Below are 57,671 nucleotides of genomic sequence, written 5' to 3' on the forward strand. Positions count from 1 at the left end.
TGATCATCGCCGGGATCCGGGTCTCGGTGATCATCAACATCGGCACCTCCACCATCGGCTCCACCGTCGGCGCCAAGAGCCTGGGCACGCCGCTGATCGCCGGGCTGGTCGGCAACAACCTGGCCTACGTGATTCAAGGCGCGCTGCTGGTCGGCCTGCTGGCGATCGTCACCGACCTGCTGTTCGAGCGACTGGAGCGGCGATATTCGTTCGGGGGTTGATCTCAGCCAGCGCCCTTAACCGATCAGCCAGAGCCCTTAACCAAAGTACTGGCCGCCGTTGATATCGACGATGGTACCGGAGACGAAAGCGGCGCCGTCGCTGGCGAGCCACAGCGCTGCCGAGGCAACGTCTTCGGGCAGACCGGCGCGTCCGGCGGGGATCGTTTCGATGGTGGCGCGTTTCGATTCATCGGTCGTGAAGGTCGCATGGAACGGCGTCGCCTCGATGAAGCCCGGCGCCAGCGCATTGACGGTGATGCCGCGCCCGGCCACTTCCTTGGCCAGCCCCCGGGTGAAGCCGAACAGCGCCGCCTTGGCGGTGGCGTAGGCCGTGGCACCGGGATGGCCGCCATTGCGCCCGGCCAGCGAGGAGACCGTGACGATGCGCCCGCTGTTTTCGCGGAATAGCGGCAGCAGATGATGGGTGACAAGAAAGACCGAGTCGACGTTGAGCGCCTGAACCTGGCGCCACAGCGAGAACGGCATCTCCTCGATGGTCGAACGCTGAATCAGGCCACCGGCATTGTTGATCAGGATATCGATACCGCCGACCTCTTCTTTCAGCCAGCGCGCGAAGCTCTCGACCGCAGCTTCGTCGGTAACGTCCAGCGATCGGGCCAACGCCGTTTCACCGCCGCTGGCGGTCAACGCTGCCAGCGTGTGTGAATCGGGTTGATGAGAGCGATAGGTAATCACCACCCGTGCGCCGGCGGCCGCCAGCGCCCTGGCGATAGCGTAGCCGATGCCTACACCGCCGCCGGTGACCACGGCGACTCGTCCCTTCAATGGCTCGTCTGGCATGTCTTGCTTCCTCTCCCCGGTGATCGAAACATTCATCGATACCGGCATTGAGTCAGCAAGTGGGCGTCAAAATCAACCGCAAGGCAGGGCTGGCACCGCCGACCGGCTGCGCCGAAACCCAGCCGCCGGTTTCGAGTTCGGCAGCCGCACGACGAATCAGCGCGTGTTCGAGGCCCAGGCGGCGCGACATCAGTGCCGTGGAGACGCTGCCGTCACCCGGCGCGCCGGACTGGCGAAGCGCCAGCAATACCAGTGCAGCGACCGGATCGAGCTGGGGATGCTCGATCTGCAGCGCTTCCCACTGACGCTGCAGATCGGTCAAGGCGGGTCGATCAGGCAAGTCGCGTGCTCGCCTCGAGCTTGACGGCAATCGACTTGGAGGCCGGGGTATGGCTGAAATCGCCCTTGTGGGAGAGCGGAATCAACGGGTTGGTCTCCGGGTAGTAGGCAGCGGCACAGCCCTGCGGCGTGTCGTAGGCGACGATCTTGAAACCGTCGACGCGTCGCGTCACGCCGTCATCGGACTCGCCGATCAGATCGACCCACTGGCCGGCTTCGAAACCGAGCCGCGCGATGTCGTCACGGTTGAGGAAGATCACCTGGCGGCCGCCCTCGATGCCGCGATAGCGGTCGTCGTAGCCGTAGACGGTGGTGTTGTACTGATCGTGGGAGCGCATCGTCTGCAGCGTCAGCCAGCCCTCGCGCGTCGCCAGCTGCTGGTGCATCACCGCACTCGGCAACGCGTCATCGGAAAACTCGGCCTTGCCGGTTGCGGTGCCGAATTCGAGCCGGGCCACCGGGTTGGCGAGCCAGAATCCGCGCGGCACGCGCACGCGGGTATTGAAATCGTGGAAGCCCGGGATCACTGCGGCGATATGCTCGCGGATGACGTCGTAATCGTCGCGCATCGCGGCCCAATCGACGATCTCGCTGACGGACTCTTCATCGTCGATCCCGTCATTGGCGAACAGCCGCTCGGCGATGCCGGTCAAGATGGCGATCTCGGAGCGCAGCGCGTTGTCCGCCGGCTTATTGATGCCGGCGGAGCCGTGCACCATGCTCATCGAGTCTTCCACCGTGATCAGCTGCGACTTACCGGCCGTGTTGCGATCGATCTCGCTGCGACCGATACACGGCAGAATCAGGGCCTGGTCGCCGGTGATCAGGTGGCTGCGATTGAGCTTGGTGCTGATGAAGGCGGTCAGGCGGCAGTTGGCCATCGCCTTCTCGGTGACGACGCTATCGGAAATCGCGCGGGTGAAGTTCCCGGCCAGACCGATGAACACCTTGCCCGGCTGATCGCGCATCGCCTCGACGGCAGCGACGGAATCGACACCATTTTCACGCGGCATCGGCCGGCCATACTGCGCTTCCAACGCATCGAGCAGCGCCCTGGAGGGCTTCTCGAAAATGCCCATGGTGCGGTCGCCCTGAACATTGGAGTGGCCGCGCACCGGTGAGGTGCCTGCGCCGGGCTTGCCCAGGTTGCCGCGCAACATCAGCAGATTGACGATCTCCCGCACGGTCGCGACGGAATGCACGTGCTGGGTGATACCCATGGCCCAGCAGGCGATGGTGGCCTTGGAGCGCGCGTAAAGCTCGGCAGCCTCTTCCATCTCCAGCTGCGTCAGGCCGGACTGCGCTTCCAGGGTTGCCCATCCGGTCGCTTCGACCCGCGAGCGGTAGGCCTCGAAATGGACGGTATGGGCCGCCAGAAAGTCGTGATCGAGCACTGCTTCACCGGCGGCATCGCGGGCCAGCAGCGCCTTGGCCATCCCTCGGACCACGGCCATGTCGCCGCCCAGCTTGGGTCGGAAGTAGTGCGAGCTGATGCGGTGGCTGCCGTTGTGCAGCATCTCCAGCGGCTTCTGGGGATCGGCGAATTTCTCGAGTCCCCGCTCCTTCAGCGTGTTGAAAGTGACGATGGTCGCACCACGCTCGGCAGCTTCGCGCAGCACGCCCAGCATGCGGGGGTGATTGGTACCGGGATTCTGGCCGAAGACGAAGATCGCCTCGGCCTTCTCGAAATCTTCCAGACGCGCACTGCCCTTGCCGGTGCCGAGCGCAGCGTTGAGCGCCACGCCGCTGGCTTCGTGGCACATGTTGGAGCAGTCCGGCAGGTTGTTGGTGCCGTAAAGGCGCGCCAGCAGCTGAAACACGTAGGCGGACTCGTTGCACGCCTTGCCGGAGGTGTAGAAAAGCGCGTCGTCCGGCGTGGGCAGTGCCTTGAGTTCCGCGGCGATCAGATCCAGCGCCGCTTCCCACTCGATCGGCTCGTAGTGATCGGTCTCGGCGTTATAGCGCATCGGCTCGACCAGCCGCCCCTGATCCTCGAGACGGTAGTCGTCCCATGTCTTCAACTCGCTGACACTGTGCCTGGCGAAGAACTGTCGCGTAACGCGCTTGGCTGTCGCTTCCCAGGTCACCGCCTTGACGCCGTTCTCGCAGAACTCGAACGAGGAGGCGTGCTCCGGATCGCCCCAGGCACAGCCCGGGCAATCGAACCCGTCAGGCTGGTTGAGTTTGAACAACGAGCGCGCATTGAGCGCCGGCGAGCGACTGTGCAGCAGATGCTTGCCCACCGACTTCAGCGCGCCCCAGCCGCCGGCCGGGTTGTGATAGTCGAATATCTTGGGGGTTTTGGCCGCAACGGCGCTCGGAGCCTCCGGGCCGGACCCTCCTGCAGACTCTCGCTGGGACTCACGATAGGACTGGGACATGCTTCTCCTTACACGCTCGAGAGGGCGACCAGGACGAGCGAAAATGATGACCGGAAACGACTGGCACGCTTGCTCTGCCAACCGCGACGATCGGCACGGCTGCCTCGGCAACCGGTAGTCGCTATCGCGGCGAAAGACATTCGCCGATTGGCGGGCAACGAACTGGCTGTCAACGTTGGTCGTAATACCAAAGTATATTACGCCGCTAACGTTTTTGCTGTCGATATGCGGGGTGGCGTGTGCCTGCGCACCAAACGGAATAGCGTATCGGCCGATACGCGCGACGCTTGAGGACGATGGGACGGCTGGGACGATAGAAGACGTTCAGTCGTCGCCGCGGCTCAACAGTTCGAGCCGCCTGCCACGGTGGCAGTTGATCAGCGTCAGATGGCAGCTGCGTGCCACCTCGACCGCCAGCCGAGAAGGATAGGAGAGCGTCGCCAGCGCAGCAATTCGCGCACGGACGCTCTTCTGCACCAGCTCCAGACTGCAGCGGCTGGAGGTCATCACCAGCGCAGGCATGCTGCCGGCCATCAGGCTGGCGCCGATCACCTTGTCCAGCGCGTTGTGGCGACCGATATCGCGGCCGAGGGTGACGACCTCGCCGGCTCTGGAAATCCCCAACGCCAGATGCATGCCGGGGGCGGACCCGTTTCGCAGTGCCTCCAGCCCGGTGGCGAGCGTCGCCGTTTCCGGCAAGGCCGTGGCCGGCAGGCGGGTCAAACCGAACAGCAGCTGGGACTCTTCCTGCACGCCGCAGGCCCCGCAGCCGCTGGTCGATAGCGTCGCCCTCGCCTGACTCCCGGCACGCCTGGCAATCCGCTCGGCGACCCGCAGGCGGACCCGGAAGCCATGCCGACTGGTTTCGATATCGAGCGCTTCGACATCGGCATAGCGATCGATCACCCCTTCGCTGAACGCGAAACCCACGGCCAGCGCCGCGAGTTGATCCGGCGTCGCCAGCACCGTGGCGTAAGCCGTATCGTTGAAAACGATGGAAACGGGCGATTCCTGCGGACCGGGCAGCGTATCGAGCGCCAGGCCGCAGGCATCCTCGAAAGCCGCCAACGGCTCGAGTTCGCGCCGGGGATCCTGCGAGGGACTTTCGGTGCGAGAGGATAGCGGCGCTGTCATGGGTCACTCCATTCCGTCGACGGGCGTCGGGAAGCAGTGAAACGATATCACGTGTGAGGTTGACGACGCGGGGTTTCTGGCGAGAGGGTCGTGCTGACGAAACGATCAGTCTGACGAAACGGCCGAAACGCCCGATCCTGGGGATCGGGCGTCGCGAACTCAGCTAGCGGCGTCTTGTACGGCTTCGCCACCGCTCTCGATGTCCTTGCCAGCGCCATCGACGGTGTTGCAGCCCGCCAGGATACCGGCACTGAACAGTGCGAACAGAGAGAAAGCAATCAGGCGTTTCATGGTGTCGTCCTCCTTAACGGTTTGGGCGGATGAATGCGTGGCTCATCCGGGCCGTTTTGTTATCGGCCTGTCATCAAGGTAGCAGAGAGTCGCGAAAAGGCGTACGACAACTTGTCTAACTGCCGGATTTGGCGTCTAAACTGCTACCGTTCGCCGACTCGCCGTCAGCGATTCTGGACCTGACATTTTCCCGTCATTCATCGTTCTCACCCGGAGGCCGCATGCCCAACTTCACCCTCGACTCGCGCCTGCAGCAGGACAGCGTCCACATCATCGATCTGGCGCTGTGCCAGGTCCGCCTGAGTCGGGATGCCCGCTACCCCTGGGTGATTCTGATTCCGCAGCGCGAGCGGGTCGTCGAAGTCTATGAACTTGGCACCGACGAACAGGCGACGCTATGGCAGGAAGCGAGCCAATTGGGGCAGGCGATGATGCGCCACTACGGCGGCGACAAGCTGAACATCGCCACGCTCGGCAATCAGGTGCCGCAACTCCATGTTCACCTGATCGTGCGCTTCCAGGATGATGCCGCCTGGCCCGGGCCGGTCTGGGGCCAGGGCAGCGCGGAGACCTATGACGCTGAAGCGCTCGAGCAGCGCCGCGAGGAGATCGCTCGATTGGCGAGCGACGCCGGCGTCGTACGCTAGGCACCGTCTGAAAACTGCCTGCGCTCGCCCATACGGTATTAAAAATCGGCTGGTGCGCCAGCCCGGTCAAGATGCTCGTTGACACCGCGTAAACGGGCACGCCAGCCCGGTCCGCCTTCATCGATTTTTGCCTTGGCTACGGGCCCAGGTCTGGCCGTCGCTCGTCGATTTTTCAGACGGAACCTAGGGAATCTCTCGGCCTCGCGTCGGTCTGGACGTGGCCGATTGGATGGGGATGGGCACGGATCCGAACGGTCCACGCGGGGATTGCGCCTGCTGCGCGGCAGGTGCACCGAGCATGGGTGGCGCGGCGGCCGGGCCACGCTGCCACTGGGCCAGCGTCAACGATAGCCCCAACATCAGTATCAGCGCCCCACCCGCGAGCCCGACCCACGCCTGCCACTGTCCGCCGCCCGTGGCGGGCTTGAGATGGCGCTGGACCCAGTCCCGCGCCAGCACGCTGAGCAGTGCCAGCGAGGAGACGGTCAGCGCCGTTCCCAGCGACATCGCCAGCACCGCGACGACGCCTTTGCCGAACTGATCGAGCAGCGCCGCCGCCCCCAGCAGCAGCACCGCGCCACTACAGGGGCGAATACCGATCGACAGCACCGTCAACAGCGCGACCCGCCAGTCACCGACCTCACGCGGGTCGATATGATGATCATGGCCGCAGCCGCAGTGTGCACCGGGAGAGGCGCCGGGAGAGTGTCGCTGCGCGGGCGACGCTCCATCCAGCGCGCCCTGGCTCGGTGTCGGCGCTGCGGACCACGCCGACACCGACGAGAAGTTCGGCGTCACGCGGGGTTCGGTGGCTGTCGGCGCGTGAGCTGCGACAGCATGACGGGCGCGCCACAGTCGCCGTAGCGAGCGCACGCAGAGCCACAACCCCACCAGCGCGACGATCACGAAACTCGCCAACTCCGCCTGATCGATACTGCCCATCGCCTGTCGGGTCAGCCACCCCAGACCGAACACCAGCACGCCGATGATCGCGATCGCCATCACGCCCTGCAGCAAGGCCGCCAGCACGGAGAGGCCCAGCGCACGCCGCCAGGCTCCGCCCTGAGACGCCAGATAGGTACTCAACACCACCTTGCCATGCCCCGGCCCCGCCGCGTGAAAGACGCCGTAGCCGAAGCTCACCCCGAGCAGAACGCTCCAGGTCGTGGCGCTCGGTGCGCGATTCAGCGCGGTGACCGCTTCGATCAGGGCGTGGTAGAACTTGCCCTGCCAGTAGACGATCTGCACCGCAACGTGTTGCCACCAGCCCAGCGAATATCCCGCGGCGGCGATCGCGCCCAGCAGTGCCAGCGGGATCAGAAATCTCAGCGTCGCGTTCAGGCCGGGCACGTGATCTCTCCGGTTTCGGCGAAGAAGCGACCCAGGTTCGGTTCGCCCGACTCGCTCTTGTCCAGCATCGACGCTTCCATCACCTTCTGGGGATCCGGTTTCGGCTTGGCGATATGGGTGGTGCAGCCGGCGGGCGGATGATCGAGCGTCAACGCCTCCGGCCGCGGCTGGGAACCATCTTCAGTGGCCTCGTGAACCATCTCGATGTAATAGGTGGGATCGAAGATCCGGTAACTCAGGGTGTGGCCGGCCAACGCCTGCGGTGCCGCCAGCGGCAGCACGAACTCGAAGATCAGCCGGTCATCGCGATAGTCGGTATTGGTATCGGTGACATCACCCTGCGCCACGGGCTGTCCGTCGAGCGCAATGTGGGTCAGATTGTCCTGGGTGGCGAGATTGTTGCGAATCTCGACGCCCAGCGCATCGAGGCGTTGCGCCATGCTGGTACCGTCGTCGACGTTCGCCATCTCCTCCATCACTACCTGGCTATAGAACGGATCCATGCGCCAGCGCTGGCGTAACCCGGTCAGGCTTCCCTGATCGTCGAAGATCCCCTCGACGCTCATGTCGACCCAGCCATGCGGATGCGCCTGCGCCGCCGAAGACATTCCCAGACACAAGCCGATTCCCAATCCCAACAAGCCGTAGCAACGCAACATCAAACGTTTTTTCAAGGCAACAATCCCAACCGATTCTGGACATCGATGAACAATGGATCGAGCTCCACGGCCTCCAGCGGTTGGCCGCCGCGTCGACCGCTCAAGGTGAGATAGGTATCACCGTTCTGCATCACCAAGCCTGCAGGGCGTTCGCCGCCACTGGTGACCTGCGCATGAACTTCGTAGCCGGAGCGCGACGCCAGCACCGCATCGATCTGCCCCAGGTTCCCGTCACCGTGGCGAATCACGAACCCGCGTTCGGCCAGCATCGAAAGCGTCGCCTTGAGGGTCTCTTGCGCCGTGGCCTGCACCGAGATGCTCCTGGGTTGCGCCTGAGGCGATACCGCGCAGGCGCTCAACAGCAGACACCCGATCAGCACGCTCAGCCCGGCGACCTGCCGGAGTCCGGATCGCCGGGAGATGGCGTCGCGATGCGTTGCCGGTTCACGAGGCGTCATGGCGTGACTCCCTGGGCAGGCCGTTGCAGGCGAGACTGGATATCGTCGTGCAGCTGCTGGCAGAACGAAGGCTGGTTATAGCTGCGCGCGTCGATCAGATAACCATTGTAATCGACCACCACCGAATCACGATCGACCAAGGTGGTCGTATCCGGCGTCACCACCGATACGCGCTCGATCTGTACCGGATCGGTGTTGTAGCCACCGCCGAAATTCTGAAACACGCCCAGTGAATAGCCATTGCGGCCACCCAGACCGAAACCGCCCCAGAAGCCGGTGCGCCCGAACGGGCTGTTCACGGCCCCCAGACCCGGCTGCGCCGTCTTGCGCTCGGCGCTGACCAGGCCCAGCGTGGCGTCGGTATCGAGAATGGCGTAACCCTGGCTTTCGAGGGCGTCCCGTGTCGCCCGCAGGCGCTCGAGCGAGTCGCCGCTGGCAGGCCAGCGGCAGGCGGCCGGCAGGGCATTGCCACCGGCCATCGAAGTGGGAGCCGGTGCCCCCATCGACTGGCAACCGCTCAGAACACCGAGCCCGAGACACACCGTTATCCAGCGTCCAAACCGGCATCGTCGATCGTTCATGACTGCATCCTCGCGGGGGATTGCGAACAGTGTTCAGCATGGCATTTTCCCGCCCTTCGATCCACGCTCATCGCCACGACTTCCGGCGGGCGACGTTAGCGATACTCTGGCGGTCAGCGCGCGACCGCCGCGCCGTGACCAGCCGTCGCCGCCAACCGCGAACGACGTTATGCTGACCGCTGTCACCCCTGAGCTCCGATTCACTCCCAGCCGAGAATGCCATGAATATCGTCATCGCCCCCGATAGCTTCAAGGATGCGCTCTCCGCCCGCGACGCCGCCGCTGCCATCGCCGCCGGCCTGAAGCGGGAGCTGCCCGACTCGATTCTGCATCAATGTCCGATGGGCGATGGCGGCGAGGGCACGCTCGATGCACTGCTGGCAGCGACCGGGGCCGAACGCCGCACGGCAAGTGTCCAGGATGCGCTGGGGCGCGAAGCCACGGCGGCGTGGGGTTGGCACGAGGCATCGCACACCGCGTTCGTCGAGCTGGCCGAGGCGAGTGGCTTGCAACAGCTCAAGCGTGACGAGCGTACTGCGCTCTACAGCACCACCTTCGGTGTCGGTCAGTTGATCACGGCGGCGCTGGATGCCGGCGCTCGCTCGCTGGTACTGACGCTGGGCGGCAGTGCCACCAACGATGCCGGTGCCGGCATGCTGGCGGCGCTCGGGGCCCGACTGCTCGACAGTCGAGGCCAGCCGCTCCCGCCGGGTGGCGCCGCGCTTTGCGATCTGGCAACCCTCGATCTCGAGGGCCTGGATCCTCGCCTGGCCTCGCTGGAAGTGCGGACCGCCGTCGACGTCGACAATCCGCTGCTGGGATCACACGGCGCCAGCGCCGTCTTCGGCCCGCAGAAAGGCGCCACCGCGGCCGATGTCGAACGCCTCGACCGGGCGCTGTCGCATTTCGCCGATCACGCGGCCGACGCTCTGGGCGAGGATTTTCGCGAACTGCCCGGCGCCGGTGCCGCGGGCGGCATGGGTTTTGCGGCCCGGGCCTTTCTCGGCGCCACGCTGCGTCCCGGCATCGAGCTGGTAATGGACCAGGTCGGCTTCGACGATCTGCTCGCCGAGGCCGACTGGGTGATTACCGGTGAGGGACAGCTCGATGGTCAAAGCCTGTCGGGCAAGACGCCGATCGGCATCGCCCGCCGCGCCGAGCGTTTCGGCGTTCCCACCGTCGTGCTGGCGGGACGCCTGGGGGAGCAATGGCAGGCCGCGTTCGAGCACGGCGTCACCGCGGCCTTCGCGCTGGCGGACGGTCCGATCACGCTGGACGATGCTCTGGCGCGCTGCGCCGAATTGCTGAGCGATCGCGCGCGGACGCTGGCCAGGCTGTGGGAGGTGGGCACCCGCTAGCCGCGCGGCATCCCGTTTGCCCGCTTCTCTTGCTTTTCCCGCTCGCCGCCCTGATATCCCAGTGACAGGGCGGCATCTCGCGACATGATAGAACGATACTATCCACCCCATACCGACACTTGGATGGGTCTCGATGCGGCGCCCGGTTAGACTACCCATCAGCACATTCAGGGAGAGATTTCATGTCCAACGCCTCCGTTTCCAATACCGGTGCTGCCGACAGCGGTGACACCAACGCTATCGGCCTGCATCCATCCAGTGCGGAACAACTCGCGGAAAAACTCAACGGGTTGCTGGCCAACTACCAGGTGTTCTACATGAACACGCGCGGCTACCACTGGAACGTCAAGGGCGAGCAGTTCTTCGAGCTCCATGCCAAGTTCGAGGAGATCTACACCGACCTGCTGACCAAGGTCGACGAGGTCGCCGAGCGCATTCTGACGCTGGGCTATCAGCCGCTGCACGCCTACAGCGATTACGCCAAGATTTCCCAGATCCAGGAACACAAGAAAGTCTCCGACGGCAAGCAGTGCGTGCAGGGTCTGGTGAAAGGTTTTCAGGTCCTGATCGAGCTCCAGCGCGAACTGCTGTCCCAGGCCAGCGATGCCGACGACGAAGGCACCGCGTCACTGGCCAGCGACTACATCCGCGAGCAGGAAAAGACCGTGTGGATGCTCAACGCCTATCTGGGTTGATCGTCTTCCGCGCGAACCGATCGCTGTTGATGACCGCCGCCCAACCGGGCGGCGGTTTGCGTTCACGGGGCAGAATCGTCATCGCGGGCGGCGTCACTGCTCTTTTGCGATTCTTCGTCGCCTTGCGGTTCGCCCGGCTCGTTTTCGCCCTGTTCGTTTTCAACATCGGCATCCACATCCCGAGTCAGATGCGCCGGCAGATCGCGCTTCATCCGCACGCCCAGCTTGTTGAGCGCCAGCGCCTGGCCGACCAGGCTGCCCTGCCCGGTCGACAGTCGCCCCATGGCCTGCTCGTAGCTGACCTGGGCCCGCCCCAGATGCCGACCCACGTCCTCTAGACTGGAGACGAAACCCTGGAACTTGTCGAGCAGCTTGCCGGCGCGCTCGGCGATGTGCCTGGCGTTCTCGTTCTGACGCTCCAGATTCCACAGGCTCGCCACCGTGCGCAGGCTGGCCAGCAGCGTGGTTGGCGTCACCACGATGATGTCGCGGGAGAAGGCATCCTGAAACAGCGTCTCGTCGTGCTGGAAGGCAACGGCGAACGCCGGCTCCACCGGCATGAACAGGAACACGAAATCCGGCGAGCGTAGCCCGGGCAAGTGCGGATAGTCGCGCCCGGACAGCGCATCGATATGGCTTCTCACCGCCTGCACGTGGGCGCGCAACGCCTGTTCGCGCTCGCTATCCTCCTCCGCGTTGACGTAGCGCACGTAGGCGTTGAGCGAGACCTTGGCATCGACGATCAGGTGCTTGTCGTCGGGCAGATAGATGATCGCATCCGGACGCTGACGCCCGTGCTCGCCGTCGATCGAGACTTCGCGGCGATACTCGATATCCCGACGCAGACCGGAGCGCTCCAGCACCGACTCGAGCATCATCTCGCCCCAGTTGCCCTGCATCTTCTTGTCGCCCTTGAGCGCACGGGTGAGACTGGCGGCCTCCTCGGTGATCTGGCGATTGAGCAGGGCCAGTTGATCGATCTGCACCTTGAGCGTGGTGCGCTCGCGCACTTCCTGACCGTGGATCTCCTCGAGACGCTGACGAAAACCGCTGACCTGTTCGCGAAACGGTTTCAGCAGCGCTTCCAGACTGTCCCGGCTCTGTGCGCTGTAGGCGCGCTGGCGCTCGTCGAAAATGCGCCCGGCGAGGGACTCGAATTCGTGTCCCATCCGCGTCTTCGCCTGCTCCAGCAGCTGGAGCTGTTCCGCATGCTGATTCTGCTGCTGCTCGTGGCGGGTCTCCAACCGGCCATACTGCTCGCGCAGTGTCGCCAGGCGCTCGTTGAGCGCCTCAATCTGCTGTTCGCGGGTGCCGAGCTGCTGCTCCAGTTGTGCCTGACGCTCGCGCAGGTCGTCCTGCTGAGCGTCGCTCTGCGCCAGTTCCTGCTCCAGCCGCAGGCAGCGTGTCTCGCTGGCCTGCAGTCGTGACTCAAGGACTTCCCGCTGGCGCGAGTCGTGCCGGCGCTGTCGCAGCAGCGCCAGACACAGCACCACCGCCACCAATCCGATCGCCATGACTGCGGCAAGGCCGGTACCCGACTGCAGCCATCCCGCTGATACCCCATCCATCGTCTGCTTCCTTGTGACCTCGCTGCCATCGAGAGGCTACCACCCATGGGTTATTGACTCAGCGCAAAGCCGAGGCACCGAAAGTACCGGTTTCCCTTGAACTTTGCCCAGCCTATCCCAAACTCCTTGGGTAAGCCGAGACATGGACCGGGAAGGCCCATGGGCTTGTCATTCATCGAAACATCAAGCCGATTTATCAAGCCGATTTATCAAGACTGGGAGGTCAAGATGGCTCAGCAACTCAACGGCAAACGTGTCGCAATCCTCGCCGCCGATGGCTTCGAGGAGTCCGAACTGGCGTCTCCCCGCGCTGCGCTGCAAGGCCAGGGCGTCGAAACGCATGTCATCACGCCGGACGGCAAGGGCATTCGCGCCTGGGCCGAAACGGATTGGGGCGACACCTACGAAGCGGACAAGAGTCTCAGCGACGCCAGCGCCGCCGACTATCACGCGCTGCTCCTGCCCGGCGGTCTGTTCAACCCGGACACACTGCGCCTCAACGAGGACGCACTGACGTTCGTCAGACACTTCTTCGAAGCGGGCAAGCCGGTCGCTGCGATCTGCCACGCCCCCTGGATCCTGATCAACGCTGGTGTCGTCGAAGGGCGCAAGATGACATCCGTCCCGTCCGTCGCCCAGGATCTGAAGAACGCAGGTGCCAAGTGGTTCGACGAATCGGTCGTGGTCGATGCCGGCCTGGTCACCAGCCGCACGCCGAAGGATCTCGACGACTTCAACAGCAAGCTGCTGGAAGAAGTGGCGGAAGGCCGTCATAGCCATCAGCACGCCTGATCGTCGTTCTCGACGTCGAAACGAACGCCCACCGATCGGTGGGCGTTTTTGTGTCAGGCCGGTCTAAGCCCGTCCAGACTTTATCCGTCCAGACTTTGCACGATGGTCCGCGAGTTCCCATACTCACTGTTAACCAAACCTAGGATTGCCTGCCACCGTGCCCCACTTTCGCGATACCCATGCCGACACTTCCGCTTCGGGTTCTCTACCTCGGCTGTTCGTGACCAAGCTCATTCATTTTACCAAGAAACTGGTCCGGATCTTCACCCGCCCGATGCGCGGAGACCGGGGCGAAGGCGGGGTCATCGTTCATCCGTATCGCGGCTACGGCTCGCATTCGGAAGCCTTCATCATGGGGCGCGTGTTTCGCCAGCCCGGCCGATTGGCGAGCTGGAAGCAAGGTGGCGTCGCCAGTGACCTGGTCGATGTCGCCCGCCGCGTGGTGAGGCACGGGGTCAGAGATGCCCGGGTGGATATCCGGCTGGGCGCGACCCACGCGACCGTCACCACCGATCGCGACGGCTACTTCCACGCACATATCGACATTACCCACACCCTGCCCGCCGAGGCGATCTGGCATTCGGTCAAGCTACAGGTCGTCTCGGAAGACGACGCCATCAGCACTGAAACCGAAATCTACATTCCGCCGGCGAGTACCGACCTGATCGTGATCAGCGATATCGACGACACGGTGATGTACACCGGTGTCGCCAACAAGTTGAAGATGCTCTACCGGCTTTTCATGGAGAAAGCCGATCGACGCACCGCCTTTCCGGGCGTCGCCGCGCTGTATCGCGCTCTCTACGGCGGCGCGGAAGGCAATCGTCAGCGCCCCATGCTTTACGTCTCGCGAGGCCCTTGGAGCATCTACGAGGTGCTCGAGGCGTTCTTCAACCTCAACCATATTCCGGTTGGGCCGATCCTGTTCCTGCGCGAATGGGGCATGACCATAAAACGCCCCTGGCCACGCAAGGCCGAGGATCACAAGTCCGATGTCATCAACAACATGCTGTCGCTCTACGACTCGCTACCGTTCATTCTCATCGGCGACAGCGGCCAGCGCGACCCCGAGGTCTACACCGAGATCGTCAAGGCGCATCCGGATCGCGTTCGCGCCATCTACATCCGCAAGGTGGATAACGACCCGGAGCGAGACGCCGCGATCGAAGCCTTGGCCAACGAGGTTCGCCTTGCCGGCTGCGAACTGATTCTCGCCCACGACAGCGTCAGCATGGCGGAGCACGCGCTGTCGAAAGGGTATATTTCCGAGGAAAGTTGCCAAGCGGTACGCGAGGATACGCACGAGCAGCAGCGGCAGTAAGCCGTTGTTTACCGCCCTTTTGCTTCGTGCATTGTCGCCGCTTGCATGGGAGAGGCACCAACCTTGGGCGTTCAGATCAATGGAAATGGCTTGACGTGGGCCACGCCCCATTCACCGGAATTGTGCGAACGAAGCGCGTAGGATTTCAGTTTGTCGTGGTTTGCTTTGCATTGCGCTGTGCCTATCAAACAGAATTGAAAAAGCTTTCTTTCACCTGAAATGAGCGAAGGCGTGCTTGTTGCAAAAATACCGAACTGAACGGCATTTTCATCCCAGCATAGAAAAAGCGACTGACAGTATCTTCTTCACAATTTTCGGGTCCTCGCCACGAGCAAGCTGTGACGAAGCAGAGCTGATCTGTGCATCGATATAGGTTGCTGCAAACTCTGATGACATGTCTGCAGCAAACTCGCCTTTGGCCTTTGAACGCTCCACCCATTGCCTGAAAGCAGCCAACGCTTGCTCTTCAAGGAGATAAACTTGTGCTCGCGTTGCTTCACCCAACTGCGTACGTGATTCACGCATTTTAGTAAAAAGGCACCCCATTGGGGAATCATGTTGACAACCCGTTGAAGTGGCAAATGATACCAGGCTATCAAGGGTCTCTCGAAACGAATTTTCACTTTGCAACATCTGCTGCACAGGGTTTAGTACTTGTTCCTGATACCTGACAATGACGGCTTTCATCAAGCCATCTTCATTCGAAAATTCACGATAAAGCCCTGGTTTCGAGACACCGGATCTCCTGCAAATCTCATTCAGGGATAAGCTGCCGATGTTCCCTTTCCAATAGGCTTCCATTGCCACATCCAAAACGTGGTCTCGATCCAGGGTCTTGGGTCGCCCCCTTGAAAGCTTCGTTGGGTCTGAACTCATTTTTATACCGCTCGGTATTTTAATTTGACATGTGGTGGCTGCGGCATTATTGTACCACCTGGTATTTAATTGGCAACCTGGCAGGCATGAAAAATGAGCGACACAAAAGCAAACATAGTTATCACGGGAAGCAGTAGTGGGTTCGGCCAGAAGTCAGTAAAAGACTTTGCCGATAAAGGCTATCGGGTGTTCGCTACCATGCGTGGCCCAGAAGGCAAGAATGCTGCAGTGAAGGCCGAGCTGGAAGCGTATAGCGATTCCATCCATGTCGTTGATATGGATGTCACGAGTGACGAATCCGTCAAGACGGCCATTGCAGGTGTGCTGGCTAAAGTGGATAAGATCGATATTTTGCTTAACAATGCAGGCGTGATGTATCTCGGCATTACGGAAGCTTTTAGCATTGCCCAAGCCAGAGAACAGATGGAAACCAACTACTATGGTGCCATGCGCACTATACAGGCTGTTTTACCGGCTATGCGTGAGGCCGAGTCCGGACTGATCATCAATACCTCATCCATGGTTGGTCAGATTTCAGCACCGTATTTCTCTACCTACGCCGCCACCAAACATGCTTTGGAAGGCTACCTTCAAGGCTTACGCTACGAAGTGGCACCCTTCGGTATTGATATTGCCATCGTGCAGCCAGGCCCGTTCCCGACAGGCCTTACTGCAGCAGGGCAACAACCTAGACGCACAGACATACTGGCCAGCTACGGTGAACTGGCAAGGATTCCCGCCGCCATGTTCGAGGAATTCGGAAAATTCATGCAGAGTGATCAAGCGCCTGATCCACAGATGGTTGTAGATGCCTACTTGGCGTTAGCCGATATGCCTGCTGGCAAACGCCCTACACGTACAGCTGTCGGCATGGTTTGGGGGGTCGACGAAATCAACGCTGCCAAACAACCCATCCAGGACCGTGTATTGAAAGAAATGCAACTAGACAAGGTACTAGGCGGCGCTGACGCGTAATGCCAGGTAACAGGGGCAAACCATTCTTTGCCCCTGTTACCGTCAGTCATATCACCATCGCATCCTTCGCTGGAGGGGTCCAGTAGCCGCTCTCTAACTCCGATTAGCTCAGCGAAATTGAAGGCGCGCCAAGGGTCACTACACGACCTGCATGACAAGTATTAGATAGCGCGCTCGTTTTTCCACTTGAACGAGCACGCACGTTCAATAATCTTATCCAGCGCGCCATTTCTCACTTAACCCATTGATTTCAGGTCAGACTCAGAGTGATTCGGCGCGTCATGCAGGATTCGAGTGCTGACGGTTTTTGTCGGACCCGACAATTCTGTAGATAACAAGTATCGAAACCCAACTGGTCGTTACATGGCGAGCATTGATTCGAGAGAACCGCTCGCCATGTTCAGCTTCAGGTCAGTTTCAGGCGGCCCTGCCGGAGGCGATATCGGCGACCAGCGCCTTGAGCACGCGCCAGAACTCTTCGACGGACGAAAGCTCGGTGCGCTCGGTCGGTGAATGCGCACCGCGAATCACCGGGCCGAACGAGATCATTTCCAGCTGCGGATACTTGCCGCCGATGATGCCGCACTCGAGCCCGGCGTGGATCACCTTGACCGCTGGATCTTCGCCCAGCTGTTCTCGGTGAAGGCGGCGAAAACGGGTCAGCAGCGTGCTGTCCGCGCTCGGAGTCCAGCCCGGGTAGACGTTCTCGACCCGCGTCTGGGCGCCGATCAGGCCGAACAGCGCAGTGAAGCGGTCCGCCAGATTGCGTGTCGCGCTATCGCGCAGCGAACGCACCAGCGCGCAGAGATGAAAACGCCCGTTCTCCAGCGAGACCACGCCGAGGTTGTTGGAAGTCTCGACCACGCCCGGGACTTCGACGCTCATGCGCTCGACGCCGTAGGGGGCGGCGTGGAGCGCGGATACCAGCAGCTCGGTGGCGGTATCGGTCAGCGCTTCCACGTCCTCGCAGGAGACCGCCGCCGGTGACAGCGTCAACGTCACGTCGTCGTCGACACCCGCCAGCTCTTCGCGATAGAGCCTCTGCAAGCCGCCAAGCGCGTCTTCCACCGCAGGCAGATGATGTTCATCGACCACGATCGTCGCGAACGCTTCGCGCGGCAGCGCATTGCGCAGCGTACCGCCCTGATAGTCCACCAGCCGAATCTCGAACTCGCCCAGCCTCCGCAGCGCCCTGACCAACAGCTGGTTGGCGTTGCCGAGCTCCTTGTGAATATCGGCACCCGAGTGCCCACCGACCAGACCGGTCAGGGAGACTCGCCGCATCACCTCCTCTTCGTCACAACCGCGCATCGGCAGGTCGGCGTCGACGACGACGTCGGCACCGCCGGCGCAGCCGATATAGACCTCGCCCCGGTCCTCGGAGTCGAGATTGAGCAGATAACGGCCTTCCAGCCAGCCTTCGTCAAGCGACAGCGCGCCCTGCAGCGATGTCTCCTCCTCCAGCGTGAACAGCGCCTCGATCGGGCCGTGATCGATATCGTCCGCTTCCAGAATCGCCAGCGCCGCCGCTACGCCGAGGCCATTGTCGGCACCGAGGGTGGTGCCGCGGGCGTGGAGCCAGCCATTCTCGACGTAGGTATCGAGCGGATCGGTAAGGAAATCGTGGGGATGATCGCTGTTGGCCTGGGTGACCATGTCGAGATGCCCCTGCAGGATCACGCCGGGCACGGTCTCGCAGCCCGGGCTCGCCGCCCGGCGGATCCGCAGGTTGCCGTAGCTGTCACGATCGTGGGCCAGACCGTTGTCGTCGGCCCAGCGCTCGAGAATGTCGATCAGCTTCGCTTCGTGGCCAGAGGAGCGCGGCGTATTGCAGAGCGTACGAAAATGACGCCACACGGGCTCGGGGGAGAGTTGCAGCAGATGATCGTTCATGGTCGATTCCAGCCTCGTCGTGCGGCGAGCGTGCCACCGCCACGGGTGTCGAAAGAAAGAGTGATGAATGCAGTCTGGGCCGGCAGCGCGCCGCGGCCCGTTTCGGAAAACGCTGCATAAATCGGCGAGCAGGATGAAGGGCAAGGCGCCCGGAGCGCAGGAACCGGAACCCATGGGTCATAGGTGAGGATTCCGACCGGGCTGGCGCTCCAGCCCCGCGCCCCGAAGCGATTCGCCTGCGCAGACATGTATGCAGCGTTTCCCCTGAGGTGCCAATACCTTACTCGCCTGATCCCAGCTTGACCATATGCGATGAGGCGCGGCGGGAGCTCAAGGAGTGCGCGGGTCGCGATGGTTTTGGTGCCAGGCCAGCAACGCCGATGCCAGTCTTCGCGCCACTGCCAGCCCTTCTCGCCGCCCCAGTGTCGAGAGCGCCTCATCCCGATACTGGAACAGCGCCGCCACGACAGCGGCGACATGAGACGCCGTCGTCAGGTCGACGTTCTCCCTAGCCCCTTCCGACATCCCCGCCTCCGGCGCGTCTTCTGCCCAACCGGAATCGAGTGCCGGCACAACGGTGGCCGATGGTTGTCGTCGCCACCAGGCGAGCCAGGCCGTGCGCAGCCAGGGCCGAATCAGCGCCAGTTCCCCGCCGCCCGCGGCAAACCAGCCAAGCCGCTCGCATAGATCGGCGGGAATCTGCGGCGGCGCACCCTCTTGCAGCCAGCCCACCACGACGCACGGCTCGATGTCCTTGAGCTCGCTTGCCAGCAGGTCCGGCAGATAACAGACGAAATCGTCGTTCATGCGAGCCAGCGCCTGCCCGGCCTCCGGCGTCAACCCGCGCCCCATCATCTGCGCCGGCTCGCCGCTGGAGGCCTCCCGCGTCAGCCCGACACGCAGCGAGCAGAACCCCAGCCGCCGCCAGAATCGAATCAACGACGGTTCGGCACCGAAGCTCACCCCCAGGCGGTCCAGGCCGCGAGCCAGCGCCGCCGCCGCGACCCGTTCGATCATCGACGCGCCCACGCCCCGACACCGGGCCGCCGGATGAACGGCAATCCGCGTGACCCGCCACCAGCGAGCCAGCGCGGCCGCCTCAAAGCCGCCGTGGGTCGCCAGAGACTGTGCCAGCAGATGGCCACGCGGGCGCCGCTGCCCGCGGTAGATGGCGTTGGCCAGCGTGGCGTCGAAGCCGCCCTCCTGCTGCACCACGCAGATGCCGATCGCTTGCGGCTTGCCCACGGCGTCGCCGACGAAAGCCGCCAGCAGCTGAAGATCGGGGCCATCCAGCAGCTGGCGCAGATCGCTCGGCGAGGTGCGATAGTGGGCCTGTACCAGCAGACCGAAAATCGATCTCAGCAGGGCGTCGTCCCGGGCGAGTGCCTCCCGATCCAGCCAGACATACCTGACCGGCACTTCGCAGGCTGCTCCGAAGACCGATTCGGCAATCAACTCGGGAGCGGCGATATCGGCATCCAGACACAGGAGATCTCGTGTCAGCGACTCCAGCGGGTCTTCGGTGCCCCAGCGAATCGGTGTTTCGAGCTGCAGCCGCCGCCAGTCCGGCGTCAATCGGTCCAACGCGTCACGCAGGCGCACTTCGAACCCGCGCCCGGTGCCTTCGTAGCCGTGCACGGTGGTGGCGAAGGCAATGCGCGGAAAGTGCCGTAGCCAGCTCATCAACCGCGCCGCGGGAATCGATGCCGCCTCGTCAACGAACAGCGTCGGCGGCGATCGAGCGTCGATGCCGGTCGCCGCCAGCGCCGGCACCACCTGCTCCGGGGTCAACCACTCGCACCGGCAATCGCGGCCGTCCACGACGACCTCGAAGCGATTGGCCTCGCGCCGACCGCCGGGCAGCAGCTGCTCGAGGCGATCGAACACGGCGTCGACCGCGACCAGACTCGACGCCGTGATCCAGAGCCGCTGCTCACCCTGCCGCAGACGCCGCGCCGCGGCAATGCCCAGCGCGGCACTCTTGCCACGCCCGCGATCGGCCACCAGCACCACGGGGCGTCGGCGCCGCATCCGGGTCAGTCGCGATACCGCCACGGCCTGATCCGAAGTGAGACAATCACCGGCGGCTTCGGCTTCTGTCTCACCAGCGGCTTCGGACTCGGTGCGGTTTGCATCGGATGGCGTGGGCGCGCCGGCATCCGCCCAGGCGGGCGCGATCGGCAGCGCAGCGTCTGCCGGCCACGCGGCCAGTTCGTTGCCGCGGCGCAGTTGGGTGGCGAGGCGCTGCAGGTAGCGCGTCGACAGGGTTTCCACCGCGTGGGGCCAATGCGCGAGGCGCCGATAATCGGCATCCGCACGCCAGTCCGGGCTGGCCGGCTCTCGCCAGTGCTCCGGCGTCAGCAGCACGAGCCAGCCACCGGCCAGCACCGTACCGCTGATGGCACCGAAGGCATCAGGATCGAAGCCGGCCCCGGCGGAGACCGCGTCGAACACTACCAGATCGTGCTCGCTACCTAACCGACTGCGGACGCGGGATGCACTCAGGCGTTTCACCCCGGACGGCCAGGTCACAGCACCGTCGGGGGACGACAACTCGGGGCCGATCCACAGCGGCGACTGCCAGTGCCCCGCGGCGATCCAGGTTCGCGCTTTCCGGATCGCGTTCGAGGCGTCGTCGGCAATCCACAGCACACCACGCCAGCGCCGCCGCCGGAGGACATCGCCTTGCTCGGTCAGCCAGGCGGAAAGTGAAGGATCCGTGTCGGGCGTGGTCATGGGCAGGCCCTAGCCGAACGCACCGCCGAGATCGGGTTTCAGGGTCGGACAGTAGCGCGCGGCGAGAACCGCCAGCGCAATGCCGCCCAGCGTCAACGCCACCGGCAGCCAGCTGAAAACGACACCGGACGACGTATACAGATAGAGAAAGAATATCGCCATCACGCCGCCGCCCATCAGGCGCCCGGCCTTGATCCCGGCCAGATAGACGCTCAACAGCACGCCGACGAAAGGGATCAGCACGCTGAACAGATTGATCACGAATTCGCGCCCGCCGGCCGCCACATCCGGTAGAACCAGCTGCGCCACCAGTTCCCACCCGACCAGATAGACCACCACCGGCGCGGCAAAGCTGCCGATCAGACGCAGCACGGTGCGAGTCGGTTCGTCGGCGCCGGGTTTGGGTCGTTGCGGTGAAGTCATGGTGAGAATCCTGCCAGTCGTCGGTCGAGAGATTGGCGCTATTGAATCATTGGCGCCCGGGCCTTGCCAGCCGAGGGATCTCGAGGGGAAGCACAGAAGGGATCGGCGAGCGAGGCGATGCTCAAGGCGAACGACGCCGCGCCTTGCAGCGCGGACATTCATCACGTGTTTGCCTAGTGTTCGATCTTCTTGAGCAGGAACACCAGCGGCACGCTCAGCAGATAGATGCAGCCAAGCCACAGGAAGATATCGTTATAGGCCAGCACCTGGGCCTGAACGCCGAAGCGCTGCCCGAGCAGGGCCACCGCGCTGTGGTAGGGGTCGGCGACGTGCCCGATCAGCATCGACTGATAGTTGGCGATCTGCTGCTGCACCACGACACGCCCTTGATCGAGCGCCGGGATCAGCTGATTCCAGTGATAATCCACCCGCCAGTCGCGCACGGTGTCGAGCATCGCCAGGCCGACCGCGCCGCCCAGATTTCTCATCACGCTGAAAAGTCCGGCGGCGTTGCCCAGCTCCTGGGGCGGCAGCGTGCCCAGCGCAATTCGCGATGCCGGGATGATACACATGATCATGCCGATACCGCGCACGATCTGCGGCCAGAAGAACTGCCAGAAGCCGGATTCGCTGGTCAGATTGTTGTTCATCAGCGTGCCGATGCCGATCAGCATCAGGCCGAAGAACAGCAGCACGCGCAGATCGACCGAGTTGGTCAGCCGCCCCACGATCGGCGCGGTGAAGAACATCGCCACCCCGGTGACGAACATCACCTCGCCGATCTGCAGACTCGAGTAGCCTCTCACCCCGCCCAGAAACAGCGGCATCAGATAGACCAGACCGTACATCGCGATCCCGACCACGAACACCAGCCCGGTGCCGATCGAAAAGTTGAGATTGCGGAAAGCGTGCAGGTCGACGATCGGCGAGTGGTAGGTGAACACGCGCCAGAAGAATCCGATGCAGGAGACGGCACACAGCAGTGTCATCCCCACGATCAACCCGCTCGCGAACCAGTCGTCGCCGGGGCCCTCCTCGAGCACGAACTCGAGGCTGCCGAGGAACAGCGCGATCAGGATCAGGCCGCGAAAATCGAGGCGCTTGGCGACGCTGGCATCGCCTTCGTCGATATCGAGGAAGCGCCAGGCCGCCAGCGTGACGAGGATCCCGGGAATCACGTTGGCCAGAAACAGCCAGTGCCAGCTGAAAATTTCGGTGACATAGCCGCCCACGGTGGGGCCGATCGACGGCGCCATGGTCACCACCATGCCGATCACGCCCTGCACCGCGCCCATGGCGCGACGCGGAAACAGCGAAAAACTGATCGCCTGGGTGATCGGGATCATCGCGCCACCCATGAAGCCCTGAATGGCACGCAGCACGATCAGCTGTTCGATGCTGGTGGCAAGCGCACATCCCAGGCTCGCCAGGGTGAAACCGGCACACGAGATGACGAACGCGACACGGGTGGAGAGCCAGCGCATCAACACGCCGGAAAGCGGGATCATGATGATCTCCGCAACCAGATAGGAGGTCTGGATCCAGGAGATCTCGTCGCTGCTCGCCGCCACCCCGGCCTGGATCTCGTTCAGCGAGCTGGCGACGATCTGGATGTCCAGAATCGCCATGAACATGCCGAACACCGCCGCGATGAAGCCGAAGCGGTAATGCCACGAAGGCATCTCCTGCGGGCCGGCCCCCGTGGGCGCTGCCACCTCACTCATGATCGAGGCTCACGGCGTGCCGATGACTCTCCGTCTGTCATCATGAGCCGGGGCCGTCTTCCAGATGCGGGCCTGGATCGAAGTAGATCGCCTGACCATCGACTTCCCGAGTGTCGACCGAAGGCACGACCGAGAGGCCGGCCTGCAGCCGCCACAATTGATCCTCGGGACCGGTGACACGAATCTTGACCGGCACGCGCTGCACGATCTTGTTGAAGTTGCCGGTGGCGTTATCCTGCGGCAGCAGGCTGAACTGGGTGCCGGTGGCAGGCGCCACGCTGTCGATCTTGCCGGTGAACTCGATATCGGGATAGGCATCCACCTCCAGCGACACCGGCTGACCAACTCGCATCCGTTCGATCTGGGTCTCCTTGTAGTTGCCGACCACGTAAGCGCTCGAGACCGGCACCAGCTGCATCAGGGTGAGGGACGGCTGGGCCAGATCGCCCGGTTCGACGCTCAGGTTTCCGATCACGCCATCGCGCCTGGCGACGATACGGGTCTTGGCGAGCTGGCTCTGGGCATAATCGATATCGGCCTGGGCCGCATCGCGGTTGGCCTTGGCGCTATCGATCGAGGCCCGATCGGCCGACAGCCGCCGCTTGGCCGATTCGACGCTGGCCTGGCGCGCCGCCAACGTCGCCTGGGCAACGCGAAGCGTGGCCTGATCGTCCTGCAGCTGCTGGCGCGAGGCGTAGTTGTTCGCGGCCAGCGACTGGGACCGTTCGAGATGCTGGCGCGCCTGGGATACGTCCGACTGTGCCGCCGTCACCTGCGCCTGCGCTTCGTCGATGCTGGCCTGGTCGAGATCGACCTGCCGCTCTGCCTGGATCACGTTGGCGGTGCTGACAGCCAGTTGCGCTCGGGACTGGGCCAACTGGCTGCGAGTATCCCGATCGTCGAGCTGCACCAGCAGGTCGCCCTGCTTGACGCGCTGATTGTCGTCCACCGCCACGTCGATGACTCGCGCGCTGAGCTCGGCGCGTACGGCGACGCTGTCGGTATGCACGTAGGCGTTGTCCGTCTCGACGAAGTAACGCCCGGTGTGCCACCAGCGCCACACGAGGACCAGCGCGACTGCCAGCACTACCAGAACGACTACCGCCGAATAGAGTTTTTTCTTGATCTTCATGCCGAGCCTTTTTCGAGTCAGGGACGTACGCCCACTCAATGTGTAGTGTAGACTACACTATCTTTTGAAAAACGCCATCTCGCGCAACAAGAATCGCGCCATGTCGGCACGAGGAAACGCCATGCCACCGATCTCTCCCAAGGATTCACCGCCAACGACCGAGCGCGGCCGACAGCGCCGGGATGCGCTGCTCGATGCGGCACAGCGGCTATTTCTCGAGCGCGGCTACGGCCAGGTCAGCGTCAACGATATCGTCGCCCAGGCCGGCGGCTCGTTGTCGACCCTTTATCGCCACTTCGGCAACAAGGAAGGTCTGTTTCAGGCCATGATCGAACGTCGGTCTCATCATATCTACGACACGCTGACCGCAGAAGGCGTCGATGAACTGCCCATCGAAGCCGCTCTTCAACGGCTCGGGATCGATCTGCTGATCAAGGTCATGGACGAGGAAACCCTGGGCATCTACCGCGAAGTCGTGGCCGAGAGCCCACGCCAGCCCCAGTTGGCCCGGCTGTTCTTCGATGGTGGCCCGGGGCGTGTCCGTCGCGCACTGGCGGATTATTTCGATCGCCGGGCAAGGCGGCGGCTGATGCCGACAGGCGGCAGCGTCGAACTCGCCGGGATCTTTCTCGGCATGCTGCTCGGCGAGTGGCACCTCATTCGCGTGCTGCAACTGGAATCGCCGCCCTCTCGGGCGGCGATTGAAGCGCGTGTTGCGCGCTGCGTCACGCTATTCCTGCACGGCACTGAAGACCTTTCGTCAGGACGAAGCCAGTAGCGCTTCTATCGTGATCGGCAGGTCCCGATAGCGCTTGCCGGTGGCGTGATAGATCGCGTTGGCGATCGCTGGCGCCACCCCGGTGAGACCGATCTCGCCGACGCCACGGCCCCCGAATTCATTGTGTTTGAAGTCCGGATAGTCGAGCAGTTCGACGTCGATCTCCGGCGCATCGGCATGCGTCGGCAAGATGTAGTCGGCCACGTTGGCATTGATCAGCCGCGCGTCACGCGGGTCGTAGTCGAGCTTTTCGAGAAGCCCCATGCCGAGCCCCATGACGATACCGCCTTCGACCTGATTGCGCGCCGTCGGTGGATTGATCGCCCGGCCGATGTCGATCGTGGACACCACCCGGGCCACGCGTACACGCGATATCTCGGGATCGATACGGATCTCGACGAAGTGCGCGCCGAACGAGCGGAAACTGTACTCGCTTCGCTCGTCGCCCGGCGCGGCGCTCCCCTTGCCATTGACGCTCGAGAGCTTGCTGGTCTCGAGAATCTCCGCGAAGCTCACCCGACGCTTGCCATCGGTCAGGCCGCCCGCTTCGGCAGAAAGCGAATCGGCATCGCTGCCTTCGAACGCGCCGCCGCTGCCAACCGCCACTTCCTTGATCGCATCCAGCGCGTCGCGCACCGCGGCGGCCACGGCCGGTAGCACCGTGGCTGTCGCCATGGAGCCGCCCGAGAGCGGCCCGGCCGGCAGGCTGGTCTCGCCCAGCTTGACCTCGATACGCGAAAGATCCGTACCGGTCAGCTCGGCGACGGCCTGCGCCACGATGGTGTAGGTGCCGGTGCCGATATCCTGGGTGCCGCAGGCGGCGAACAGCGAGCCGTCGGCGCGCAGTTCGACCCGCGCCTCGCAGGGCTGGCGCCCGGCGGACCAGGTGCACGACGCCATGCCGTAGCCGATGATCTCGTCACCGTCGCGCATCGAGCCGATGGCCGGGTCGCGCTTGTCCCAGCCGAACCGGCGGGCCGCACTGGTAAGGCACTCGTCGAGATGCTTGCTCGACCACGGCAGACCGCTGGCCGGGTCCTGCTCGGCGTTGTTCTTCTGGCGCAGCTCGACCGGGTCCATGCCCAGCTCGACCGCCAGTTCGTCCATCGCCGTTTCCAGCGCGAAGATACCCGAGACTTCACCGGGTGCGCGCATCGGGCAAGGCGTGCCGTGATTCACTTCGAGCACGCGCTGGCTGGTCGAGACGTTGTCGCAGGCATAGAAGCTCGGGGTGGCGCTGCCGCAGGCATCGACGTACTGGTGCACCCATGATGTCTCGGTGGTGCTGTCGTGTATCACCGAGGTCAGTTTGCCGCTGCGATCGGCGCCCAGGCGAACGCGCTGACGCGAAGCCGGGCGATTGCCGCCGCCGGTCATGTCCTGCTGGCGTGGCAGCACCACCTTGACCGGCCGGCCGACCATACGCGCCGCCACGGCGGTCGCTACGGCATGGGGCCACATGAACAGTTTGTTGCCGAAGCCCGAACCGATGTAGTGCGAGATGACCTCGAGGTTTTCCTGGGCGATACCGAAGATGCGCGCCATCGCATTGCGCTGGAAGAAGACGCCCTGGGTCGATTCGTGCACCACCAGGCGCTTGCCGTCGTCGCGCCACTCGGCAAGCGTCGCGTGCATCTCCATCTGCAGATGACTTTCGGCCGCGATCTGGTAGGTCGAGTCGATTTTCACCTCGGCACCCCCGAACGCCGCCTCGGGGTCGCCTCGGGACGTGCCCGCGCTCTCCTGTAGTTCACCCTGGGTGTCGGTGTGCAGAAGCCCGACCACGGCCCCATCGTCTTCCCGGTAGCGAGCGACGACACGCTGGGCGGCGGCCCGCGCCTGTTCGAAGGTTTCCGCCACGACGAGCGCCACGTACTGGCCGTGATAATAGATGCGCTCGTCCTCGAACGGCAGGCGCACCTCGCTGACCATGTCGCCGTGAGCCATGGAGTTGGGCGAACGGTGCAAGCTTTCGAAATGGCCGTGGTGGAGGATATCGACCACGCCCGGCATGGCCAGGGCGTCATCGAGTTCGAGCGATTCGAGCACGCCGTTGGCGATCGTCGCCGGCACCGGATAGCCGTAGCGCATGCCCTCGGCCAGCAGTTCGCCGGTGTAGCCGGCCCGGCCGGTCAGCTTGTATTCGCCGTCGATCCGCGGCGTTCGCTGGCCGACCACGCGCGGCTTGGCAAATGCGGATTGGGTCAAATCGTTCATGCCTGGCCCTCCTGTTTTCCGCCCTGACGGGCGAGACGCGTCGCCTCGCGCAGCGCACGAATGATGGATTGTCGCGCCAGCGGTATCTTGAACGCGTTGTGCTCGAGCGGCGTGGCCCCACCCAGGGCAATGTCCGCCGCACGCTCGAAAGTCGCCATCTCGGCGGGTTGGCCGACCAGCGCCGCTTCGGCCTCGGGGCAGCGCCACGGCTTGGTCCCGACGCCGCCGAGCGCCACCCTGGCCTCGCCGATCATCTCGCCGTCCAGCGACAGCTGCGCCGCCGTCGAGGCCAGGGCGAACTCGTACGACGCCCGATCCCGAAGCTTGAGGTAGTACGACCCTGCCGGCGCCAGCGGCGGATCCAGCGTGATGGCGGTGATCAGCTCGCCATCGGCCAGATCATGTTCGATGTGCGGGGTATCGCCGGGCAAACGATGGAAATCCTGGAACGCCACTTCGCGCTCACCCTGTGGCCCGCTCAGGGTCAGCGTCGCGCCGATGGCGGCCATCGCGACACACATGTCGGAAGGGTGCACCGCGACGCATGCGTCGCTGCCGCCCAGCACGGCGTTCAACCGATTGAGACCGTGCCGGGCATCGCAACCGCTGCCCGGTTCACGCCGATTGCAGGCCGCGGCGGGATCGCGATAGTAAGGGCAACGGGTCCGCTGCATCACGTTGCCGGCCGTGGTCGCCATGTTGCGCAACTGGGTCGAGGCGCCGGCCAGCAGCGCCTGCGACAGCACCGGATAGTGCTGCTTGACCTCGGGATGGTGGGCCAGATCGGTGTTGGTCACCAACGCGCCGATCTGGAGGCGACCATCATCGAGCCATTCGACGTTCTTGAGCGGCAGCGTATTGATATCGACCAGTTCGCTGGGGCGCATGACATCGAGCTTGACCAGATCCAGCAGCGTGGTGCCGCCTGCCACGAAAGCCGCGGTGGGCGTCGTCTGATGCGCGGCGTGTTCGACGCTGTCGGCACGGGAATAGGCAAAAGTTCTCATGCGACGCCCTCCTTGCGGGGAGCGGTCGCATCGTGAGCCAACTGCACTCGGGCCTGCTGGATCGCTTCGAGAATGTTCTTGTAGGCGCCGCAACGGCAGATATTGCCGCTCATGGCTTCCTTGACCGATGCATCGTCGGTGCCGATGCGATCATCCTCGAGCAGCGCCGAGGCCGACATCATCTGACCCGGCGTGCAATAACCGCACTGGAAGGCGTCGCACTCGAGGAAGCTCTGCTGCACCGGATGCAGCTCACCGTCTCGCGCCAGCCCTTCGACGGTGGTGACATGCTGTCCTTCGCACATCACCGCCAGCCGCAGGCAGGAATTCATTGCCTGACCATCGACCTGCACGGTGCAGGCGCCGCACTGGCCATGATCACAGCCTTTCTTGGTACCACCTAGCCCGAGCTGTTCGCGCAACACGTCCAGCAACACGGCGTTGGGGGCGACCTGCAGGGTCAGCGGCTCGCCGTTGAGCGTCAGATTGAGTGACAGCGTCTCGGAAAACGCGGTCCGGGAATGCACGGAATCATCCATCATGCCGGCTCCTCATCAGGAATCGAAAACCGCGGCAGCGAGGCGCGTCACTGCGCCATGCCACGGTTCGTTGTCAGGCGTCGTTATCCAGCACCGTTGTCGTCAATGGGGTTATCGACAGCGATATGCGGGGCGACGATATCGGGTTACGGTCTTTGGCTCAGATCCTTGGATACGGTCTCGAGCTCAGTTCTTTTGCTCAGATCTTTTGTTCAGATCCTGGGTGACGATGTTCGATGACAGTCCGCAGGCCTGGCCCGACGGATCGGTTGTTCATCTCGGGGATCATCGGATAGCCGGTGTTGTCAGGACACCGGGGCGATCCATCGACAACAGCATAGACACCCCGCCCGGATCTCGCCCGGCCCGGCGCCGAGAAATTTTGTCGCACCGTGCCCCAGCGCGTTCGACTTCCGTTAAGCTCGTCGGCCAACGAATGTCTACCGGTTGAACGGGTCGATGAATACGCTGCTGCTGGTTCTGATTTTGCTGTTGGTCGCCTCAGCGACCGGGGTCATTACACGCTTTGTCCCCGCCCTGCCCACACCGCTGATCCAGATCGCCCTCGGCGCGGTACTGGCCTGGCCGGCCTCGGGGCTGCATGTCGAGCTCGAGCCTGAAATCTTCCTGTTGCTGTTCATTGCCCCGCTGCTGTTCTCCGATGCCAGGCGATTCCCTCAACGAGAATTCATGATTCTGCGCGGGCCGATCCTGGCCCTGGCCCTGGGGCTGGTGCTGTTCACGGTGGTCGGCGTCGGCTATTTCATTCATGTCCTGTTTCCGACGCTGTCGCTGGCGATCTGCTTCGCATTGGCAGCGATTCTTTCGCCCACCGATGCCGTAGCGGTATCGTCGATCTCCGGACGCCTGCCGGTGCCGCCGCGACTGATGAGAATTCTCGAGGGCGAGTCGTTGATGAACGACGCCTCCGGCCTGGTAGCGTTCAAGTTCGCCGTCGCGGCGGCACTGACCGGCACCTTCTCGCTGACCGATGCCGCCGGAAGCTTCCTGCTGATCTCGATCGGCGGCCTGGTCGTGGGCGGGCTGCTGGCTTTCGGTTTCAACGTTCTGCGCACGCGGCTGATCGAGCGACATCTCGGCGAGGCCACCACGGTGCAGGTCATTCTGCTGGTGCTGCTGCTTCCCTTCGCGGCCTACCTGCTGGCGGAGCACCTGGGCATGTCCGGCATTCTCTCCGCCGTGGCCGCCGGCATGGTGATGAACCGCGCCGACATCAAGCGCGTCGGCCAGCTGCATACCCGCATGCAGACCCAGGCGGTGTGGGAGATGCTCGAGTTCGTGCTCAACGCACTGGTCTTTCTGCTGCTGGGTTTCCAACTGCCGGCGATCATCAGCGGCGCGCTGGATCATTCGCTGCACGATATCGGTGACTACGAGTTTCTGCGCCTGCTGGGTTACGTGGCGGCGATCTCGATCGCCCTGCTCGCCTCCCGCTTCGTCTGGATCTGGCTCGCCAGCGCCACGGGTAGAGAGCTGTCGCGATTGATGGCCATCCTCAAGCGCCAGCCGCGTCTGCCCTCGCCGGATCGGACCGGGCACGTTCCGCTGAAGCTGATGCTGGCGGCGACACTCGCCGGCATCCGCGGCACGATCACCCTGGCCGCGGCCTTGTCGCTGCCGCATCTGATGAACGACGGCAGCGACTTCCCAGCCCGCGAGCTGATGATTTTCCTGGCCACCGGGGTGATCCTGTTCACGCTGATCACCGGCAGTATCGGGCTGCCGCTGGTGCTGCGGAATCTGAAGATCCCCAATGACACCCATGAGTTCGAGGAAGAGCGCAAGGCGCGCATCGCCGGGGCCGAGGCGGCGATCTATCGCATCGAACGCTACCATCACGATCGCACGGGCGAGTTTGCGCGCAGCCAGACCAACGACGAGACGATCCTCGCCTTCAACGAGATCAGCTCTCAGTTGATGAACTACTATCGCGAACGCCTGACGCTGCACTCGGCCGATACGGCAACGCCTCAGCTCGCCACCTCACGCCAGCTGGAGCGCGACACCCGTCTGGAAGCATTGCGCGCCGAACGCCGCCAGTACTACAAGCTGCGCCAGCGCGATCGCATCAACGACAACGTCCTGCGTAAACTGGTCCGCGAGGTCGATCTCGCCGAGGCCGCGCTGACCGGCGACCAGGGCGCGGCACATCACTGATCGCATCACTGACCGATACCTTCAACACGCCGACAGATATCAATACCTGGAGACTTCGCATGCCTCGATTCCTCGCCCACTCGGCACGTGCCGCGTTGTTCGCCGCCGCGCTATTGGGGTTGGCCAATTCCGCATCGGCCCAAGCGCCCGAGTCGACAGCTTCGGGAGACACAGCGCCCTCGGTGCCGGGGCTGATCGTCGCCAGGAGCGACGCCAGCGTTCATGACACCGCCACCCGGTTCGCCGAACAGGTGCGCACCAGCGGCATGACCGTGTTCGCCCGTGTCGATCATCGTCAGAGCGCGATGTCTCGCAGCATGGCGCTGCTGCCCAACGAGGTCATCATCTTCGGCGATCCCAAGAGCGGTACACCGCTGATCCAGTGCGCGCCGAGTGCCGGCATCGACCTGCCGATGAAAGCGCTGATCTGGCAGGACGACGACAACCAGACCTGGCTCGGCTACAACGACCCCGCCTGGATCGCCGAACGCCATGGCGCCGCCGACTGCCCGGCGGTCAAACCGTTGCAGCAGGAGATGCGGAAGCTCGTCGAAGCGACATTGCAGCAGTAGTGTCGCACCCGAAGTCGCAGCGCGACTGAAAAAGCCGCCGCCCTCCGGTTGTCATGTTCAAAGGGCGGCGGCTTTCGTTTGCTGCTGGACACCAAGCGCTTCGCGTCGGTCTATCTGTCTGTCTACTACTACACGCTTCGCAACTTTTTATTCATTACGCACTCCGGATCCATCTATTACGCGCCTCCATCTACTAAGCACTCCGCGCCTGGGGCACGTCGTCCATCAGCTTGTCGAGGGTGATCGGCAGTTCGCGGATACGCTTGCCGGTGGCGTGATGGACCGCGTTGGCGATGGCGGCCGCCAAGCCGGTGACGCCGATCTCGCCGATGCCGCGGGCGCCGTACTCATTGAACGCCAGATCCGGGTGATCGAGCAGGATCACGTCGATTTCCGGCTGGTCGGCGTGCACCGGCACCACGTATTCGGCGTAGTCGTTGTTGACCGGGCGGGCGTTGCGCTGGTCATATTCGGTCGCTTCGAACAGGCCCATGCCGATGCCCATCACCACGGCGCCTTCGACCTGATTGCGCGCGGTGGTTTCGTTGATCACGCGGCCCACGTCGATGGCGCTGACCACCCGCGCCACCCGCAGATGCGAGATACCCGGATCCCAGCGCACCTCGACGAAGTGGGCGCCGAAGGAGCGGTAGGAGTATTTCGAATCGGCCGCCTCGGTATGCGCTTCCCCATCGGCGCTGCCGTAGCGACCGGCTTCCAGAATGTCGGCAAAGCTCACCAGCTTGCCGTCGGCGCTGCGCAGGCCGCCGTCCGCGACTTCCAGATCGTCGCCGGACGCCCCGGCGAAGACGCCGTTGCTGCCGGTGGCATAGCGCTTGATCTCGTCGAGCGCCTTGCGCGCCGCCCCGGCGATGGCCGGCAGCGTGGTCGCCGTCGCCCAGGAGCCGCCGGAAACCGGCCCGTCCGGATAGGAGGAGTCCCCCAGCTTGACGGTGATGCGATCGATGGGGATGCCGGTCACGTCGCTGACCGCCTGGGCGACGATGGTGTAAGTGCCGGTGCCGATATCCTGGGTGGCGCAGGAGGCAAACGCCGTACCGTCGGCACGGATCGAGACCCGCGCGTCGCAGGGACGCTTCAGCGCTTCCCAGTTGCACGCGGCCATGCCGTAGCCGACGATCTCACGCCCCTTGCGCATGCTGCCGATCTCGGGATTGCGGTCGGCCCAGCCAAACTTCTCCGCCGCCCGGTTCGTCGCTTCGACGATATGGTTGCTGGAGAAATCCAGATCCTGGCTCTCGTCGCGCTCGGCGTAGTTGTCGAGCCGGAACTGCACCGGGTCGACACCGGCAGCGTCAGCCATCTCGTCGATCGCCGATTCCAGTGCGAACAGCCCCGGCGCGGCGCCCGGTGCGCGCATCGAGGTCGGCGTGCCGCGATTCACCTGGGTGGTTTCGTGGCTGACCGTAAGGTTAGGACAGCGGTAGAGACTCTTGGTCACGCTGCCGCAGGTCTCGACGTACTGATCGGTATAGGACGTGGTGTTGATCGCTTCATGACGCAGCGACACCAGCTTGCCGTTCCCGTCCGTCGCCAGGCGCAGGCGCTGACGCGTTTCCGGCCGATGCCCGGTGGTGGTGAACATTTGCTGACGCGGCACGACGAGCTGTACCGGACGCCCGAGTTCCCGGGACACCGCCGCCGTGGCGATGGCGTGCGGCCAGGTCCACAGCTTGCTGCCGAAACCGGAGCCGATGTAGGGCGCGTGCACGGTGATCCGCTCCGGCGGCATGGCGAAGATCTTGGAGAGCGCGTTGCGCGCCACCACCACGCCCTGGGAGGCATCGAAGATCGTCAGATGCTCGTCGTCCCACCAGGCGGTGGAAGCGTGCATCTCCATCGGATTGTGGGTCTCCACCGGCGTGCGGTAGGTCACATCGATGGTGGCCGCCGCGCTATCGAACGCCGAGGCCGCGTCTCCGCGATCATGATTGCCGCTGCCGGCCTGGGTGCCGTTGGCCTCGACGCCCTGGTCGAGATTGGCCACGGCCTGGTCGGTCGAGTAAGTCACCTTGACCCGCCGCGCCGCCGCTCGCGCATTCTCGAAGGTGTCTGCGATCACCAGTGCCACGAACTGCCCTTCGTAGTAGACGCGTTCGTCCTCGAACGGCAGCCGGGTCTCCTCGACCTTGTTGCCCTGGGCGAAGCTCGATGGCGTGTGGTACAGCGTCGGGAAGTGGCTGTGGTGGAAGATATCGACGACGCCGGGCATCTTGCGGGCTTCGTCGACGCTCAACTGCGAAACCTTGCCACTGGCGATGGTGCTGAAGACGCCGTAGCCGTAGGCCAGATTGGGCGGCAGGTTGTCGGCTGCATAGTTGGCGCGGCCGGAGAGCTTGTCCGGGCCGTCGATACGCGGCACACCCGCACCGATGATGCTTTGCTGTTTGTCGCTCATGTTCGATTCTCCTCGCAAGCGATCAGGCGGCGGTCAGGTCGGAAAGATTGCGCACGATGGCCTGCTGGCCGAGCGGAATCTTGTAGCCGTTGTGGGCGTAGGCGATGGCATTCTCGAAAGCGAGCTTGGCGGCGTCGGCAAAGAGCTGCTCGCTCGCGGCCCTGCCCTTCAGCGCCGCTTCCACCTCCGGCGCGCGCCACGGCTTGGTACCCACGCCGCCCATGGCCACGCGGGCATCCGCAATGGTGTCGCCATCCATCCGCACGATCACCGCGCTGGAGGCGAGGCCGAACTGATAGGACTGGCGGTCGCGCAGCTTGAGATAGGCCGAGCGGCTGCCCTCGAGCGGCGCGTCGAGAACGACGTGGGTAATCAGCTCACCCGGTTCCAGCGCGTGCTCTCGCGCCGGCGTCTTGCCGGGCAGCAGATGAAAGTCGGCGAAGTCGATCTCGCGCGCGCCTTCCGGCCCCTGAACCTCGACGGTGGCGCCGATCGCGGCCATCGCCACGCACATGTCCGAGGGATGCGTGGCGATGCAGGCGTCGCTGGTGCCCAGCACGGCGTGAACGGTGCGGTTGACGCCGCCGATCGCCGCGCAGCCGCTGCCGGGCTCGCGCTTGTTGCAGTCGGAAACCCCATCGCGGAAATAGGGACAGCGCACTCGCTGCATGACGTTGCCGCCGGTGGTGGCCTTGTTGCGCAGCTGCGTCGACGCACCCGCCAGTAGCGCCTGAGACAGCACGGCGTAGTCATCGACCACGCGCTTGTCCCGCGCCAGGGCGGTGTTGGTCACCATCGCGCCGATACGCAGGCGGCCATCGTCGAGTCGCTCGATCTCGTCGAGGGCGACACCGTTGATGTCGACGATCTTGTTCGGCTGCATGACGTCGAGCTTGACCAGATCCAGCAGCGTCGTACCGCCGGCGAGAAAGGAGACCTCGCGGTCGCTGCCGTGAGCCGCCACCGCCTGCTGCGCGCTGTCCGCGCGGGCGTATTCGAAATGTCTCATGCGTTGCCTCCCTTCACGGCGCCTCGAGCTGACTGGATCGCCGCCACGATGTTCTTGTAGGCGCCGCAGCGGCAGATATTGCCGCTCATCGCCTCGCGCACGTCAGCGTCACTCTTGCCGATGTCATCATCCTGGAGGATCGCCACCGCGCTCATCATCTGACCCGCCGTGCAGTAGCCACACTGGTAGGCATCGTGCTCGAGAAACGCCTGCTGAATGGGATGCGACTGGCCGTTCTTCTCCAGCCCTTCGACGGTGGTGATCTCGTCACCGTCATGGGTGACCGCCAGACTCAGACACGAATTGATAGCAGAGCCGTTGACCAGAATCGTGCAGGCACCGCATTGGCCGTGGTCGCAGCCCTTCTTGGTGCCGGTCAGCTCGAGCCCGTGACGCAGCGCATCGAGCAGAATCACGTTGGGCGTCACGTCCAGTTGCTGGCGCTGGCCGTTGACGGTGAGCGTGATGCGCTTTTTCCCCTCGGCAGGTGGCGCATCGGTCTGCGTTGCCGGCTGGTCCGGCGAGCCGGCGTAGCTCACCTGGGAGAGCGCCGGTGCCGCCGCCACTGCCAAGCCGGAGATACCGGCCGTCTGCAGGAAGCGACGGCGGGCGGGCGAACTCGGTTGCGCCGCGTGATCGTCGGGATCGTAGATGGCTACGCTCGAACTCGAACGCTGGTTATCGTCCATGGAATCGTCCTCATCAGTTTCTGCCCGGTCGTTTTCGTTATGGCTATCGGTATCGTTCGGATCGGGTGCGCCTCGCAGCGCGAGGCGACGAAGGCAGCGAGAATTCGCTGGCCGGGAAGTCGGTAGACGCCGTCGTGTCAGGCGACGGAGACTTTTTCAACGTAGGGGAGGAAACCAGGCGGTGCAAAGCCCGCCGGCGGATTCAGGAGTATCCCACCGCGATTGCGGAGAAATGGGCATGAAGAACGCGAAGAGAGATGACTAACGCCTGACGCAGCGGAACCCGATGTGAGACGTGGACTCGTCGATCGGCTGCGAATGCCGGGCGGCGGGCCGATAGCGCTGGCAGTATTCGGGCGCGCAAAGATGCGAGCCGCCCTTGACCACCTTGAGCGTGGCCGCGGGGTCATCGGCTTTCTGGCTACTGCTGCAGCAGGATTTGGTCGGCTTTTCGAGCCGGCGGTACGGGTCTTTCGTCCACTCCCAGACATTGCCGATCATGTCGTAGAGTCCGAATCCATTGGGCGGGTAGCTGCCCACCGGCGCAGTGCGCTCCAGCCCCGGCGGTGCATCGTTGCGCCACGGGAATTCGCCCTGCCAGGTCTTGGCGAGACGCTTGCCATCGGGATGCAGTTCGTCGCCCCAGGCGAACGCCTGGCCTTCCAGCCCGCCACGCGCCGCAAACTCCCATTCCGCCTCGGTCGGCAGATCCTTCCCAATCCACTCGGCGTAGGCCATAGCATCATTGAAGCTGACCTGGGTCACGGGATGTTTGGCGATTCCCTTGAGCGACTTGCCCTTGCCCAGCGGATGACGCCAGCTGGCGCCGGGCACGAACTGCCACCACTGGAAGTGGTTGTTGAGCGGCACCGGACCGACGGTCGGCGTGAACACCGCAGCGCCCGGCAGCAGCAGCATCGGATCTGCGTCAGGAAATCGCTTGGGATCGGCGGCCTTCTCGGCATCGGAGACGTAGCCGGTAGCGTCGACGAAGCGGCGATACTCTGCGTACGTCACGGGAAGCACGTCGATCTCGAAGGCGCCCACGGTAACGTCCCGACAGGGGCCCTCTTCAGGATAGAAAGCTTCCGACCCCATGCGGAAAGTACCGCTCTCGAGAGCGACCATGGAAGACGCCTCAAACTTTTTTCGCAGCTTTGCCATCGAACCGACTCCTTATTCACAATAAGCGGACACTTGATCGGATCTGACTCATTGCGGCACCTGCCCCTTTAGCTGCTGCTCGAGCCTGCCGAGCTGCGGATCATCGGGCGCGATACGACGCAATGTTTCCATCACCGCGAGTGCCCTGGACACATGCCCCTGAGTGGCGTTGAGATATACCGCGGCGTAGAGCAGATCCGGCGACTCCGGCGACAGATAGAGCCCCTTGTGCAAGGCATCCAGCGCCTCTTCCTTTCGCCCCAGACGATCAAGCAACAACGCCTGGTTGTAATAAGTTCTGACATGGCCCGGGCGCCACTCGGCATCCCGACCCAGCCAGTCGAGCGCAGTCTCGAACTCGCCGTCCTCGGCCAGAGACAGCGCCAGCAGATAGGCCAGATGACCACGATCGGCAGGCCGCGCACCGGATAGTTCCAGGCCGGTTTCCAGAAGCTGTCGGGCCATGTCGGTATCTCCCGCCCGGCTGTAGAGCGTTACAAGATTGACTCTTGCCGGCAGATAGTAAGGGTCCAGCTCCAGCGCCTCCCGATACAGGCCAATGGCTTTTGCCCGCTGGCCGGCCTGCTGGAGCGAGTTGGCGCGATCCACCAGCCTGGCCGCGGGGCTGCTTTCGACAGAGCGTCTCTCGATAGCGTTCTCTTCTCCAGTGCTCCCTTGTTCAGAACTGCTATCTTCCGAGCTTCTGGCTTCCGAGCTTCTGGCTTCCGAGCTTCTGGCTTCAGAACTATCGTCTTCAGGGCTCGCCGTCTCGGATCGTTCTTTCGCGGCATTCGCGACCCGACAATCGGCGCAGCGGCTATCTGGCATGGATTGCCAAGCCGTTTCCGTCGGGGCAGCCACGGCGATGGTGGAAGATGCCATGAGCAGCCATGCCACCGTGACGACTCGCGCTCGAACGACGGCGCGGATCACACGACTTCCGGGATACAGCGTCATCACCATCCTGGGGCCCTCGGGTTGAGTGTGGGTAACAGTGGCTCGCGCCGTGTCTGTCGAAGATCGGCCACGCGGGGTAGCGCCTGCTGCAAGTCGCGCCAGGCAGTGTCCGACGGTGCCGAGGTTTTATCCGTCGCGTAGCGTTCCCGCCCCAGCGTTGCCAGACAGCGCGAGATCGTCTGCCGTCGCTCGTCGGGAAGCCCCGGCACCCGGCGCTGCAGCGCCTGCCAGGCAATCAGACTTTCGGAGAACCGCCGTGCCCGAACCTGCCGCTCGAGATACGTCAGTGCCGTGATACCTCGGCGCTCCAGCTGCCGGCGACGCCGTTGCCGGGTGCGTTGCCATATCGGCCACAGCCAGCGCCATCCGACGGCCACCATCGCGCCGAACAGCAGAATCGCGATGCCCAGCGTTACGTATTGGCGCTGGAAGCGACTCGCCCCGCCGGACGATACCGGCGCCCCGTCGATGGCGATCACCACGCCAGGCATGCTTGCCGCGGCGATACGTCGATTCCCGAGGTCGAACCACCGCACGGTGATCTCGGGTAGTGTCGCCGAACCGCCATGTTGGGCGATATAGGTCAGACGCGCCGTTCGAGTGCCGCCTGTCGGCGTCTCCGCCAGGACCGGCGAGGCGGCATGAACCGCCATCGTCGACATCGGTGTCGTCTCCGCCAGCGACGGCAGCAGCAGTGCGCTACCGCCTTCCAGCGAGATCTTGATTTCGCGTTCCAGACTGTCACCGATGGCCAACGAGACCGGCGCCTCGCCGGAAGGCACCAGTGATTCATCGGTAGTCGCCGGCGCTTCCGCCGCGGGCGGCTCGCCCGCCCGGATCACCGTCAACTGCTGCTCGAGCGTGAGCGACGTACCCGCGATATAGGGCGACAGCCCGGCGGCCGCGTCGGGCACGGCAGCGGTCAGCGTCTGTGCTGTCAGCGCCTGGGTTCGTGTCACTGTCTCGCCGGTTTCGGGATCCTGGAAGGTGATCTCCAGCGCCCCTTCCCCCAGCGAGAACGCCCCCGCCGCCAGCGGTGTCAACGTGTAGCGGCGTGAAATGCCCGCCCAGGTTCGCCCATCGACCCTCCGGCTGACCGGCATCGTCGCCCTTTCCGGCAGTTGAACCCGCAGGTTCGGCTGATCGAGAGAGGGGAACGCCACGGGGCGCGGCATGAAGGTCGGCACCAGCACGGTGATACGCAGCTGCGCTGTCTCCCCCGGTGCGACACGCGTCGGATCCAGGGTTGCCGTGACCTGCGGCGCCAGTGACGACGCGAGCGTTGGCGTGGACTGAGCGCTTGCCAGCGAGGCGAGGCAGAGCGCAGACAACAGGTATGCCATGCGTAGGAATCCACGGAGAAACGAGCCACGGCGGTCGTTCATGGCTTGCTCTCCGACGCCTGATTCGTCGTTTCTGGCACCGCGTCTTGTCTCGCGACTTCCAGCGCGAAGCGCTGACGCAGATAGTCGCCGGTATCCGAATCGATCGACGAGATCCACTGATCCGGCGTCAACAGCTGATCATCCTCGTCCCCGGTCACGGTCGTCTCCACGCCCCGCTGCGCTTCGTTGTCGAAAACCACGTCATCGGCCCCCTCGCCGCGCGCCTCTCCGGTATCCGACTGCTCCCGGGTCTCCTCGATGTCGTCGAGTATCTGCCTCGCCAATGCGAGATTACGCTCGCCTTCCGGGTAGCTTGGGTCACGGGCTAGCGTGGTCTCGAACGCGGTGATGGCCTCGCGATACTGGCGGTTGCGGATCAGCGCCAGCCCCTGGGTGAACGACGCATCGGCCGTCTCCAGCTGGTTCAATATGGCGACGGCCTCCCCATATTGCCCATCGCGATAGAGCGCGTAGCCGCGCCAGGCCGGATCCTCGAACTGCTCGCTGGCACGACGATACTGGCGATGCTCCAGCCACCATCGACCCTGCTGATCCGGTGTCAGGAAGGCGTCCATCAACCGGGCAACCAGCGGTGAAGCTTCTTCCGTCACCACCGCGCGTCTCGACACCGTCGCTTCGTTCTGTTGCGCGAGGACGCTTCCTGGCGCCATGAGACTTAACGGCAGCACACCGAGGACCAGCAGCGCCACGGCGCCGAGGTTCCAGCCGCGCCGAAACCCTAGCAGTGCGAACAAGGCCGCCGGCCAGGCCAACCAGACGCCACGGTCTTTCCAGGCCAGCCGGTCGTCGTTGAGCAGGGCTTGTTGATAGGCGGACGCCAGCGTTCTTTCCAGGCTCTCGACATCGCTGTCGTCCGCGCTGACGCGTACCTGCCGAGCGTCCAGCTCAGCGATGACCGGCGTCGGCTGACCCTCCGGCAACAGCGTCAGAAAGACCAGTCCGTTCGTCGATTCACGCGCGTCGAAGGCCGCACGATTCGCGGCGCTCAGGCCATCGCTCACGAACAGGACCGTGCCCGCCACACTCTGGTCGGTGAGCACGTCATCGGCAAGCGTCAACGCCCGTGACGAAGCGTCGCCGTCCAGCGGCATCACCTCGGGAGAGAGGCCTTCCAGATAGGGCTTGATCAGTTCGGGGTCGTTGGTCAGCGGTACGACCAGATGCGCGGTGCCGGCGTAGGCGATCAAGGCCGTCTGTGCGCCGCTCCGCGTGGCCAGCAGTCTCTCGATCTTGATCGTGGCGCGGGCCAGCCGCGTTGGCGTGATATCGCTCGTCATCATTGACGGCGTGACCTCGAGCGCGACCACCAGCGGTGCCGTTTCGCTGATCATCGGATTGGCGACTCGGCTCCAGGTGGGCCCGGCCAGCCCGATGATCAGGCAGAGCGTCACGGCGGCCAGGCTGTCGACCGGTGACATGTCGACCGGCAAAATCCGGCGGCGAGACCCTTCGCCAACACGCAACGCCTGGGCCAGATGTGGCGCGAAGTGGCGCGATTTCGCCGCGCCCTGCTGCCAACGGAAGCGATACCACCACCAGAGCGCGACGATCAGTGGCAGCACCAGGAACCAGAGGGGGCGCAGAAAATGAAACGCCGATAGCGCGGCGGTGAGATTCATGACGGCCGCCCCCTGCCCAGCGCAGCACTGCGCCAGAGCCAGGCAAGCAGCACCAGCACGAGGGCCACGCCCATCGGCCAGACCGCCAGCGACTGGCGCTCTCGATAGCTGTGATCGGCGATCTGGCGAGGCGCGAGCTCGTCGATTCGCGCGTAGACTTGGCTCAGCGCCTGCTCGTCGGTCGCGAGGAAGCTGGAGCTGCCAGTGGTGTCGGCAATTGCCTCGAGCGTATCGATATCCACCCGATTCTCCCCACTCCCCTGAGGGTCGCCGATCGCGATGGTCATGATCTGCACACCCCGCTCTGCGGCGATGCTGGCCGCGTTGATAGGACTCATGCGGCTGCCGGTATCGGCACCGTCGCTCAACAGGATCAGTAGCCGCTGGCTCACGTCACTGGCATCGAACTGGCGAATGGCCAGGCCGATGGCATCGCCCAGTGCGGTGTGCGGCCCCGCCATGCCGACTTCGGTTCGCGCCAGCAGGGCCTGCAACGTATCGAGGTCCGTGGTCAGCGGCGACTGCACGAAAGCCTGGGTGCCAAACACGATCAGCGCGAGGCGCTCCCCTTCACGATCGTCGAGAAAGTCGGCAATGACCTGCTTGACCCCGGCGAGGCGCTGCAGCATCTCGTCATCCGATGCGGCGAAATCCTTTTCGTCCATGGAGCCGGAGATATCCACGGCGAGGATGAGATCGCGAGCGGAGGTCTGCCAGTGAATGGGGGCACCGACCCGCTCCGGGCGTGCCAGAGCCACGACCAGCAGGCACCAGCAGAGCACGCTCAGCGCCGACATGAGCCGGGAGCGCGATGTGACCTGGGCGCCTGCGGCGGGAGAGAGGCCCGCCGCCTGCACGTAGCGCTGGAAGAACGGTAGCCGCAGGGCCGCCATGCGGCGCTTGTAGGCAGGTACCAGCCAATGGATCAACAGCGGTAGCGGCAACAGCAGCAACAGCCAGGGGGCCGCGAGCTCGATCATGCGCGCCCCCGTTGCGAATCATGGACGCTGATCCAGCGCTCGACACGCCAAGTCAGGTCATCGAGATGGCGATCAGCCGCATCCGTTTGACGGTACGGTAGCTCGGTGAGCCGCGCGACGGATGCCGCATCGAAGCAGGGCTTGCCGGGCGCGACGGTTTGGTTGAGAAAACGCTCCCACGCCTCACCTCGTAGCGACACGATCCGTTCTCTGGGAAAGGCGGCCAGTGCGGTGCGTCTCAGCACCTCGGCCAACGCGGTAGCCCCCTCACCGCCTGCCAGACGTCGATGCAGTTCCGCCAGCGCCTCGCGCCGATAGCGATTGCTCTTCCAGTGCCGATAGCGTCGCCATCCCAGCCAGGACAGCAGCGCCAGGACGACAACGGCCAGCACGAGCCAGCCCCAGGTCTGCGGCCACCAGGCCACGGCGACGGGCTCCGGCACGGGAGAGAGCTGATCGATCATCTGCGAGAGCATCAGCGGTGGGGAAGCTCCCTGGGTATCGAGCGCGCTGGCGGAAGCGGCCGGTTGGCTCATGGCTGCGCCCTCCGCTCATGGCTTTCTTGGCCAGCAACTCGTCCGGCTTCCTGTCCCGTTCTTCCAGCGTCTCGCGCCGTTCTTCGACCCGTCCCGAGCAAGCGTCTCAGCTGCGGTGCAGTCTCTTCTCCTGCCGAGAGCGGCGCGATGGAAAGCCCGTATCGGCGCTGCCATTCAAGCAGCGTCTCCCGGCGCGCGACCGACACCTGCTCGAGTGCCTCTCTCACCCGCGCACTGCGGGTATCCAGCAGCGCCTGCAACTTGCCGTCCGAGACGGTCTGGCGCAGGTCATCCGGCAGTCGTTCGGCCAGCACATCAGTGACGGGCGCCAGCACGACGTCGTTATGTCGGCACAGCGCACTCAGCAGACGCTCGCTACGGGGGCCGATGACATCGAAATCGCTCAGCACCACCACCAGATGATCGCGACTTGCGAGCCTGGCGACCGCTTCCAGAACGGCATCCAACGAGGTCGGCGCATCGGCCTCGGCGGCGGCATGGAGGGCCAGATTGGCATCCGCGAGTCCTTGCAGAAAACGCATCACGCCCACTCGTGAACTCGCCGGACGGAACTGCTGGATCGCGGGATCGCGCACCACGATGCCGCCCACGCGATCGCGCTGAGCCAGCACCGCAAAGGCCAGTATCGCGGCGGCCTCCGCGGCAGTGACAGACTTCATGGCATGGCGGCTACCGAAGAACATCGACATCCGCTGATCGACGACGAACAGCGCCGGGCGGTCGCGCTCCTCGGTGAAGACTCGCACGTGCGGCTCGCCGGTGCGCGCGGTCACGCGCCAGTCGATGTTACGTACGTCATCGGATGGCAGATAACCCCGAAGTTCGAGGAAATCCAACCCGCGCCCACGCAGTCGTGAGCCGTGCCGGCCGTTCAGCACGCTGCGCGCCGGCTGCCGGGGCAGCAGGCTCAGCGTCCGACCGACACGCTCCAGCCCGCGCAAGTGAGCGAAGTCGGTATGGACTCGAGGATCGCGGCCATCGTCAGTCGTGACGCCAGACCGTGGCCGCATGGAAAAGCGTGGCATCCTGGCCTCCTCTGCAAGGGTGGGCGAAAGCAGGGTGAGAGTGGGCAAAAGCCGCCATGATTACGGCAGCGCGACAAGCGCCAGCAACTGATTGATGACCGTATCGGTCGTCAGCCCCTCGCCCTGCGCCTCGAAGCTGAGCCCCAGCCGATGGCGAAGCACGTCCGGGGCCACGGCCTGCACGTCCTGCGGATCGAGGTAGTCGCGACCGTTGAGCCAGGCGTGGGCGCGCCCGCAGCGATCCAGCGCCAGGCTGGCCCGCGGACTGGCGCCCAGTTCGATCCAGCGCTCGAGGTCCTCGGACAGCGCCGCCGGATGACGCGTTGCCTCCACCAGATCAGCCATGTAACGCTCGATCGGCTCCGCGACATGCAGGGCGGCGATCTCCCGGCGAGCCTCGAAGACCGACTCCTGGGCAATCACGACCGGCGCGCTCGGGGAGCCCTCCTTGCGCAGGGTCTCCCGCTCTTCGTCGCGTACCAACCGGATCACCTCGACCTCCTCCTCGACCGCCGGATAATCGATCAGCACCTTCATCATGAAACGGTCGAGCTGAGCTTCGGGCAGCGGATAGGTGCCCTCCTGCTCGATAGGGTTCTGGGTCGCCAGCACCATGAACAGCGATGGCAGCGGGTGAGTCTTTCCCGACACCGTCACCTGGCGTTCTTCCATCGCTTCGAGCAGCGCCGACTGCACCTTGGCGGGCGCGCGATTGATCTCGTCGGCAAGCACCAGATTGGCGAACAGCGGGCCGGGGCTGAAGGTGAACACGGCGCCTTCCTCGCCCTGGTGGTAGACGTCGCTGCCGGTCACATCCGACGGCAGCAGATCGGGAGTGAACTGGATTCGGCTGAAGTCCGCCTCGAGATGTCGCGACATCGCCTTGATGGCTCGGGTCTTGGCGAGTCCGGGCAGTCCCTCGATCAACAGGTTGCCGTTTGCCAGCAGACCGATGACCAGCCGACGAATCACCGGTTTCTGGCCGATGATCGAGGTGCCGATCGCCGCTTCCAGCGCCTCGATCTCGTCTCGGCAACTCATTGACTTGCCTCCTGCGGGTCAGCCTCGCGCCGACTCTGTCCGTCAAGGGTGGCGTCGTAGACTGTGCGCCAGTCCTTGGCCATATCCACCAGAATCCACTGACGCTGCTCCGCTTCGTCGAGTCCCTGATCGAGCCTGCCGATGGCGCTCTCGCGATCGTAGGCGACCTCGCGCGCGGCGTCGGTGTGATGGATCAGCACCCCCAGGCGCGGCCCATCGCCTTCAGTAGTCCAGGTCAGCATGGGGACGTCGCCATCGGAGTTGCCGACCGCGATGATCGGCCGCTGCCCCAGCGTGCGCTGGATAGTGATCGGCTTGCCGTCGCCATCGTCCAGCCCGGCGATATCGCCGCCTTTGACGAGCGCCAGTTCTCCGCCCTCGCGCGATACCTCCAGTTTGCCGGTGCTGCCCATCACGTTCTGCGGTGGAATGCCGTAGGCGTCCTCCGCGAAGACGCGCATGAAGTCGACACCGCCACCGGAGACGATGTAGGTCGCGTAGCCGGCATCGCGCAGATAGACGAGCAGCTCCAGCATCGGCTGGAAGACCATCTCGGTGTAGGCGAGCCCCGTCTTCGGATGACGCGCCTCCTCGAGCCAGGCGCTGACATCGTTTTGAAACGCATCGACCGTCAGCCCTGAGTGACTCACGTTGACGATATCGAGCAGCGATTGATTGCCGCCTTCGAGAATTGCCGCCAGGTCGCGATCGTTCACGGCGGCCTGTAGCGCTTCGCTCAAAGCCCCTTCGGGCGCGTTCTCGGCGCGATCCAGTGCGTAGGCGAGCTGGAAGTAGTAGGGCTGTTCGGACCACAGCGTGCCGTCGTTGTCGAAGACGGCAATGCGCTGCTGCTGCGGCACGAAATCGCCGCTGTCAGGATCGGTGGTCGTCTTGACGAAATCGATGATGGCGTTTTTATGATCGCCCTGCTGCCAGGATGGCAGCGGGTCGGCCAGCGCCAGAACCGGCAACCCGAAAAGCGATAGCCAGCCGACAGAGATCAATATGGCGATGTCAGAGAAACGATGTTTTCTCAAGGTCATCACTCCTGTCATGCATCACGCCGGGCTCACGCTCTTGTTCCGTGGAGCGCCGGGCGACGGAAAGAAATCGGGATGGCGGGCGAGTGCAGCCACTGCACTCGCCCGCTTATTGCGCTTACTTCTGAAGCTCTCACCTCTAAAGCTCTGGCTACTGAGAGACAGGCTCCTGCAACGTCTCCATGACTTTATCCAGATTGAAACTCGCGGCTTCCTGGCGTGGCGGGAATTCCTTGAAGGTTTCCAGGAATTTTGCGACGTAGGCTTGGGCAGGCACCATCATGAAAGCGTGATCCATCATCCAGTCGTAATAGGTGTTGGACGTAATCTGCGCGCGCTCGTAGGGATCTCGACGCAGGTTGAACATCAGCGGCAAGCGCAGCGGCGTGAACGGGTTAATCCAAGTTTGCAGCGTTCCCGGCGCCCGCTGCTCCATGAAGACCAGCTTCCAGTCGTCGTAACGCAGCGCCATCAGATCGCCGTCATCCGAGAAGTAGAAGATCTCGTGACGCGGTGTGTCTTCGGTCTCCCCGGTCAGGTAGGGCAGGAAGTTGTAGCCATCGAGATGGACCTTGTAGTCGCGTCCGATCGCCTGAACGCCGCCATCCATTAACTCTTGCTTGATATCGGGATCGCCGGCAATGGCCAGGAAAGTCGGCAGCCAGTCCATGTGGTGCATGACCTTGTTGGAGATCGAATTCACTTCGATATGCCCCGGCCAGCGCACCATGGCGGGCACCCGCCAACCGCCTTCCCAGTTGGTGTTCTTCTCGCCACGGAACGGCGTCATCCCGGCGTCGGGCCAGGAGTTCATGTGCGGCCCGTTGTCGGTGGAGTAGAAGACGATGGTGTTATCGGCGATACCGAGCTCGTCGAGCTTGTCGAGGAACAGCCCCACATGACGGTCGTGTTCGACCATGCCGTCGGCGTACTCGTTTTGCCCGGAAATGCCGCGCAGTGAATCCTTCACGTGGGTTCTGAAGTGCATACGGGTCGCATTCCACCACACGAACCAGGGCTCACTGGCTTGCGTCTTGCGTTCGATGAAATCCAGCGCAGCGGCAGAGGTCTCATCGTCGACGGTTTCCATGCGCTTGCGCGTCAGCGGGCCGGTGTCTTCGATCTCGCCATCCGCCGTGGCACGAATCACACCACGAGGCCCGTAGGCTTCCTCGAAGGTACGCCCATCTTGCAGCACCATATCCCTCGGGTAATCAGGCAGTTCCGGTTCCTCCTCGGCGTTGAGGTGATAGAGGTTGCCGAAGAATTCGTCGAAGCCATTGTTGGTGGGCAACATCTCGTCACGATCACCCAGGTGATTCTTGCCGAATTGGCCTGTCGCGTAGCCCTGCGCCTTCAACAGCCCGGCGATGGTCGGGTCTTCGGGACTCATCCCTTCCTGGGCACCCGGCATGCCGACCTTGGAAAGACCGGTACGGAACACGCTCTGCCCGGTGATAAACGAGGAGCGCCCCGCAGTGCACGATTGCTCACCGTAATAGTCCGTGAACATCATGCCTTCGCTGGCAACGCGATCGATATTGGGTGTGTGGTAGCCCATCAATCCACGGGTGTAGGCAGAAATATTGGACTGGCCAATGTCGTCTCCCCATAACACCAGAATGTTGGGCTTCGATGGGGATTCGTTGCCTGACTGATTTTGATTTTCCTGGGCCAACACCGTTCCGGGTAACGCCATTGCCACCACTAAAGCGGCAGACAAGACCCCAGGCCAACGCCGTGACGGAGGCTTTTGTTGCATGAGTTCCATTGAACGATCTCCTGAACCAAACCATTAGTTAGCGAAGATACCGCACACAAACTCTCGGACTATTGGAAAAAACCGGGGCGCTCCTCACCTCTTTGACGAGGTATTGGTGTGATTGTTAAAGGACGACATCAATCGATATTCGATTCACATCAGCCGGCCCAACGACGTCATTGAAAACACGTCACCCACGTTAAAATTTCCATCGAACACCACCACCAATGACATTCAGATAAGCGCTTGAGTACTCACCACTAACACGCTGACCGGAGAGTGCCTTGGTCTGATCGACGTCCATATCACCGAGATAGATGAACGTGTAATTGAGGGTGAGATCGAGGCTTTCGTCCCAGCGGTAGTTGAGGCCAGTTGCCAGCCGCCAGGCTTCGTTCATCGGGTTGTCGAGGGTGCGGTTGCCGTTCTTTACCGCCGAACTGTCATAGGCGACACCCATGTTCCAGCGCAGGTCGCGATAAATCTGCCGCTGCGCCCCCAACGAGACATGCCAGGTATCCCGGTAATGGCGATCGGCCTTGACGTCCGCTCCGCCTAAACCGCTATCGAACTCCACACCGACATCGCCGAATTCCGACCAGTTTTGCCAGCCGATACTGCCCATCACTGCCCATTCATCGCTGATTTGGTGGAAGACACTGGCAGTCACCGTTTCGGGAATCCGCAGCCCCAGCCCCACGCGATTCACGGCGATCTGCTGGATGGCAGTGTTCAACACGGGGTTTTCGATGCCCCGAAAATCAGGCTTGTCGTCGAAATCAAGATCGACCTTGCTGGTGTAGGCGATGCCAAGACGGGTGAAGTCATCCAGCTCGTAAAGCGCGCCGATATTCCAACCCCAAGCAGTGTCGTGATCCTCGTACTCCATCTGACCATCGTTGTATCCGGTGCCGCCCGGCACGTTATTGTTCACCGCCGATTCCGTGCGGAAATTGCCGTAGACGAGCCGCGGGCCAATGCCGATAGAGAGCCTGGGATTGAAGCGATAGGCGTAGGTAGGCTGGATCGATGCGGCAACGATGGAGGTCTCCTGAACGACATACCGCCCGACCCAATCGTTGTCGTAATCCAACCCCAGGCCGAAATTACCGTAGATCCCCAGGCCGATGGTGGAGCGTTCATCGACGCGATGACTGACGAACAGGCTCGGCCCAGGTGTCGGCACCATGGCGTTGCCGCCGTCTCCACCGGAGGTCGAGGTATTGCCATCCGGATCGAAGTCGATCCGCCCAACGATCAACTGACCGCCGAGGTACAGCTGATTGTCAGCCAAGCGGCTGATACCCGCAGGGTTGGTCATCAATACACTCGGGTCCATCGCTCTCGCGGCGGACCCCGCATTGGCCAGACCACTATCTTCCTGGCCGGCTTCGTAGAGCAAAATGCCACCGGCTTCGGCTACAGCGCTGTAACCGGTGACCGAGCCGCTTGCGATCAATGCCATTGCCACGGCACGTGGACGGCCGCAGCCATGACCGCCGGACGACTCCAGGTTCGGAGATTTCACGCGTCGCCAGCCCCACCGAACGATTCGAGAGTAATTCATGTTCCCTGCCCCGCTTCTACGAGAGGTTCTTTATTCTGGAAACAGCAAGGTGGCGATCAGACGGACACCCCACCCGTCAGGCCCGCTGTCGTCAGGTGATTCGACCCAATAACGAAGCCCACCACCCACGCTGAAGGGCTGCGAGCCGATAGACGTCAGTTTGGTGATCTGGAAATTGACCGGCGCCGACCAGTGGCTGGCTTCCCAGTCGTAGGTCGATTCGCTGTTGACGGTATAGGTCCAGGCCGTAGGCGTGGTGTAGGAGGTAAACGGCTGCAGGAAGGTACTGTTGATATCAGCGCGGTCCCTTTCGCCGGCGTAATCCCAGATGTGGTTAGCCAGCAAGCCGACCGTCCAGTGGCCGCTCTGCCGCAGCACGACGCCGGTCGGGCCTAAGCCCCATTTCTCGCTGCCCAGCGTGTTTTCACTCGCGGTCGGCAACAGCAAGACCGGCCCGACACCCCAGATGATCCCGGAATCCGCAGGCGCCTTGGGGGAAAAGAACAGGCTTTGCACCGTGTCGCCGGTGCCAAACTGACTACCTTCGGTGGGCACGACGTCGTCTTGGCTGACGATCGGGAAAATCGTTCGACTGATCAAGTTCCAGTCTTCAGAAATACCAAACGGAATGACAGGTTGAACATTGAGCTGGAAGCGCTCGCCATTGCCTGCGCCAACCTCTTCGTCGTAGTTCAGCTGAAATGGGACGCTGATGAGACTGGCGACGGGATTGCTGAGTTTCTTGGCAAGATCCTGATCATCGGCGAAGGCCACAGCACCGAATGAAAAAGCAAAGCCAGTCGTGGCAGCAGTATGGAAACTCATCAATTGCGGAGTCATTGCGCCCCTCATAACAACCCCCTTAACATTTTTGCAATCACTTTCTGGCACCAGAAGTCACTGAACCGAATGACATCCCCCATTCGAAGCCGGCTTCCTTTTATTATTCAGTAATTCAGCAAATAATTTCTCTCTGTAATTACAGATAAACTTATGGCTGAGACCTTTTGCTTCTGCAAAGCAAATATTGTAACATATTGTATACTCATCGCCGCCAACACTGACATATCGCAAGAAAACCCTAGCCATAAGTTATGAATCATCCAGGAAATCATTCCCGATCAACGATTACAAACTGAAACAATAAAATTAAAGGAGCCATTCTCTAAACAACCACAATATCTAGATTCACTTACACACTTCTATTCATTTATACATCTATATTCATTTATATATTTGCACATCTTGATTAATGCTCGCTTTTCTTGATAACTCCAGGGCGACGAGCCCAACATCGCAAAAGTTAAAGATGAAATTTCAAGCTGGCAAAAACCAAGAGCCTGGACGGCGCTGTCGATGGCCGTCGCGAGGTGGGCGGGGCCGGTTATCTTTTGAGGTCGGCATGGCCTGGATCCTGGCGATGAAACTGGTCACACTACTCTACGGAAGGACGAGCAATAACTCCGGCCGCAAGGCAGCAATTCTGGACGCCATCATTGTGTTCCTGATCGAATCCGCGGGAATGCCGCGGCACTACGTTCGCTTAAAGGAACATGATTTTTGTTTAAAGAAAACGCCGTTCGGAAAAACCAGAAGGGTAGCATTGCCAATACAACCAATTGAATAAACAAACAAAATCAAGAAAACAGAAAAACCATCCTGCGCTATCGTCATCAGCAGCAAAAAATGGTTTCATTCCAAGTAGGAGTCAACTAATAATATAAATCTAGCTGTCTAAATCGTCCCTCATGTTATTCAGCGGCGTCGATCATAGAAAACGGCCAAGTCGCGTTACCGAATGTAAAGAATGTATCCCGTCAGCTACGTTAGCTTTTAAGACCATACGATCACCTTCAGTGACAACTGCTATATTTATGATTTCTAATTAGATTCACGACTCACTCCCTGGAACATCAACGACCAGGACGTAGGGATTAGAAACTCAATCAAAAAATTTTAGGGACCAATTTCGATCAGAAACAACCTTGCGTCAATCGCTGAAAAAACCACCGCTGAGCCTCCAGGTCCCAGCAGCGTGGTAAGAGAAGATTTTCGATGGAGAGTCCATGAAGGGAACACTACCTCGGTCACGCCTGTTGGCTCTCGAGCCTCGTCTACTGTTCGATGGTGCCGCCGCAGCGACGGTCGATCTGGCAGATACCGATCACGCCACGACGAAGAACGGTAATACTCACCACGCCGCCATGGATTGGACCGCAACGGAGAGGATTGAGGCGCCATCCAACAGGGAACAGGCCAAGCGTCATCTCGTCGTGATCGACGCTCGCCTGGAGCCGGCACAGCGCCAGACCATCGCCGATAGTGCCAAGGCCTCCACGGAACTGGTGGTGGTCAAGGCCGGGCAGGATGGGGTCGATGCCATCACCTCCGCACTTGCCGGCATGGACAACGTGCAGAGCATCGAGATTTTCAGCCACGGCGCCTCCGGGCAATTTCAGCTAGGCAATACCCACGTCGCCGCCGACACCCTGGGGTCTCTCGAAGACCAGTTGGGTCAATGGCGCGACGCTTTGACCCCCGATGCTGACCTGCTGCTGTACGGCTGCCGCGTCGGCGCGGACAGCGCCGGGATAGCGCTGGTCGATTCACTGGCGCAAGCGACCGGTACCGATGTGGGCGCTTCTGACGACGATACCGGGACGCCCCGACTGCATGGCGACTGGCAACTCGAGACGACCATTGGCGATCTCGACCAGCCATCCGGGCTGGATCTTTTCCGGCTCACCAGCATGGATAGCCTGCTGGCCGATGCCGATCCCCGCGTCAGCCTGCCCTCTTCCGGTGACAGCGTGCCATTGGGGGAAGACTTCAACTTCACCGTCAACTTCGAAACCGCGTCCAGTCAGGAGGGTTACGCGCCCTTCATCAACTTGCTCGTCCCCACCACGGGCAAGGATGGCGCCGGCGCCGAAATCGATGACGGCATCATCATCAACTCGGCCAGCTATCTCGGCGGCAGTCTCGATCTCCAAAGCGTCACGTTCGATGCCAATGGCGAAGCCCAACACCCGTTCGCCAAGGATGCCAATGGCGACGTATTGGTGATTCAGGCTGCGGACTATAGCTATCAAGCCGGCGACACGCTGGTGGTCATCTCGCTGCCTTTCGCCAGTGTGACGCAGGACCAGCCCGCCATCGCCGTTAGCGTCAACGCCACGCTCAGCGACCTGGCCGATACGGCAGCGGTCAATGGATCACCGAATCTCGATATCACCGCCGTGGGCGGTTTCGAGCTGGGCAATGACGCGCTCGACAACCCTATGAACGATCCCAGCCTGATCGGCACGGAAGCGGTGGTCTTTACCGTGTTACCCACGGTCATTGCCGTCGAGCAGACCCTGGACATGGACGAGAACGAGACGGCCAGCGGCGAAAACCACATTCATAGTCTGACCACCACGGTCAGACCCGCGGGTGCCGGTGCCGATACCCAATCCCTGACCGAGGTGGTCGTCACTCAGCCGATTCCGACCAACGTCCAGGTGACGGCGATAGACCCCGGCACGGGAACGCTTAGCGCCATCACTCTGGCCAGCGGACGAGTGGTCAACGGGCAGGCCGCAATCAATGCGCTGATCGCCAGAGATGACGTTTTCATCACCGAGTACACGGTCACCTACGACACGCTGCAAGCCGAGGCTTCCAGCCGCGTGGATTTCTACGTGCCGGAGAGTGATGCCAGCGGCAACCCGGTACTGGACCCGACCACTGGCGATGACGTGACGATTACCTTCGGCGCGCCCACGGGAGCGGGCGCCTGGACGCCGAATGATCCGCGCGATCAGGATCCGGATAACAACAATCAGATCGCCTTCGATGGCGTCGGCGAGTCGGTTTCCTTCACCGCTAAATCCATCACCCTGGAAAAGAGCGCCACGATCGCGATCGATACCGGCAGCAGCGGTATCAGCCCCGGCGATACGCTGGCGTATCGGCTCGACGTGGCACTCTCCGACTACTTCGCCTTCGGTAGCGATATGCAGGATAGCGGCCAGTTCAGCGTGACCGACACGCTGGGCAACGGCCAGGTTCTGGATACCTCAGATGCGCCTCCCTCGATGACCGTGACCCTCGTCGGTGCGGATAGCGTTGACGTCGAGCTGATCTATACCCAAACGGCCAATGATGACGGCACCACGACGCTGGTATTCGATATCGCCGCCTCGATGCAACAGGCCTTTGCTGGTCAGAATGAATTGGAGGGCGGACTAGAGAGCGGGCTGGCAGGTGATGCCGCCTTCGATAACACCATCGATGGCACCGCCACCTCAGCGGTCATTACCTACAGCGCGCTGATCAGCCAGCGTTACGTCACCGACGAAGACCATCCCGAGATCAATGAGGGTGACAGCCTTGGCAACGATGCATTAGTCGATGGCTCGATTCTGATCGATCCCAACAACCTCAGTGGCGAAAACCAGTCGGACGATTCCTCCACCAACCTCGATATTCCCACCGGGGCGGTCGATATCAGCATCGAGGGTGGCGACAGCGAACTCGCGCCAGGCGAAGACGTCACCTTTAGCCTGCGTTATGAACTGTTGACCGGTGATCACGAAAACTTCCAGCTGATTACGTACCTGCCGCTGCCCCTGCTCGATGTCTCGGACATCGACTGGTCAGAAGGCGACGGCCCGGGGAGCTGGGAGATTGTCGCCGACAATACGCACCCCGGTGCGATTGAAAACGTCGAAAGTGGCCCGGGCAACGCCGTCATTTTCACCTTTGAGGATTTCGCTACCGACGAACTCGGCGGCAGCACGATTGCCGTCAGTTTCACCATGGCAGTGAGTGACCAGCCGTTCGCGGATAACCGCTCGCTGGACATCCTCGCGCAATCCCGACAGACCACGACGCTCGACAAGGACGTGCTGGTCTCCGAAGACGTGGTCAAGGTGCAGTCGGTCGCTGAGCCGGTCGTCTCGATCACCCATGGCGTCGTCAGCACGACCCAAGGCACGCTGACGGGGACCGGATCGGAAAGCGGTATCAACTGGAACGACCCGCTCACATCCGGTGTACCGTTCGACGGGCCGATTACCGATCCCTCGGTCGTCGATGGCGACGTGGATGGCATCGACGCGGGCGACAGCCTGCGACTGGCCACCGTGCTGGAGAATACCGGCGGCGGCGGTGCCTTCGACGTCTCGACGTCGATCACGCTGCCATCAGATCTGGCATTCACCAATGGCAGCCTGGATCTCGCCAACCTGACACTGACCCTCGGCGACGGCACCACCGTACTGACCGAAGGCACCGATTACGCAGTCGACGGTAACACCATCAACCTGCTGGATGCCGGCGGCCTTGCCACGTTGCAGGCCGGCCGCGCGGGCACCGCCAATGACGACAGTGGCACTAACCTGGTCGTCATCGCCTACGACGTGCAGGTTGCGAGTGCCGTGGCCGCCAGCCGCACGCTCGGCACCTCGGCGACGCTGAACCGCTACGCCAGCGTCGACAACGGCAGTGACTTCACACCCATCGATCTGACGGATGACGCCAATCAGCAGGTGGCCGCGCCGGAAATTCGAATCGACTTCGCCGATGGCAGCCTGAGCGACGACGACTCCAGCGAAGCGCACACCACCGGTGCGGATCTCGTCGTCGGCGAAACCATGACCTACGACATCGTCGTCACCCTGCCCGAAGGCAGTACGCAAAGCCTTAGCGTCGATGATCTGATCCCCGCCGGCATGATACTGGACGGCAGCTTCAATGGCGGCGACGGGTATGAGCTCATCACCACGGCCGCGGGCAGTGACGCCATCGATAAAGACTTCGCAGGAACGTTGACGGCCGGGGCTTTCGATACCGCCGATGGCCGCCTCGTCATCGACGCCAGCAGCGTCGATGACGATAACGCAACGAACAACAACAGCTTCGTGGTCCGTTTGCGCCTGATCGCCGCCAACACGCTCGGCAATCAAGGTGAAACCACGCCCGGCAGTCAATCCGGCACCACGCACGATAACAGCGCCGGCCTGACGTACTCCGATATCGACGGCGACACCGTCAATGGCGATGCTGGTAATAACGACAGCGCGGTGGATCGCGATATCGCCTTGAGCGGCGACGAAGCCTCCACCACGTTGGTAGAGCCCACCGTCGATGTGGAACAGACCCTGACCGTACCGTCTGAGGCCGACCTCGGCGTCGGCGTGGATGAAGGTGATACCGTCACCTTCAACGTCACCTTGAGCAACACTTCCGATATCGACGCCTTTGGCCTCACGTTGAACACGCAGTTACCAGACCAGCTAAACGGTATCGACATCGCTGAAATTACCGGCGCGGCTGCTGGTGATTTCGAGATCGTCGACGGCGTGCTGAAATCCGTCGATGGAGCCGACATCGATCTGGCAAACGGCGAGAGCATCGTCGTCACGTTGACGGGTACCGTGGCCGCTACCGCGGCCGATGTCACTAGCCTGACCAGCACCGCCGAGGTCCAGTGGACCAGCCTGGACAATGACTCGGAGAGCCCGGCCAACGCTGCCGGCGAACGCACCGGCGTGGACGGCAGCTTGAATAGCGGCGTGCTCAACGATTATCAGCGCAGCGATACGCTGACCATCCCTGTCGCTCAGGCGTTGCGGGTGTCGCGGATTGGAGGCCTGGACGACACCGCGGCGGCCGACCCGACCAGCGGGCCGAGTGAGGACGTCGCAGTCGGCGAGATCATTCGCTATCGCGTGGTGGCGCTCATCCCCGAAGGCTCTATCGACAATTATCAGCTGACGATTCAAGTCGAAGAGGGCCTGACGATTCCGCCAGAAACCGCCAACCAGATTCTGATCGCTTTCATCGCCAATCAGAGCGAATTGAGCAGCGACCTGGAGACCGGTGCGAATAGCATCGATGGCAACGATCGCTCTGTCGAAGCCGGCAATATCCCCGAGGATCTCGATAACGGCCCGACAGGTGTACTGAATTCGGATCGCTATACGATCTCGACTGACGGACGCATCCTGACCATCGATCTCGGCACGTTGATCAATGGCGACAACGACGCCGACAAAGAAGGCCTCTCGCTGGAATTCAACGTCCGCGTCGCGAACGTCGCCAGCAATATCGCCGGTCAGACACTCGGGATGACCGTCGCCGAAAGCCGCGACGGCGCCACGACATCGAGCACGACGATCAACGAACGCATCGTCGAGCCGGGTTTCAGCGGCCTCGACAAGCGCGTGATCGCTTTCGATCCCAACGCAGAGAGCATGGCGGCGGACGCCACAGGCAGTGCCACGGTCAGTCTGAACTTCACCCAGAATGGCAGCGCTCCGGCCTACGATGTCGTACTCAGCGATAGCTTTCCGGACGGCTCCAACTACAGCATCGACAGTGTGATCATCGATGGCCAGTCCTACACGCCCGACGCCTTCCCGGAAGGTGTCAGCCTGATCGCGGATTCCAGCGTCGATCCGGACAGTGTGTCGGTTTCTATCGGCTTTGAACACCTAGACCCCGGCACCTCGGTCACGCTGACCTACAGCGTCGATGTGCCCAACGGCAGCGTGATCAACCCGGATGGCTCGCAGGCCATCTTGACCTGGTCGAGCCTGCCGGAAGATTTCCAAGGCTTCAGCGGAACCGACGTGGGCGACACCGACGGGGCCGAAGATGGTGAACGCAATGGCGATGATGGCATCGGCGGAAGCCCCAATGACTACATTCTGACCAGCGGTGCCGGCCTGGGCGTGATTTCAGGGACCTTGTGGAACGATACCCAAAACGCCAACGGCGTGCAGGACAATGACGAAGCCGGATTCACGGGTCGCACGGTCACCCTGACCTGGGCCGGCAGTGACGGCATTTTCGCCAACGTTGACGACGCCGAATCCGACGACGAGAGCTTCACCGCCACCACCGACACGCTCGGCCAGTATCAGTTCGGCGTACTCCCCACTGGCCTTTACCGCATCACCAGCGCCGAGACATTCACCGATATCGATCCGAACACCTCGGCCGGCGACGTGCGCGCCAGAATCGATAGCGACGACGGCAACTACGGCGATGGTAGCCTCTCGTCCATCGAGATCACCCTGGCCGATGGTGGCACAGACAAGGCGGATATCGGTTATGTCGAACTCAACGATGCGCCGGTCAACAACCTGCCGACCGACGTGCCCAGCGGCGACGAAGATACGTCCGTCGCTATCGACGGGCTCTCGATCAGCGATCCGGATGCGCGGGATCCCTCGGATCAGGCCGGCGCCAATGATCTCGAAGTGGTGTTGAGCGTCACCCAGGGCACGCTGGCCATCGCCAATGCCGGCGGGTCGCAGATCGCGGGCAACAACAGCAACACCGTCACGCTCAGCGGCACCGTCGACGAGATCAATACGACACTCGCCAGCCTCAGCTATCTCGGCAACGCCAACGTCAACGGCACCGACACGTTGACCATCACCACCCATGATCATGGCAACTTCGGCGACAACCCCGATAGCAGCGAGGGGAACGGGATTCCCGGCGAATCGTCGGACGACGATCTCATCGATATCGACACGCTCACCATCACCATCAATGCGGTCAACGATGCGCCCGTGGCCAATGACGATACCGCCATTGCCGTTGAAGCCGGCGGCACTGGCAACAATATCCCTGGCGTCGATCCCAACGGATTCGTGCTGAACAACGACACCGACATCGATATCGCTACCAACGGCGACACGCTGCGCGTAAGCCAGGCGGGTATCGACGCCGGCAGTCTCGAGCTCGTCGACGCCAACCCGGCAATACCGCTCGACATCAGCGGCAGTTACG

The 57,671-nt window shown here is 62.9% G+C and carries 45 protein-coding genes (2 of these 45 only partly in view); 11 read left to right on the top strand and 34 right to left on the bottom strand.

Annotation, left to right across the window (positions count from 1 at the left end):
• Window positions 1–221, top strand: the 3' portion of a protein-coding gene (locus DOM36_RS01320) for an ABC transporter permease (RefSeq protein ID WP_110640751.1). Its footprint begins 547 nt before the window's first position; only the last 221 of its 768 coding nucleotides appear in the window; the start codon falls outside the window, past its left edge; the stop codon is at window positions 219–221.
• Between the two features lie 36 nt (window positions 222–257).
• Here DOM36_RS01320 and DOM36_RS01325 read toward each other — a convergent pair whose 3' ends face one another.
• The 5 genes from DOM36_RS01325 to DOM36_RS01345 form a co-directional block, all read right to left on the bottom strand.
• Window positions 258–1,022 carry an SDR family NAD(P)-dependent oxidoreductase gene (locus tag DOM36_RS01325; protein ID WP_110640753.1) on the bottom strand — a complete coding sequence of 255 codons (765 nt, stop codon included), beginning with the start codon at window positions 1,020–1,022 and terminating at the stop codon, window positions 258–260.
• A gap of 52 nt (window positions 1,023–1,074) precedes the next feature.
• A complete protein-coding gene (locus tag DOM36_RS01330) occupies window positions 1,075–1,362 on the bottom strand; it encodes a hypothetical protein (RefSeq protein ID WP_157958522.1) in 288 nt (95 codons plus the stop codon).
• Window positions 1,355–3,742 (bottom strand): FdhF/YdeP family oxidoreductase, encoded by a 2,388-nt coding sequence (locus tag DOM36_RS01335; protein WP_110640757.1) that lies wholly within the window; start codon window positions 3,740–3,742, stop codon window positions 1,355–1,357. Before DOM36_RS01335 ends, DOM36_RS01330 begins: the two co-directional genes overlap by 8 nt.
• A gap of 324 nt (window positions 3,743–4,066) precedes the next feature.
• Window positions 4,067–4,876, bottom strand: coding sequence for a formate dehydrogenase accessory sulfurtransferase FdhD (locus DOM36_RS01340; RefSeq protein ID WP_110640759.1), 810 nt, complete (start codon window positions 4,874–4,876; stop codon window positions 4,067–4,069).
• 159 nt (window positions 4,877–5,035) lie between these two features.
• Window positions 5,036–5,167, bottom strand: a complete 132-nt coding sequence (locus DOM36_RS01345; RefSeq protein ID WP_075562204.1) for an entericidin A/B family lipoprotein — start codon at window positions 5,165–5,167, stop codon at window positions 5,036–5,038.
• 221 nt (window positions 5,168–5,388) lie between these two features.
• On the opposite strand from DOM36_RS01345, the gene DOM36_RS01350 reads away from it, so the two are divergent.
• A complete protein-coding gene (locus DOM36_RS01350; protein WP_075569254.1) occupies window positions 5,389–5,814 on the top strand; it encodes an HIT domain-containing protein in 426 nt (141 codons plus the stop codon).
• 183 nt (window positions 5,815–5,997) lie between these two features.
• Here the strand turns inward: DOM36_RS01350 and DOM36_RS01355 are convergent, their stop codons facing one another.
• From DOM36_RS01355 to DOM36_RS01370, 4 genes are read right to left on the bottom strand one after another with little or no spacing between them, the layout of a single operon-like run.
• Entirely contained in the window at window positions 5,998–7,164 is a 1,167-nt protein-coding gene (locus tag DOM36_RS01355; protein WP_157958523.1) for a nickel/cobalt transporter, read from the bottom strand.
• The gene (locus tag DOM36_RS01360; protein ID WP_232823691.1) at window positions 7,152–7,838 is read right to left on the bottom strand and encodes a DUF1007 family protein; all 687 of its coding nucleotides are present in this window, start codon (window positions 7,836–7,838) and stop codon (window positions 7,152–7,154) included. The genes DOM36_RS01355 and DOM36_RS01360 overlap by 13 nt, the downstream gene beginning before the upstream one ends.
• Window positions 7,835–8,281, bottom strand: a complete 447-nt coding sequence (locus DOM36_RS01365) for a hypothetical protein (protein WP_110640761.1) — start codon at window positions 8,279–8,281, stop codon at window positions 7,835–7,837. Before DOM36_RS01365 ends, DOM36_RS01360 begins: the two co-directional genes overlap by 4 nt.
• Window positions 8,278–8,862 carry a hypothetical protein gene (locus DOM36_RS01370; RefSeq protein WP_144076842.1) on the bottom strand — a complete coding sequence of 195 codons (585 nt, stop codon included), beginning with the start codon at window positions 8,860–8,862 and terminating at the stop codon, window positions 8,278–8,280. Before DOM36_RS01370 ends, DOM36_RS01365 begins: the two co-directional genes overlap by 4 nt.
• A gap of 221 nt (window positions 8,863–9,083) precedes the next feature.
• On the opposite strand from DOM36_RS01370, the gene DOM36_RS01375 reads away from it, so the two are divergent.
• A complete protein-coding gene (locus DOM36_RS01375) occupies window positions 9,084–10,220 on the top strand; it encodes a glycerate kinase (RefSeq protein WP_110640763.1) in 1,137 nt (378 codons plus the stop codon).
• 182 nt (window positions 10,221–10,402) lie between these two features.
• Window positions 10,403–10,915 (top strand): Dps family protein, encoded by a 513-nt coding sequence (locus DOM36_RS01380; protein ID WP_110640765.1) that lies wholly within the window; start codon window positions 10,403–10,405, stop codon window positions 10,913–10,915.
• 62 nt (window positions 10,916–10,977) lie between these two features.
• Here the strand turns inward: DOM36_RS01380 and rmuC are convergent, their stop codons facing one another.
• Window positions 10,978–12,483 (bottom strand): DNA recombination protein RmuC, encoded by a 1,506-nt coding sequence (rmuC, locus tag DOM36_RS01385; RefSeq protein ID WP_110640767.1) that lies wholly within the window; start codon window positions 12,481–12,483, stop codon window positions 10,978–10,980.
• Between the two features lie 228 nt (window positions 12,484–12,711).
• On the opposite strand from rmuC, the gene DOM36_RS01390 reads away from it, so the two are divergent.
• Both DOM36_RS01390 and DOM36_RS01395 read left to right on the top strand, forming a co-directional pair.
• On the top strand, window positions 12,712–13,275 hold the full coding sequence (locus DOM36_RS01390; protein WP_075569306.1) for a type 1 glutamine amidotransferase domain-containing protein: 564 nt from the start codon (window positions 12,712–12,714) through the stop codon (window positions 13,273–13,275).
• 157 nt (window positions 13,276–13,432) lie between these two features.
• The gene (locus DOM36_RS01395; protein WP_348626368.1) at window positions 13,433–14,596 is read left to right on the top strand and encodes a phosphatase domain-containing protein; all 1,164 of its coding nucleotides are present in this window, start codon (window positions 13,433–13,435) and stop codon (window positions 14,594–14,596) included.
• Between the two features lie 267 nt (window positions 14,597–14,863).
• Here the strand turns inward: DOM36_RS01395 and DOM36_RS01400 are convergent, their stop codons facing one another.
• Window positions 14,864–15,397 (bottom strand): TetR/AcrR family transcriptional regulator, encoded by a 534-nt coding sequence (locus DOM36_RS01400; protein WP_157958524.1) that lies wholly within the window; start codon window positions 15,395–15,397, stop codon window positions 14,864–14,866.
• Between the two features lie 168 nt (window positions 15,398–15,565).
• Here DOM36_RS01400 and DOM36_RS01405 point away from each other — a divergent pair, with 168 nt between their 5' ends.
• On the top strand, window positions 15,566–16,447 hold the full coding sequence (locus DOM36_RS01405; protein WP_110640771.1) for an SDR family oxidoreductase: 882 nt from the start codon (window positions 15,566–15,568) through the stop codon (window positions 16,445–16,447).
• Window positions 16,448–16,864: 417 nt separating this feature from the next.
• Here the strand turns inward: DOM36_RS01405 and DOM36_RS01410 are convergent, their stop codons facing one another.
• From DOM36_RS01410 to DOM36_RS01430, 5 genes are all read right to left on the bottom strand, one after another.
• Window positions 16,865–18,340 carry an aminoacyl-histidine dipeptidase gene (locus DOM36_RS01410; protein WP_110640773.1) on the bottom strand — a complete coding sequence of 492 codons (1,476 nt, stop codon included), beginning with the start codon at window positions 18,338–18,340 and terminating at the stop codon, window positions 16,865–16,867.
• A 330-nt stretch (window positions 18,341–18,670) separates the two neighbouring features.
• Window positions 18,671–21,076 (bottom strand): GNAT family N-acetyltransferase, encoded by a 2,406-nt coding sequence (locus DOM36_RS01415; protein WP_110640775.1) that lies wholly within the window; start codon window positions 21,074–21,076, stop codon window positions 18,671–18,673.
• 9 nt (window positions 21,077–21,085) lie between these two features.
• On the bottom strand, window positions 21,086–21,499 hold the full coding sequence (locus tag DOM36_RS01420; RefSeq protein WP_110640777.1) for a hypothetical protein: 414 nt from the start codon (window positions 21,497–21,499) through the stop codon (window positions 21,086–21,088).
• Window positions 21,500–21,672: 173 nt separating this feature from the next.
• A complete protein-coding gene (locus DOM36_RS01425) occupies window positions 21,673–23,223 on the bottom strand; it encodes a DHA2 family efflux MFS transporter permease subunit (RefSeq protein WP_110640779.1) in 1,551 nt (516 codons plus the stop codon).
• Window positions 23,224–23,263: 40 nt separating this feature from the next.
• Window positions 23,264–24,355 carry an HlyD family secretion protein gene (locus DOM36_RS01430; RefSeq protein ID WP_110640781.1) on the bottom strand — a complete coding sequence of 364 codons (1,092 nt, stop codon included), beginning with the start codon at window positions 24,353–24,355 and terminating at the stop codon, window positions 23,264–23,266.
• 121 nt (window positions 24,356–24,476) lie between these two features.
• Here DOM36_RS01430 and DOM36_RS01435 point away from each other — a divergent pair, with 121 nt between their 5' ends.
• The gene (locus tag DOM36_RS01435) at window positions 24,477–25,133 is read left to right on the top strand and encodes a TetR/AcrR family transcriptional regulator (RefSeq protein WP_075569239.1); all 657 of its coding nucleotides are present in this window, start codon (window positions 24,477–24,479) and stop codon (window positions 25,131–25,133) included.
• On the opposite strand, the gene DOM36_RS01440 is transcribed toward DOM36_RS01435, so the two are convergent.
• The 3 genes from DOM36_RS01440 to DOM36_RS01450 are packed head-to-tail and all read right to left on the bottom strand — an operon-like array spanning window position 25,116 to window position 28,899.
• Entirely contained in the window at window positions 25,116–27,350 is a 2,235-nt protein-coding gene (locus DOM36_RS01440; protein WP_110640783.1) for a xanthine dehydrogenase family protein molybdopterin-binding subunit, read from the bottom strand. The two genes, DOM36_RS01435 and DOM36_RS01440, sit on opposite strands and share 18 nt — an antisense overlap.
• Window positions 27,347–28,357 (bottom strand): xanthine dehydrogenase family protein subunit M, encoded by a 1,011-nt coding sequence (locus tag DOM36_RS01445; RefSeq protein ID WP_110640785.1) that lies wholly within the window; start codon window positions 28,355–28,357, stop codon window positions 27,347–27,349. The genes DOM36_RS01440 and DOM36_RS01445 overlap by 4 nt, the downstream gene beginning before the upstream one ends.
• Entirely contained in the window at window positions 28,354–28,899 is a 546-nt protein-coding gene (locus DOM36_RS01450) for a (2Fe-2S)-binding protein (protein WP_075569236.1), read from the bottom strand. The genes DOM36_RS01445 and DOM36_RS01450 overlap by 4 nt, the downstream gene beginning before the upstream one ends.
• 456 nt (window positions 28,900–29,355) lie before the next feature.
• Here DOM36_RS01450 and DOM36_RS01455 point away from each other — a divergent pair, with 456 nt between their 5' ends.
• Window positions 29,356–31,074: a Na+/H+ antiporter gene (locus tag DOM36_RS01455; protein ID WP_110640787.1), complete on the top strand. Its 1,719-nt coding sequence runs from the start codon at window positions 29,356–29,358 to the stop codon at window positions 31,072–31,074.
• A gap of 59 nt (window positions 31,075–31,133) precedes the next feature.
• Window positions 31,134–31,646: a DUF302 domain-containing protein gene (locus DOM36_RS01460; RefSeq protein WP_110640789.1), complete on the top strand. Its 513-nt coding sequence runs from the start codon at window positions 31,134–31,136 to the stop codon at window positions 31,644–31,646.
• Window positions 31,647–31,839: 193 nt separating this feature from the next.
• Here DOM36_RS01460 and DOM36_RS01465 read toward each other — a convergent pair whose 3' ends face one another.
• From DOM36_RS01465 to DOM36_RS01535, 15 genes are all read right to left on the bottom strand, one after another.
• On the bottom strand, window positions 31,840–34,065 hold the full coding sequence (locus DOM36_RS01465; protein WP_075569234.1) for a xanthine dehydrogenase family protein molybdopterin-binding subunit: 2,226 nt from the start codon (window positions 34,063–34,065) through the stop codon (window positions 31,840–31,842).
• Between the two features lie 22 nt (window positions 34,066–34,087).
• Entirely contained in the window at window positions 34,088–35,074 is a 987-nt protein-coding gene (locus DOM36_RS01470; RefSeq protein ID WP_110640791.1) for a xanthine dehydrogenase family protein subunit M, read from the bottom strand.
• Window positions 35,071–35,763: a (2Fe-2S)-binding protein gene (locus tag DOM36_RS01475; protein WP_075569232.1), complete on the bottom strand. Its 693-nt coding sequence runs from the start codon at window positions 35,761–35,763 to the stop codon at window positions 35,071–35,073. The genes DOM36_RS01470 and DOM36_RS01475 overlap by 4 nt, the downstream gene beginning before the upstream one ends.
• Before the next feature lie 261 nt (window positions 35,764–36,024).
• The gene (locus DOM36_RS01480; RefSeq protein WP_110640933.1) at window positions 36,025–36,891 is read right to left on the bottom strand and encodes a formylglycine-generating enzyme family protein; all 867 of its coding nucleotides are present in this window, start codon (window positions 36,889–36,891) and stop codon (window positions 36,025–36,027) included.
• A gap of 84 nt (window positions 36,892–36,975) precedes the next feature.
• On the bottom strand, window positions 36,976–37,536 hold the full coding sequence (locus DOM36_RS20240; protein WP_198651157.1) for a tetratricopeptide repeat protein: 561 nt from the start codon (window positions 37,534–37,536) through the stop codon (window positions 36,976–36,978).
• Window positions 37,537–37,883: 347 nt separating this feature from the next.
• Window positions 37,884–39,227, bottom strand: coding sequence for a BatD family protein (locus tag DOM36_RS01490; protein WP_232823692.1), 1,344 nt, complete (start codon window positions 39,225–39,227; stop codon window positions 37,884–37,886).
• A gap of 38 nt (window positions 39,228–39,265) precedes the next feature.
• Window positions 39,266–40,909, bottom strand: a complete 1,644-nt coding sequence (locus tag DOM36_RS01495; RefSeq protein WP_110640797.1) for a VWA domain-containing protein — start codon at window positions 40,907–40,909, stop codon at window positions 39,266–39,268.
• A complete protein-coding gene (locus DOM36_RS01500; protein WP_110640799.1) occupies window positions 40,906–41,889 on the bottom strand; it encodes a VWA domain-containing protein in 984 nt (327 codons plus the stop codon). The genes DOM36_RS01495 and DOM36_RS01500 overlap by 4 nt, the downstream gene beginning before the upstream one ends.
• Window positions 41,886–42,425, bottom strand: coding sequence for a DUF4381 domain-containing protein (locus DOM36_RS01505; protein WP_110640801.1), 540 nt, complete (start codon window positions 42,423–42,425; stop codon window positions 41,886–41,888). The genes DOM36_RS01500 and DOM36_RS01505 overlap by 4 nt, the downstream gene beginning before the upstream one ends.
• Window positions 42,422–43,471 (bottom strand): DUF58 domain-containing protein, encoded by a 1,050-nt coding sequence (locus DOM36_RS01510; RefSeq protein WP_110640803.1) that lies wholly within the window; start codon window positions 43,469–43,471, stop codon window positions 42,422–42,424. The genes DOM36_RS01505 and DOM36_RS01510 overlap by 4 nt, the downstream gene beginning before the upstream one ends.
• A gap of 60 nt (window positions 43,472–43,531) precedes the next feature.
• Window positions 43,532–44,512: a MoxR family ATPase gene (locus DOM36_RS01515; protein ID WP_110640805.1), complete on the bottom strand. Its 981-nt coding sequence runs from the start codon at window positions 44,510–44,512 to the stop codon at window positions 43,532–43,534.
• Window positions 44,509–45,549 carry an HAD family hydrolase gene (locus DOM36_RS01520; RefSeq protein ID WP_198651158.1) on the bottom strand — a complete coding sequence of 347 codons (1,041 nt, stop codon included), beginning with the start codon at window positions 45,547–45,549 and terminating at the stop codon, window positions 44,509–44,511. The genes DOM36_RS01515 and DOM36_RS01520 overlap by 4 nt, the downstream gene beginning before the upstream one ends.
• Before the next feature lie 154 nt (window positions 45,550–45,703).
• Window positions 45,704–47,275 (bottom strand): arylsulfatase, encoded by a 1,572-nt coding sequence (locus DOM36_RS01525; RefSeq protein ID WP_198651159.1) that lies wholly within the window; start codon window positions 47,273–47,275, stop codon window positions 45,704–45,706.
• 238 nt (window positions 47,276–47,513) lie between these two features.
• Complete coding sequence (locus DOM36_RS01530; protein ID WP_110640809.1) at window positions 47,514–48,779, bottom strand: OmpP1/FadL family transporter; 1,266 nt, start codon at window positions 48,777–48,779, stop codon at window positions 47,514–47,516.
• 132 nt (window positions 48,780–48,911) lie between these two features.
• Entirely contained in the window at window positions 48,912–49,721 is an 810-nt protein-coding gene (locus DOM36_RS01535; protein ID WP_110640811.1) for a transporter, read from the bottom strand.
• Window positions 49,722–50,947: 1,226 nt separating this feature from the next.
• Here DOM36_RS01535 and DOM36_RS01545 point away from each other — a divergent pair.
• On the top strand, window positions 50,948–57,671 hold the 5' portion of the coding sequence (locus DOM36_RS01545; protein WP_110640815.1) for a VCBS domain-containing protein. Its footprint extends 4,112 nt past the window's final position; the window shows 6,724 of its 10,836 coding nt (coding positions 1–6,724); the start codon lies at window positions 50,948–50,950; its stop codon lies off the right edge, out of view.

Source organism: Salinicola sp. CPA57, assembly GCF_003206035.1.
GTDB lineage: Bacteria > Pseudomonadota > Gammaproteobacteria > Pseudomonadales > Halomonadaceae > Salinicola > Salinicola socius.

What these genes read in the sequence shown, in the direction of transcription:
- DOM36_RS01325 (WP_110640753.1), bottom strand. Translation starts at nt 1,022, where the DNA reads ATGCCAGACGAGCCATTGAAGGGACGAGTCGCCGTGGTCACCGGCGGC.
- DOM36_RS01335 (WP_110640757.1), bottom strand. Translation starts at nt 3,742, where the DNA reads ATGTCCCAGTCCTATCGTGAGTCCCAGCGAGAGTCTGCAGGAGGGTCC.
- DOM36_RS01340 (WP_110640759.1), bottom strand. Translation starts at nt 4,876, where the DNA reads ATGACAGCGCCGCTATCCTCTCGCACCGAAAGTCCCTCGCAGGATCCC.
- DOM36_RS01345 (WP_075562204.1), bottom strand. Translation starts at nt 5,167, where the DNA reads ATGAAACGCCTGATTGCTTTCTCTCTGTTCGCACTGTTCAGTGCCGGT.
- DOM36_RS01350 (WP_075569254.1), top strand. Translation starts at nt 5,389, where the DNA reads ATGCCCAACTTCACCCTCGACTCGCGCCTGCAGCAGGACAGCGTCCAC.
- DOM36_RS01365 (WP_110640761.1), bottom strand. Translation starts at nt 8,281, where the DNA reads ATGACGCCTCGTGAACCGGCAACGCATCGCGACGCCATCTCCCGGCGA.
- DOM36_RS01370 (WP_144076842.1), bottom strand. Translation starts at nt 8,862, where the DNA reads ATGAACGATCGACGATGCCGGTTTGGACGCTGGATAACGGTGTGTCTC.
- DOM36_RS01375 (WP_110640763.1), top strand. Translation starts at nt 9,084, where the DNA reads ATGAATATCGTCATCGCCCCCGATAGCTTCAAGGATGCGCTCTCCGCC.
- DOM36_RS01380 (WP_110640765.1), top strand. Translation starts at nt 10,403, where the DNA reads ATGTCCAACGCCTCCGTTTCCAATACCGGTGCTGCCGACAGCGGTGAC.
- rmuC (WP_110640767.1), bottom strand. Translation starts at nt 12,483, where the DNA reads ATGGATGGGGTATCAGCGGGATGGCTGCAGTCGGGTACCGGCCTTGCC.
- DOM36_RS01390 (WP_075569306.1), top strand. Translation starts at nt 12,712, where the DNA reads ATGGCTCAGCAACTCAACGGCAAACGTGTCGCAATCCTCGCCGCCGAT.
- DOM36_RS01400 (WP_157958524.1), bottom strand. Translation starts at nt 15,397, where the DNA reads ATGGAAGCCTATTGGAAAGGGAACATCGGCAGCTTATCCCTGAATGAG.
- DOM36_RS01405 (WP_110640771.1), top strand. Translation starts at nt 15,566, where the DNA reads ATGAGCGACACAAAAGCAAACATAGTTATCACGGGAAGCAGTAGTGGG.
- DOM36_RS01410 (WP_110640773.1), bottom strand. Translation starts at nt 18,340, where the DNA reads ATGAACGATCATCTGCTGCAACTCTCCCCCGAGCCCGTGTGGCGTCAT.
- DOM36_RS01415 (WP_110640775.1), bottom strand. Translation starts at nt 21,076, where the DNA reads ATGACCACGCCCGACACGGATCCTTCACTTTCCGCCTGGCTGACCGAG.
- DOM36_RS01420 (WP_110640777.1), bottom strand. Translation starts at nt 21,499, where the DNA reads ATGACTTCACCGCAACGACCCAAACCCGGCGCCGACGAACCGACTCGC.
- DOM36_RS01425 (WP_110640779.1), bottom strand. Translation starts at nt 23,223, where the DNA reads ATGAGTGAGGTGGCAGCGCCCACGGGGGCCGGCCCGCAGGAGATGCCT.
- DOM36_RS01430 (WP_110640781.1), bottom strand. Translation starts at nt 24,355, where the DNA reads ATGAAGATCAAGAAAAAACTCTATTCGGCGGTAGTCGTTCTGGTAGTG.
- DOM36_RS01435 (WP_075569239.1), top strand. Translation starts at nt 24,477, where the DNA reads ATGCCACCGATCTCTCCCAAGGATTCACCGCCAACGACCGAGCGCGGC.
- DOM36_RS01440 (WP_110640783.1), bottom strand. Translation starts at nt 27,350, where the DNA reads ATGAACGATTTGACCCAATCCGCATTTGCCAAGCCGCGCGTGGTCGGC.
- DOM36_RS01445 (WP_110640785.1), bottom strand. Translation starts at nt 28,357, where the DNA reads ATGAGAACTTTTGCCTATTCCCGTGCCGACAGCGTCGAACACGCCGCG.
- DOM36_RS01450 (WP_075569236.1), bottom strand. Translation starts at nt 28,899, where the DNA reads ATGATGGATGATTCCGTGCATTCCCGGACCGCGTTTTCCGAGACGCTG.
- DOM36_RS01455 (WP_110640787.1), top strand. Translation starts at nt 29,356, where the DNA reads ATGAATACGCTGCTGCTGGTTCTGATTTTGCTGTTGGTCGCCTCAGCG.
- DOM36_RS01460 (WP_110640789.1), top strand. Translation starts at nt 31,134, where the DNA reads ATGCCTCGATTCCTCGCCCACTCGGCACGTGCCGCGTTGTTCGCCGCC.
- DOM36_RS01465 (WP_075569234.1), bottom strand. Translation starts at nt 34,065, where the DNA reads ATGAGCGACAAACAGCAAAGCATCATCGGTGCGGGTGTGCCGCGTATC.
- DOM36_RS01470 (WP_110640791.1), bottom strand. Translation starts at nt 35,074, where the DNA reads ATGAGACATTTCGAATACGCCCGCGCGGACAGCGCGCAGCAGGCGGTG.
- DOM36_RS01475 (WP_075569232.1), bottom strand. Translation starts at nt 35,763, where the DNA reads ATGGACGATAACCAGCGTTCGAGTTCGAGCGTAGCCATCTACGATCCC.
- DOM36_RS01480 (WP_110640933.1), bottom strand. Translation starts at nt 36,891, where the DNA reads ATGGTCGCTCTCGAGAGCGGTACTTTCCGCATGGGGTCGGAAGCTTTC.
- DOM36_RS01490 (WP_232823692.1), bottom strand. Translation starts at nt 39,227, where the DNA reads ATGGCATACCTGTTGTCTGCGCTCTGCCTCGCCTCGCTGGCAAGCGCT.
- DOM36_RS01495 (WP_110640797.1), bottom strand. Translation starts at nt 40,909, where the DNA reads ATGAATCTCACCGCCGCGCTATCGGCGTTTCATTTTCTGCGCCCCCTC.
- DOM36_RS01500 (WP_110640799.1), bottom strand. Translation starts at nt 41,889, where the DNA reads ATGATCGAGCTCGCGGCCCCCTGGCTGTTGCTGCTGTTGCCGCTACCG.
- DOM36_RS01505 (WP_110640801.1), bottom strand. Translation starts at nt 42,425, where the DNA reads ATGAGCCAACCGGCCGCTTCCGCCAGCGCGCTCGATACCCAGGGAGCT.
- DOM36_RS01510 (WP_110640803.1), bottom strand. Translation starts at nt 43,471, where the DNA reads ATGCCACGCTTTTCCATGCGGCCACGGTCTGGCGTCACGACTGACGAT.
- DOM36_RS01515 (WP_110640805.1), bottom strand. Translation starts at nt 44,512, where the DNA reads ATGAGTTGCCGAGACGAGATCGAGGCGCTGGAAGCGGCGATCGGCACC.
- DOM36_RS01530 (WP_110640809.1), bottom strand. Translation starts at nt 48,779, where the DNA reads ATGGCATTGATCGCAAGCGGCTCGGTCACCGGTTACAGCGCTGTAGCC.
- DOM36_RS01535 (WP_110640811.1), bottom strand. Translation starts at nt 49,721, where the DNA reads ATGACTCCGCAATTGATGAGTTTCCATACTGCTGCCACGACTGGCTTT.